A 50,266-nucleotide genomic window follows, 5' to 3' on the forward strand; every position below is an offset into this window, starting at 1 on the left:
TTGCTTATGCCTGGGCTTGCTGCTCTGGGACTTTCTCTCTATGAAGGACCGGGAAGCTGGTATACGGATTCTCAGACGTTCTGGGGGACTCCTATTGCCCTCTTTGTTTTCTGGATTGGTCTGGCTCATGCCGGAACTTTGCTTTCTGCCATTTTCCTGGTGTTGAATGTTAGGTTAGACCGTCGTACCGCCATGCTTGCGGAACTGTCCACCTTGTGTTGCCTTGCCTTGGCAGTTCTGTTCCCCTTGATTCATCTGGGCGTCATCGGGAACTTCTATATGGTAGCTCCCTTTGTGGATGGGCGAGGAGTGTTCCCTAATGCAGGCTCTCCCTTGGTTTGGGATTTCTGCTGTATTGCGGTATACGGAATTCTGTCTGCGCTGTTCTTCAACAATCATCTTGCATCCCAGAAAAATCCTGCTTTTGAAAAACTGCGTAGACCTTTAGCTTGGCTGCTATTGCCCTTGGTCTTGTGGGTCCATTCTGTGGTAAGCCTGGACTTTGCCACCACCTTCGTTCCTAGCTGGCAAGGCGCTTTCTTCCCCTTCTACTTTGTGGTGGGAGCAGTCTATTCTGGATTGGCCCTGGTGAACGCTTTGCTTTGTGCGGAAGGGTTCCGCGTCCGTATGCTGGAACGTTTGATGATGGTTTCATCCTGGATCATCTGCGTCATCTGGTTGTGGATTTTCCTGAGGTCGGGCGAATTCTTTGCTGGAACATTTGTCTTTGCCGGCGTCCTCCCGCAACTCTATTGGGTTGCTGGCGTTCGCGATCGTCGTCGCGGCCGCCTGCTGATCAGTCTCTCCGTTTTGACTGGCTTATTCCTGGAACGACTTTACCTTGTTTCTCCGGGCTTTGAAAATATTTCTGCAAGGCTTGGCTGGAACGATTTTGGATTGATTTCTTTCTCTCTCGGTTTCTTCCTTCTGCTCTTTTACGGTCTGCGAAATTTTGTGGGTAAATATCTGGAAGATTACAATACCTATTTCGGCGAAATGGATGGCAGCGAGATGGAAGCGGATGTGGCCCGAACGGAAAATTTGGAACAGGTGCAGGATTCCTATGTTCCGCCGTTTTCCTCACCGGAATTTAGGAGCCTTCGTTTGCCTGTTCTGTTTGGCGTTTTGTTGACAATCTTGTTCTGCATTTGGTGCTTGAATCTGCCTCAAAATAATCTTGAACTAGAAAACCTGTTGCCCTTGACTTATCCCTTGATTGCTTTGGTAGCGGGGTTGTCTCTCTGGCTGGAAACATCGTTCAAGTTGCAGGTGTCTTCCTGGAAAAAACTTGCCTTGATTTCTGTAGGAGCAATTATGATGGGTGGAGTCGTCGGGATCTTCTACGCAGGTTTTCCAACGAGCCCATCTGACGAAAACGTCTCTACCGCAGTCCCACAAGCGCCTTCCATTTCTGGAACGGTAACTCCGGAATCGTCCGCTTTGCTCTGGAATGCTCGTTGCACCTCCTGTCATGGAACTGATGGAAAGTTGAATGAGAAGTTCGTCCGAGAATTCTATCCCGTACCTACTACACTGACGTTTGACCGTCTGAACTCCTTGGGCGATGACTCGCTCTATCAGGTCATTTCCAAGGGACGCGCCAATATGAATTCCTATGAGGGCCGCCTCTCGGAAGATGAAATCCGCGGTCTTGTTCAGTATATGCGTTCCTTGGCAAAGGAGGTTTCAAGATGATACCTCTGCTAAACGCGCTTGGATGTCTGCTAGCACTTGGTTGCGCCTATTACTTGTGGCGACCGGGTTCTGGACTGTACCGCAATGGTGGCATTCTTGCGGTATCTCTCCTTCTGTTTGTGGTCTTCTCTGCGGCCGCAGGTGACGTGGAGTATTATCCGTTCCGTCTGTTGGCGTTGTGTCTTTGCTTCTCCACGACTGCACTGACAAAGTCCCGCAGGGCCTTCATCATTCTGGCTCAAATCTTCTGGTTATGGATTGAGTTGTTTGGAAATGTTTCTCTCTATTACCGAGGGGGCGATTTCAACTGGACTCGTCTAATAGCCATCTTTGGATTGGCTTTGTGCAGTTCCTTCCTGTCAAGAATCTCGAAGGAGATGGAATTCTGTCTGCTGGTCTTCTGGATTGCCGTCTGGGTTTTCTTCTAGGCTATTTCTTCTTGACAGAAATTTCCTGAATTCGCTTTTCGGAGAGCTTGGAGAGAAGTACCGCCTTCTCTCTTTTTTCATCAAGTTCCTTTTGAGTTTTGACGAACATACCCATGGTAGAGGGATGCCTCATGGTATACGAGAGGGTGGTCCCGTGAGGCATGTTCTTATACATCACTGGCCACAGATCCTTGACGGATGAACCTTGTTTCAGGAAGGATCCGTCCAGCTTGCACTGAAGATCTTCATCGATCTTTTCATCAAAAGCTTTTGCTACCAGGTAAGGAACGCTGAACATCTTTCCGCCGGCGTGAGCCATCCGCAGGCTGTAATCCAGCAGGCGCAAGGATTCTGGAAGATCCGTGTCAAATAAACCCGTACGCTGGATGATGCGACGGGAAAAAACTCCGATGAGCGGATTCGGACCTGCAACGTAACGCAATTCGTCCAGCTCGGAAATAGGGGAGAATCCCTTGGATCCATCTACCAGTAGGCCGCCATAGAAATGTCCGTTGGATTTGACTCGGGGAGCGAATGCGTCCACCATGGGGAAACCGTCTGTTTCCAGAGCAAGTTCGTTGAGAAATTCCCGGTCAATGTGGATGGACGGATGGGCGAAAACAATCCATTCTGCTTCCAGCTCGTTCAGTTCGCCGTTCCAGTCTCGGGTATGAAACCATCCCAGGGCGGGATCTTCCAATGTGGGTTTCCAGGAATCGAATTCGCTTGAATTGTCAAAGACGAAAACGTCGAACTGTCTCATTAGAAATTAAACCTGATGCCAAGACGATGTTCCTGGCCAAGACCTTGTGCTAAGTAGGAAAAGCTGTAGTCCACGGAGAAAAACGGGTGGTTGTAACCAAGACCTGCGCTAATCATATGGGCGCGGTTGGTTTCGTCCGGACGGTCTTCGGAGGCCATCAATTCCAGGGCGTCGCGGTAAAGATCCAGCCAAGTTCTGGAGAAGCCCAGACGGACAAAGAAACTCTTGCCCAGGTTATATTCGCCAGCCAAGTTCAGGAAGGGCTCTGCATACCGAGGAAATTCAGTTGCCGCAAAAAGCGTCAGGCGGGGCAGAGACTTTGCTCGCATATAGCCGCTTAAAATGAATGTCTGGGACATGGGGTAGTACTGGTTTTCGTCATCGTCCACGTAGTCGCGGAGCAGACATCCGAAATCTCGGGCTGCCAGGGCCAGTCCAAATAACTTGCTTTCGGACTGCCAGGTAATACCCCAGTCGAAAGCGGCGCCCATTGCGGTTCTGGCACCTTCGTCATCTGCCAGATTATCCGTTGCAAACTTCAAAGTTGCACCGAAATTGAAATGCTTCATGGGGAAGGCGATCGTTGCGGTAATCAACTGGCTAAAGGGATTGTAGTCCTTTCCCGTTGCATCGCCGTAGTCGTCGTAACCTTCGATGGTGCCGTAGTCCAGCCAGTTGTAGCTCACCTGATAGATGTACTTCTGGTAGTGACCTGTGTAGGATAAACTTCCCTGATTGTCTGCGAAATCACCAGTCTGCCAGTGAGCTTCTGCCATATGGTTCTTGCCTTCGGGCAGAATCACGCTAGCCGGGTTCACGGTAACAATGGTGGGATCCGTAGAGGGGAGAGCTCCTGCAGCCTTTTCCAAAGCGGTGTTGCGGGGACCGTCAAAGGTGTTCATAAAAGAGAACACTTCGCGTCCAGCATCGTTCTGTGTGAAATAGGCCATACCTGCTGTAGGAAGCAGCAGACCTGCAATAAATGCGCTTTTGGAAATCTTAAACGGCATGGGATAAATTTAAAAAATTTGTTCCGCAGGAATGTGCGTTCAGTAATTAGAAAAACCACAATTTTGTGCAAATTGTCCAATCCACCTTTACAAAAAAAAGAACCTTTAGTATATTTGTCGCACTCGGGCTATTAGCTCAGTTGGTAGAGCAACGCCCTTTTAAGGCGTGGGTCGAAGGTTCGAGTCCTTCATAGCTCAGGAAAGGCCGGTTTCGAGTAATCGGGATCGGCCTTTTCCTTTTAAAATCGGGGTGTAGCTCAGCCTGGTAGAGCGTCTGCTTTGGGAGCAGAATGTCGTCAGTTCGAATCTGGCTACCCCGATACGAGAAAGGCACCCCTTGTGGGTGCCTTTTCTCGTATCTTAGGTATAGCCAGATCGAACGACGAAGTCAGTTCGACAAAAATCGCCGATGCACGAAACGAAGTGAGTGCGTACGGCAATTTTTGAGCTTAGGCCATAAGGCCTAAGCCCGAAGGGCAAGCAAGGCACGGCGAAGCCGTATTGCCTTGCGCAGCAATCTGGCTATAATCCCGATACAAAAATCCTGTGTTTGCCAGAATGATGCAGTTGCTCGTCGAAGACGAGTAGCGACGAGAACAATCTGGCTACCCCCGCGTCTCATTTTTTTTGACTTTTATGTTTTATAAAAAATAGGTTGCTCATTAGTTTCTTATATTCCCTTCAGAGGTAACGTATGAATTATCAAGAAGTTTTGGAAAATGCCCGCAAGAACATCGGCCCCAATTGCAAGGTTTGCCCCGTCTGTAACGGTTTGGCTTGCAAGAATACTATGCCGGGCCCTGGCTCCAAGGCTCCGGGGAATGGTGCCAACGACAACTACAACGCTTGGAAAAAGATCAAGCTGAACGTGGATACTTTCGTTGAAAATTCTCCCATTGATACCAGCACGGAACTGCTGGGCCTCAAGTTAAGTTTTCCGCTGATTACGGCGCCCATCGGGTCTATCGCCATGCAGTTCAATCCCACTGACGATGTGGCGGACTTTAACGAAAAGTGCATGGCCGCCTGCGAATCCCGCGGCATTTTCCACGCCTACGGCAATGGCCGCGACCAGCGTGTCTGGGACCGCGCCATCGAATCGGGCAAGGCTCACAGCAACTGCGGCATACCCGTTTTCAATCCTGGCACCAACGAACATATTATGGAACTGATGGACCTGTTCAAGGATTCCATGCCCAAGGCTATGAGCGTTGTGGTGGACAGCGCTGGCTTGCCTCACTTGAAGTCTTTCAACGGCAAGGGCGGCGGCACAAAGACCATCGAGGATTTAAAGGAACTGAAGGCTCACGCTAAGGAGCCCTTTATCGTGAAGGGAATCATGAGTGCTCGCACAGCGCTTAAGGCTGTGGAAGCTGGTGCTGATGCTATTATCGTTTCTAATCACGGTGGGCGAGTTCTTTCGGATACGCCCGCTACCGCCGAAGTTTTGCCAGAAATCGTCGCCGCAGTTAAAGGACGTTCCAAAATTCTTATTGATGGCGGAATCCGCTCTGGCCTGGATGTTTTCAAAGCCCTCGCCATGGGCGCAGACGCTTGCCTCATTTGCCGCCCTGTGCTGATTTCTTATTACGGCGGCGGTCAGGAAGGCATCGAAATCTACCTAGATAAAATCAAGTCCGAACTTGAGGACACCATGTACATGTGCGGCGCCCGCAAAATTGCTGATATTGACGAAACGATGATTCGCGTTTAGCTAGATCCTCGGAACGGGGACGGCATCAACTGATTCAAAAAAAGTTATATTGAAGACATGGTCAATATTCCTGAAAATCTGAGACAACAAATTGTTCAGTTCGCAAAGAAGTGCGGACTGAGTCGTGTTGTGTTGTTTGGTTCTCGTGCTCGCGGAACCAATAGGGAACGTAGTGATGTTGACTTGGCTGTATCAGGATGCAATGTTGCTGAATTCCAGTATATGTTGGAAGATGATGCTGATTCGCTTTTGTCCTTTGATGTAATTGACTTAGAATCAGTACTTTCGCAGAAATTGAAGCAGAATATCGAACGTGAAGGAGTGTGCCTTTATGCAGAAGTTTGATAATTTCAAAAACTGCTTTGAAGTCCTGAAAAACTCCGAAAAAGCAAAAGCCCTTGCCGACGAAATTTATAGGACCGGAGTCATTGGACAATTTGGTTTAGCTTTTGAACTTGCCTGGAAAACGCTTCAGGAATTGATGCGCCTTCATGGAATTGAAGAAGCTGAAAACGGGTCTCCTAGAGAAATTCTAAGAGCTGGTTTCAAGTATGGTTTCTTGAATGATGAATCCACTTGGTTGTCGATGCTTAAGGATCGAAATTCCGCATCTCATATTTATGATGAGGAATCGTTTAATTCAGTTCTTGATCGAGTGTATTCAGGTTACATTGGTGAGTTTGATAATTTCAAGAGTGCTATGGAATCAAAGATTGGCTCACTTGAAAATAGTCCGGAAAACAAACTTTAATTATCCTTCACACTCCGCATCTGCTTGCGGATTCACAAATCTTGCATTGCCGATGGTGCGTTCTGCGATCCATTTCTGGACGCTTGCGCGGGCAGCTTCACCAAGAATTTCCTTCTTGTTCTTCTTCTTCAAGCCCTCGTGATGGGGGAGGAGGCCGAAGTTGAAATTCATGGGCTGGAAGTCTTCGTTTTCTTCTACAAGGCGGTTCATGAGAGCGCCGATGCAACTTTCGTCGGGTAGCGGGTCTGCGGCTCCGTGCAAAAGCGTCTGGGCCATGTTCCAAGCAGAATACAAACCGGTGGCTACTGCTTCGGTGTAGCCTTCGGAACCTGTAATCTGACCTGCGAACCATGTGGGCGGCAAGTCCTTGGCGCATTCCAGTTCCGGGCGCAGACGCAATGTCTTGTCCAGGAACTTGGGCGAATCGATGAAAGTGTTGCGATGCATGCAGCCCAGGCGTGCGAAGTTCGCATTCTTCAGGGCCGGAACCATGGTGAAGATTTCCTTCTGGGTACCCCACTTGAGGCGCGTCTGGAAGCCCACCATGTTGTACAAAGTCTTCTGCTTGTTTTCGGCGCGGAGCTGGATGACGGCGTACCAAAGTTTGCCGTTGTTGCCAAGGCCGAGGCCGATGGGACGCATGGGGCCGTGACGCAACGTTTCGTAGCCGCGGCGGGCCAATTCTTCAACGGGCAGGCAGCCTTCGAACAGCTCGTGCTTTTCGTAGGGGCGGGGCTCAATACCTTCTGCATCCACAAGGGCTGCCACGAACTTCTCGTAGGTTTCGCGGTCCAGGGGGCAGTTGATAAAGTCTGCAGTTTCGCCCTTCTCCCAGCGGTTCATATAGAAGGCGTGGTCAAAGTCGATGGAATCCGTTTCCACCACGGGAGCGATGGCATCATAGAAATGCAAACGGTCGCTGCCCAAGCGCTTAAAGATGTCATCGGCCAGAGTGTCGCTTGCCAGTGGTCCTGCAGCTACCAGAGTGGGGCAATCGCCTGCAAGGCTCGTCACTTCTTCGCGATGCAACGTGATGTTGGGGCATTCAGCAATTTTCTTTTCCACAAGTTCGCTAAAGATGTCGCGATTCACTGTAAGGGAATCTCCCGCGGGCACTGCGGCTTCGGCGGCGCATTCCATAAGGAAGCTGCCCAACATTCTCAGTTCCTGCTTCAAGAGGCCGTGTGCACTGGTAACGCCCAAAGCCTTAAAGCTGTTGGAGCAAACCAGCTGGGCCAAGTGGCCGTCGCGATGGGCGGGCGTCGGCTTTACCGGGCGCATTTCGTACAGATGAACATCAAAACCGCGGCTTGCTAACTGCAATGCTGCTTCACAACCGGCGAGACCGCCACCAATCACACGAACTTTCTGAGTCATGACAACAAATTTAGAAAAACAAAAAGGGTTCCTTCAATGAAGGAGCCCTTTTTGCAAACTTTAGAAAAATGATTAGTTCACAATCATCTTCTTATAGGTCTTTGCGTTTCCGATCCACAGCTTCACCAGAAGTTCTTCAAGAGAAGCGGAGGTGACGCAATCTGGATCAGCGTCTTGAATCTCATCGGAAATCATGTTGGCCTGGGTCAGGTTCAACATGCCGTAGTAAAGAGCTTCAATAAGCTGAGACAGAAATTCGGGAGAGACTCGTGCGATGCATTCCATATCGTTGAGGGGTGGCAGCTGGCTGTTGTCCGGCATGAACTGGTCCAGGTTATCCATGGTCCACATGTCGGCAGCCTTGCCCATATCGGGAGACAGGGCTACACCCTTCAGGCTGGAACGGTATTCCTTCCATTCCTTATCCGTGGTCTTGCCTGCCTTGCGAATCTTCTTCAGGAAGGAAAGTACTGTATGGTACAGTTCCTTTTCTTTCTGATTAGTTTCCTTCTGGGATGCTGGAATCATCTACGAGTTTTCCTTTTTAGTGACGGAAGTGACGCATGCCGGTGAAGACCATTGCCACGCCGAGCTTGTTGCAAGCTTCGATGGAAAGGTCGTCCTTCTTGGAACCACCCGGCTGCACGATGTACTGAACACCGGCTGCTGCTGCGGCTTCAACGTTATCCGGGAACGGGAAGAATGCGTCGGAACCCATAACGACTTCGCTGAACACCTTAGCTTCCAGAGCCTTGAGGCCAGCCTTGTCGATGCACTTGCCCTTTTCGTTGAAGAACTTTGCTGCAGCCTTCATGCGAGCAACGTTGTCACGAACGCGGGGCTGGCAGAGGCGGAGGTTGGAGTCAATGCGGTTGGGCTGGCCGGGGCCGAGACCCAGAACCTGGAAGTAACCACGAGCGTATTCGTAACCCATGACGATTGCGTTGGACTTGGTGTGCTTGGTGACGATCCAAGTAAAGCGGGCGAGGGCTTCCTTGTTCTTTGCGAACTTCTTCTTGGTGACGCATTCGAACTTTTCGTAAACGTCAACGTCGCGGTCCTGAACCAGCATACCGCCGATCACATGCTTGTAGACCTTCATCTTGGTGGCCTTCTTGATTTCGCCAACTTCCAGGAGACGAATGTCCTTGGACTTGTTCTGGAGGAATTCAAGAGCATCCTTGTCGAATGCGGGAGCCAGAAGGATTTCAACAAACTTACCCTTCAGGAATTCAGCAGTCTTTAGGTCAACCTTCTTGGTCACTGCGATCACGGAACCGAAAGCGGACACCGGATCACCTTCCCATGCAGCTTCCATAGCAGTGCGAAGAGTCTTACCGGTAGCGAGGCCACAGGGGTTCATGTGCTTCACGATGACAACTGCATTTTCACCAGCGAATTCGCGAGCCATTTCCAGAGCTGCGTCAGCATCAACGATGTTGTTGTAGCTGAGTTCCTTACCATGGAGCTGCTTTGCAGTTGCAAGGCTTGCTTCATTGCAAGTGGGGTCGCGGTAGAAAACTGCGGCCTGGTGAGAGTTTTCACCGTAGCGCATGGGCTGCGGGTCAACGAACTTAAGCTTCAATTCTTTGGGTTCTTTAGCCATTTTATCTTCCTTTAGGTTGGTTTAAAATCTCTTGCGTGATTAGGTTTCGCTGGGTTCGCCGCCGATGACCACTTCCTGGTTCATGTTATCCAAGGGGTCCTCGGGATCTACAATCAAGTTATAATAAACATTGTTCTGGAGTTCATCCTCGATGTAGAACAACGTTCCGCCCATGGCACTGCCACAGCCGGCACAAGCTCCCTGGAAGCGGATCTTCAGGTGGTTGTCTTCGGTCAGGTCGAGAATTTCCAGGTCGCCGCCATCGCCCTGCAGTGTTCCTCGGACGGATTTGTGGAGCCATTCCTCGATCTTTTCAATCTTCTGAACTTTGGTCAGGGCGTTCCATTCGGTATCTGCTTCCGCACGGCCTTCTGCAGTTTGAGTGCGGTACTTGATACGTTCCATCTTCTCGCGGACGATGATAGCGGTTGCCTTCTTCTCCGGATATTCTTCCAGGACTTTAGCAATCAGCTTGTTCATCTGACTAATTTCGGGAGCGTTTTCGGGAATGGCTCGTACTTCGGGAATGTCACGCAGTTCTTCTTCGATAGACTCTGCGGTAATCTTGCAGGCTTCGTCTATGGTCTCCATCTGGATCTTCTTGCAGAAGGTATCTGCTAGGGCGGTAAACACCGGGCCACCATAGGTAAAGAATCGTGTTTCCAGAATTTTGTCGCAGTCTGGGTCAATCATCAGGTAGACCTTCAGGCTTGCTTCCTTTACATCCACCAGTGCCAGGCCCTTTTCGTCGGCCTCGATCTGGAAGATTGCCCCACGATACTTGGGGGACTTTGCAATATCTTGCACCTTTTGAGAAAGGGTGCTAGTCACTTCTTCATTCATACGAAAGCAAAATTAGAAAAAAGCGAAATCCATTCTGTTTTCAACATAAAAAAGACCCCGCTTTTAAGCGAGGTCTTTTTGCTACGGTTTCCCCTCGGCTACGCTCGGGGACCTTGCGACATGTTATGCTTGGCACTCTTCGAGTGCTGCCACATTAAGCCTTAATAATCGTATCCTTGGCCAGCACAACGATGCCGGATTCGGTTACGTGGAACAGCTTGCGGTCGCGTTCCAGGTCGTAGCCAATCTGGAAGCCTGCAGGAATATGCAAGCCCTTTTCGATGATTGCACGACGAACCTTGGCACCCGGGCCAATCGTTACGTTGGGGAAGAGGATAGATTCTTCTACCATGGCGTCCTTCTGGATGGTTACGCCCGGAGAGAGAATGCTCTTCACAACGGTACCGCCACCGATAATGCAGCCTGCAGAAACGATGGAGTCGATAGCTGCACCCTGATGGGATTCGTTATCGCCTGCGAAGAAACGTGCAGGAGGCTGGTTCCAGTTGTAAGTACGGATAGGCCAGTAGTTGTTGTACAGGTCAAACGGGGGATTTTCGGAGCAAAGGTCCATGTTTGCTTCGAAGAATGCATCCAGGGTACCTACGTCGCGCCAGTATCCCTTGGTGCTGGCCTGTTCGCCACGGACGATGTTGGTGTTGAAGTCATAGACGTACACCGGATAGTCGTGGTAGAGGGCCGGAATAATATGCTTGCCGAAGTCGGTTGCGCCATTCTTGGCGCCGTTCATCAGTTCACGAACCAGGAACTTGCTGGTGAACAGGTAGTTGCCCATAGAAGCAAGGCACCAACCCGGACGACCCGGCATTTCCTTGGGGTTCTGGGGCTTTTCTTCAAAGCCGATCATACGGTTGTCCTGGTCCACTTCGATAATACCGAATTCGCTTGCTTCCTTGACGGGAACCGGAATTGCTGCGATGGTGAGCAATGCGGCGCGGGAGAGGTGGAAGTCGATCATCTGGTTGATGTCCATCTTGTAGATGTGGTCACCACCGAAGATGGCCACCAGGTCCGGGCGTTCGTCGGTAATCAGGTTGATGTTCTGGAAAATTGCGTCGGCGGTACCCTTGTACCAATCATCGCCAGTGCGCATCTGTGCAGGAACCAGATCCACGTACTGGTCCAAACTTGCGTTCAGATTCCAGGCGGCGGAAATGTGCTTGTTCAGGGAGTCGGACTTGAACTGAGTCAATACCTTGATCTTGAAGATGCCAGAGTTGATGAAGTTGTTCAGGACGAAGTCGATGATGCGGTAGGTGCCACCGAAATGGACTGCCGGTTTTGCACGGTCACGGGTGAGGGGCTGCAGACGGCTGCCCTGGCCACCGGCCATGATCATGCAGAGAATGTTCTTCTGGTGTTCACGAGAGTAGGACCAGCTCATATTTCCTCTATCTTAAAAAGTAAACAAATAAATTACACGGGATAATCTATCAAATTTTTAAGAAAAATGTTAAAAAAGCGCAAATTTTCCCGAAAAATATTTAGAGAATCTCAACGAGATTGGGCAGGGGAGTCCGCCATGGGCGGTTTGATGTTCCGCCCCTCGTTCGTTCAGTGTGATTTTGATCGTTTTTTCAAACTCAGGATTGTTTATTCGCTTCAAATTTTTATACATTTCAGTCGTTCGAAAATTCTCGAAAGGGTGGACTGCGTCATGCGGTCGCCTTAACATTAACCAAATAGGAGCTCATAATGTCTCTTACTCTGAACGACATCAAGCACCCGAAGATCAAGGCTTGGGTTGAAGAAGTCATCGAAATGTGCGAACCGGACAACGTTGTTGTTACCGACGGTTCTATCGAAGAATACAACACCCTCATGCAGAAGTGTGTCGACGCTGGTCTCGCTACCAAGCTCGCTAAGAAGGAAAACTGCTACCTGTTCCGTTCTCTTCCGTCTGACGTGGCTCGTGTTGAATCCCGTACCTTCATCTCTTCCATCGACGAAGAAGATGCAGGTCCGACCAACCACTGGATCAACCCCACCGAACTGAAGAAGACTATGCGTGACCTGTACAAGGGTTGTATGCACGGCCGTACCATGTACGTGATTCCGTTCTGCATGGGCCCCCTTGGTTCCGACATCTCCAAGAACGGTATCGAAATCACTGATTCCGAATACGTCGTTCTCAACATGGACATCATGACTCGCGCCGGCAAGAAGGTTCTCGATATCTTCAATGCAGACCCGAACGCTGCATTCGTTCCCTGCCTCCACTCTGTTGGTAAGCCGCTGAACAACGGTGAAACCGATGGCGGCATCTGGCCCTGCGCTGACGTTGAACACAAGTACATCTCCCAGTTCCCCGACCAGAAGCTCATTTGGTCCTACGGTTCTGGCTACGGTGGAAACGCTCTGCTCGGCAAGAAGTGCTTCGCTCTCCGTATCGCTACCGTTCTCGCTCGCGACGAAGGCTGGCTGGCTGAACACATGCTTATCCTGAAGCTCACCAACCCCAAGGGCGAAGTCAAGTATGTTACTGGCGCATTCCCCTCTGCTTGCGGTAAGACCAACCTCGCTATGCTCATCCCGACTATCCCGGGCTGGAAGGTCGAAACCATCGGTGACGATATCGCATGGATGAAGTTTGGTAAGGACGGTCGTCTTTATGCAATCAACCCTGAAGCAGGCTTCTTCGGCGTTGCTCCGGGTACTTCTGCAGAATCCAACAAGAATGCTTTGATCTCTGCTGAAAAGAACACCATTTACACCAACTGCGCTCTCACTGAAGATGGCGACGTATGGTGGGAAGGCATCGGCTTCCCGGCTACCGGTAAGCTGGTTGACTGGAAGGGCAACACCCGTGACGCTCTCCCCAAGGACAAGGCTCCTAAGGGCGAAGAAATGGCTCACCCCAATGCTCGCTTCACCGCTCCTGCAAACCAGTGCCCCTGCATTGCAGCTGAATGGGAAGATCCTGCAGGCGTTCCTATCTCCGCAATCCTCTTCGGTGGTCGCCGTCCGTCCACCATTCCTCTGGTTCACCAGTCCCTGAGCTGGAACCACGGCGTGTTCCTCGGCTCCATCGTTGGTTCCGAAATCACCGCTGCTTCCACCATTAACGCTGCTGAAGTCGGTAAGATCCGTCGCGACCCGTTCGCAATCCTCCCGTTCTGCGGCTACAACATGGGTGACTACTTCAAGCACTGGATCGAAATCGGCAAGAAGTCTACCGAAGACAAACTCCCCAAGATCTTCTACGTCAACTGGTTCCGTAAGGACGCTGACAATGCAGAACTTCCGGGTGGCTTCATGTGGCCGGGTTACGGCGACAACAGCCGCGTCCTCGCTTGGATCTTCGACCGTTGCAACGGTGCAGACAACGCTAAGGAAACCCCGATTGGCTTCATGCCGGCAGACGGCGCCCTCAACACTGAAGGCCTCGCTGAATGCTACAAGAAGACTCTCCCCGCAATCACTTCCGTTGATGTTGAAGGCTGGAAGAAGGAACTTGCTGACGTTAAGGAAAATCACTATCCGAAGTTCGGCAAGCACCTCCCGAAGGAACTGTCCGACATCATCGACATGATCCAGGATCGTCTCAATAAGGCATAATTTCCAATTTGGAAATAACCTTTAAAGGAACCTCTGCGGACCTCCGCAGGGGTTTCTTTTTTATCTTGAAAACGCTTGCCGAAATTTCTAAATATGGCCACGAATTCAATGAGCAGCCTTTGTTAGGCGTAAAGCTCCTGTTGAATTAAAAAGGTGTATACATCGTGAGTTCCAAAACAAAATTCACGTTCTTGATGTTCCTTCTGGGAATGCTTTCTGCCTTCGGGCCCTTCGTTACAGATCTCTACTTGCCGGCGTTGCCCAACTTGGCGGATTACTTCAAGGCAACTCCCTCGGCTTCGCAGTTGAGCCTTACCATGAGCATGCTGGGCCTGAGTATTGGCCAGCTGTTTATTGGCCCGCTGAGTGACAAGTACGGACGTAAGCGTCTGCTGGTGATTTGTCTTGTGCTGTTTGTGGTGGGTACCTGCGCCTGTATTTATGCTCCGGACATCGCCATCTTTAATATCTGCCGTTTGCTGCAAGGTCTTGCGGCTTCTGGCGGTATCGTGATTGCAAGATCCGTCTCTGCGGACTCTTACCGCGGGCCAGTCCTCACGAAGTTCCTGGCCATGGTCAGCGCCGTGAATGGGGTAGCCCCGATCGTAGCTCCGGTGTTGGGCGGCTTCCTGCTGAACTTTATGAGCTGGAAGGGAACTTTTGCTGTTCTCCTGATTTACGGTTTTGTGCTGCTGTTCATGGCCGGAAAATTCCAGGAAAGTCTTGCTCCCCACCGTCGCAGTCAGAAGTCCATTCTGGCTAGCTTCACGTTGTATGGCGAAGTTTTCCGTAATGGTGAATTCGTCCGTTACTTCCTGGTATGCTCCGCTTCCATGATAGTGCTGTTTGGCTATATCGCTGCATCGCCCTTCATTTTTCAGAAACTTTATGGACTGAGCCCCATCGGTTTTAGTCTTTGCTTTGCCTTGATTGCTGTCTGCACCGCTATTGGATGCGCCACTTCTGGCAAGATCCGCAGTGACCGTACGGCCATCAAAATCGCTGGCTTTGGTGTTTTTGCGGCGTCCCTTGCCGTGGCTGCCTGTTTGCTGACTCACGCTCCGCTGCCCTTGCTTCAGGCGTCCTTTATGGTAACCACATTCATGTTTGGTCTGATGCAGCCTCCTGCATCTGCCCTAGCCTTGAATGCGGAACGCAAGAATGCAGGAACCGCTTCTGCAGCCATGGGGGCAGCAGGTTTCCTTATGGGCGGCATTGCTAGCCCCATTGTGGGCATGGGCGGTATTGCAGTCAGCGCCTCCGCCATGCTGGTGACCGGTGGGTTCCTGACCATGATTTTCATGATCATCGCCAAGTCCAAAATGCCCAAAAAGCAATAATTGGAAAAAAAGTGGAAAAAAAATGAAGATTTTTTACCACTTTGTAAAATTTTAGGTATATTCCAAGTTGGAATAATGCTAAATTTTATTATCACAGAACGATAATTTCCCGAATTTGGCATAAAAAAGAAGAGGAATGGGCAAATGAATCGATACGACTTGGTACTGTTGGGTCTTATTCTCGAACACGAACGCAGCGGTTATGACATTATCACCGAAGTGCGCGAACGCGAACTGGACCGTTGGGCTAACCTGAGCACTTCTACCGTCTACAATCGATTGACCACTCTTGAAAAGAACGCTTGCATTGTGGGCCGTACCGAACGTGATGGCAACCGCCCGGAACGTGTGGTTTTCAACATTACCGAAAAGGGTAGGGATGTGCTGAAGAAGGAAGTCCTGAAGCACTTGACCGGCTTCAATGACGATCCCCGTACCTTGGGTTTTGCATTCCTGTTTGGCGCAGACAATAAGGAACTGATCCGCACCCTGGAAGCTCACGAACGCCGCCTGGTTGCCGAAATCGAAAATCTTGAAAAGATGATCGCGGAAGAACCGAAGCCCACCCTTTATCCGGAAGGCCCGTTCCTGAACTGCATGTCCCGCGACCACATTCTGGTTGAATTGAAGTATGTTCGCGCTGCTATCGGCATTCTGCGTGACCCTGTCCGCAACAAGAAGCTGGATGGCTACTTCTACATTAACTTCGGTAATCGTCCTTTCGAAAACTTCAATAAGGAAGAAGGCTCTGCAGAAGCTGCTTCCGTAGAAGCTCCCGAAAAATAATTCTAAATTTTACAACAAGAAAAGACGTATGTAGGTGATGTTGTATTCCTGCGAAAGCTCATACCTCAAACCTCGTACCTCGAACCTTTTTTAACAACCCCTCTAACGGAGATAAAATGGCTACAACAAAGACAAAGAAGCCCGCTGCAAAGAAGGTGACCGCTAAGGCCGCCGCTAAGTACGGTTACTTCGATGACGCTGCTAAAGAATACGTTCTCACCAACCCGGCTACCCCGATTAAGTGGTGCAACTACGTCGGTACTCTGAACTTCGGTGGTATCGTTGATACTACTGGTGGTTCCTTGATCTGTAAGGGTGACCCGGCTCTGAACCGTATTACCAAGTACATCGCTCAGATGCCTTGCTCTGACTTCAAGGCAAGCACCATCTACATCCGCGTTAAGGATGCTAAGGGCGGCTACAGCGTATTCTCTCCGTTCGTTGTCCCGACTCTCACCAAGATGGACAAGTGGGAATGCCACGTTGGTCTGTCTTACATGCGTTGGATTGCTGAATGCCAGGGCGTTCGCACTCAGGTCACTATCTTCGTGCCGACTGGCTCCAACACTCTCCTCCAGGACATCCAGGTTACCAACATCTCTAAGGCCGCTAAGGAAATCGATGTTGTTCCCGTTTACGAATTCAGCCACTTCGAAGCTGAAAAGCAGCTCACCAACGCTGACTGGGTTCCCCAGACCATGACCCTCAAGGCTCATCCGGAAAAGGATGGCTGCCTGGTTCTCGAACAGTACGCTTACATGAAGCGTGACTTCGCCGTGAACTACGTTACCGCTAACGGTAAGGTTTCCTCCTTCGATGGCGACCGTCGCGTGTTCCTCGGCTCCAACGAAATGGGCTCCTGGGCTGCTCCGCTCTCCCTCGGCAACAAGGAACTTTCCAACTCTGAATGTGACCGCGGCGACAATATCGCAGCTCTCATGATTCACGCAGGCAAGGTTGCTGCCGGCAAGACTTTCCGTACCTGCACTCAGCTCGGTCAGGAACAGTCTCTCAAGGTTGCTAACAAGGCTATCAAGAAGTATCGCGACCTCAAGAACGTCGACAAGGCTTTCGCTGAACTGGCTGACTTCTGGACCAAGTACCTGTCCACTATCCAGGTGGAAACTCCGGATGCTGCTTTCAACTCCATGATCAACGTCCACAACCCCCGTCAGTGCCACACTACCAAGAACTGGTCTCGTTACCTGTCCTTGTACCAGCTGGGCTACGGCACCAGCCGCGGTATCGGTTACCGTGACTCCAGCCAGGACCTCATGGGCGTTATGAGCCACATGCCGGAAGAAGCTCTGGAACTCGCCAAGAACCTTCTCTCCGTACAGCGTCCGGAAGGTAACGCTATGCACCAGTACGCTCCGCTCGCTCTCGCTGAAGACAACGGCAACGAAGCTAATGCCGGTGACTCCCGTGAAAAGGCTGGCGTTAAGGATGCCAAGGGCAATCCGATGTACGCTGACTGGTACGGTGACGACCATCTGTGGATCGTTCTCACTGTTGCTAACTACCTGAAGGAAACCGGTAAGCTGGATCTCCTCAAGGAAGAAATTCCGTTCTACGTTGCTGGCAAGAAGCGCGCTGACCGTCCGAAGGGCACTGTCCTCGAACACCTCAAGCGTTCTGTTGCTTTCAGCCGCAACAACCTCGGTCAGCACAACTTGCCGCTCCTCGGCTTCGCTGACTGGAACGACTGCATGAACCTGCCGCTGGGTGCAGAATCCTCCTTCAACACCGGCCTCTATGCTAAGGCTCTGTTGGAAATGATGGACATCTGCGAAACTCTCGGCGACAAGAAGTCCGTTGAAATGTACAAGGGCTGGTACGAAGACGTCAAGGCTGCATTCAACAAGTGCGCTTGGGACGGCAAGTGGTGGATCCGCTGGTTCGGTAAGGACGGCACCGCCTATGGTACCAACAAGGCTAAGTACGGCAAGATCTACTGCAATAGCCAGTCTTGGTCTGTGATGTCCGGCATTGCTTACGGCGAACGCGCTGTACAGGGCATGGACAGCCTGAACAAGCTCCTGAACACCGCTAACGGTGTGAAGAGCTCTACTCCGGGTTACCGCGGCTTCGATCCGACCGTTGGTGGCATCTCCACCTATCCTCCTGGAGCAAAGGAAAACGGCGGTATCTTCCTCCACACCAATCCGTGGGTGATGATCGCTGAAACCATCCTGGGCCGTGGCGATAAGGCTTTCCAGTACTACAACCAGATTAACCCCGCTGCAAAGAACGTCAAGCTGGACGAATTCGAATCCGAACCGTACTGCTATCCGCAGAACATTCTCGGTGACGAACACAAGCAGTTCGGTATGGGCCGTAACGCATGGCTCTCCGGTACTTCTTCCTGGACCTACCAGGCAGCTACCCAGTTCATCATCGGTGTACGTTCTAGCTTCAAGGGCTTGATCGTTGATCCTTGCATTCCGTCCGCTTGGGGCGAATTCAAGGTGACCCGTAAGTTCCGCGGCGCTACCTACGAAATCTCCGTGAAGAACCCGAAGCACGTCTGCAAGGGCGTTGCCAAGATGGTTGTCGATGGCAAGGAAATCGATTCCAACATCGCCCCCGTCTTCACTAAGGGTGTGCACAAGGTCGAAGTGACATTGGGCTAATTTATTAGGCCAATGTCATCCTGAGCGAAGCCCGTCAGGGCGTAGTCGAAGGATCTAAAGAAAGAAGTTCTGAAAAGGACTTCTTTCTTTTTTTTGTATTGGGAGCTATGCTTTTCTATATTTGCGCGTAGTTTATGCTTCTCTTGATTCTTGATATTCTGGGTACTTTTGCCTTCGCTATTTCGGGGGCGGAAAAGGCGGTGCGTTACAGGCTGGACTGGCTTGGCTTGATTGTGCTTGCCACGGTGACGGGTGTTGGGGGAGGTATCCTTCGCGATGTAATGCTGGGGGCTACACCGCCGGCGGCGCTTACTAATCCCATCTATCTTCCTATTTGCATTGCGGGCGCGTTTTTCTACTTGGCAATGCGCAAGAGAATTCGTAAGATCAGAGTTTTGATTCTTGTAGCGGATGCCTTGGGCCTTGGGTTCTTTACGGCTGTGGGTGCTGCAAAGGCAAGTGCTATGTCGGCTGGTCCTTACTCCATTATTTTGTTCGCAGCCATTACTGCGGCTGGCGGTGGTTTGATTCGCGACCTGCTGGTTTCTGAGATTCCCCAGGTTCTCAAGAGCGACTTTTATGCGACGGCGGCTTTGATTGGCGGTATTTTGTTTTACGTGCTGGATTTTGCCAATCTGGGAAGCGTCCCGCAGATTCTCATTACTACGGCTTTTACCTTTGCTCTCCGTCTTTTTGCCATGCGTAAAAAGATTGAACTGCCCAAGACCCGTAAAAAGGATTTCTAATCCCTTTTTCATTTCCAATTCGTGCTGAATTCTACTTCGGGGTAATCACTTTTTCTATATGGCGCTCTTCGAGCGCATATATGGGCGCTTCTTTAATGAAAAAAAAGAAATTCTTTTTTTTTCACTAAATCAGCTTTTTCTATATTTACAGCGGAAAATTTTTAACAAGGAAATATAATGTCCCTTAAATTGATTTCTCGTGGTGCTGCAGCTCTGCTTTTGACCGCTAGCATCGCTTCTGCTCAGTTGATGAATTCTAAGAGCCTTGACGTGATTCGCGTCGACAAGGTTGGTATTTCTGCAGGTAAGATTGATAGCTTGGCTAAGATGCTGGGTGAACAGCAGCTCCGTGGCAAGAAGATTGACGACCAGACCATGACCCAGCTCCGCTATGCCGTGATCGACAACCTGGTGGGTCAGGAATTGATCAAGCTGGAAGCCAAGAAGCAGGGCCTGAAGGTTCCCGCTGCCAAGGTCGATAGCCTTGCAACTCTCTTCAAGAAGCAGTTCCCCAGCGAAGATGCCTTCCAGAAGGAATTGAAGAAGTCTAACACTACCATGGCTCAGTTCAAGGGCAAGTTGGAAGACCAGCTGAAGAGCGAAATGCTTCTGGAAAAGAAGGTTCCGTATCCTGCAGATCCTACCGAAAAGCAGATGCAGGCTTACTGGGAACTGAACAAGCATAAGGTTTCCATCAACGACTCCATCAGCGGTATCCGTCTGTATGTCAGCACCAAGGGCAAGTCTGCTCAGGACATCGCCGACACCAAGGATATGCTGAAGGGTATGGCTGCTCAGATCCGTTCTAGCATCCGCGCTAAGAAGATGCCGTTCAACTATGCTGTACAGGCATTTGCCCAGCAGGTTGTCCAGTCCAGTGACGATCCCGAAGCCAAGAAGACTGGTGGCATGATGATTACCACCACTAAGGCTCACGGTGCCGCATTTGAAAAGGCTATCGCCAAGATGAAGGTGGGCGACATTTCTGATGTCTATACCGAAAAGGATGGCGTCTGCATCTTTATGCTTACCGGCCGTAACGATGGTAAGTACGAAAGCTACAAGAACCAGATCGAAAACGGTCTGAAGATGCAGCACGAACAGGAACGCCAGATGCAGCTGAAGGCTTACCTGGACGATCTTGGAAAGGTCTACAAGGTTCAGTACCTGGACTCCAAGTACACTCCGCCCCAGGCAATCGGCTCTGCTAAGTAATTCGCTTACATTTGAATAAAGAGCAGCGGCGAATAAAAGCCGTTGCTTTTTTCTTTACTCGTCATCCTGAACGAAGTGAATGATCCAGGATTTAAAAACGGAGAATAGAATGGCATTTCAGACTACACATACCGGGTTGATCGACTTGCGTGCTCGCATCGATAAGCTCTGGGGGTATCTTTGACTTAGAGGCTAAGACCGAAGAACTCTATGTGTTGGAAAAGGATTCCAACGACCCCAACCTGTGGAACGACCAGGAAAAGGCTCAGTCCATGATGAAGAAGATCGGCAACTTGCGCGACCTTCTGAACAAGTGGAACGAAGTTTCTGCTGCTTGCAACGACCTGGCTGAACTTTACGAAATGAGCAAGGACGAAGAGTCCGAAGACTTGACCAAGTCCATTGAATCTGATATTGCCGACCTGAAGGCAAAGATCGAGGAAATGGAATTCAAGAAGATGCTCAACGGCCCTGATGACGCTTGCGCTTGCCTCTTGTCTATTCATCCGGGTGCAGGTGGTACGGAATCCCAGGACTGGGCTTTGATGCTGTTCCGCATGTACACTCACTTCTTTGAACGTGAAAAGATGGACTTCAAGGTGGTGGACTTCCAGGAAGCGGAAGATGCCGGCCTGAAGAGCGCTACTATTGAAGTGTCTTGCGAAAATGCCTACGGTCTGCTTCGTTCAGAGATTGGTGTACATCGTCTAGTGCGTATCAGCCCCTTTGACGCAAATGCCCGCCGTCATACAAGCTTTACCGCGGTTTATCTGTATCCTGAACACGAAGACATTGAGTTTGACTTGGATATGCAAGATGTCCGTGTGGATACTTACCGCAGTAGCGGCGCCGGTGGTCAGTACATCAACAAGACGGACTCCGCTGTTCGTATGACGCACTTGCCTACAGGTATTATGGCTAGCTGCCAGACGGAACGTTCTCAGATTCAGAACCGCGAAACCTGTTACAAGATGCTGAAGACTATGGTGGCTGAACATTACCGCCTGGAAGAAGAAGCCAAGCGTGACGCTCGTATGGCTGAAAAGAAGAAGGTGGAATGGGGTAGCCAGATCCGTAGCTATGTTCTGCAGCCTTACCAGATGGTGAAGGACCTGCGAACTGGTGTGGAAACCTCCGATACCGCCGGCGTGCTGGATGGCAAGATCAAGCCGTTCATTAACGCTTACTTGCTTAGCACCAGCGAACAGCAGCAGGGATAGAGACGCTCGGTGCATTTGTCATCCTGAGCGGAGTGCGTAGCACGAAGTCGAAGGATCTAAAGGAATTTCTTGATTCCTGGAATCTTGCGGAACAGGTGAACTGTACCCAGTGACAACCCGAAGAAAACTATGGCGGCGACTGGTGCAGTTACGATGGGGTGAGGTTCCAACAGCGTTAAATGAAGGCCGTAGAAAGCCTTGATAAACAGCGGGTGGACTAAGTATACCCCAAGCATGCAGGGGGCAAGGCTGCGAAGCCATGGAAGCTGGTTGGTGCTGCTGCCGAATTTCGCTCGCATGGCTGCAAATACGCCTGCTGCCATCAGGAAGGTGGTGGGTCTGAAGTTCCCGAAGAAGTATTCGTTAGGCGCATCGCGTAGTTCACTCATGTAGGTGGCGGCAACAAACGCGATAATCCATGAGGCGAGAGCAGCTCCGTACAGAAGCTTTCGGGCTTTGGCGCCAATCCCGAAATGGGAGAGGTAAAATCCCGTGAGATAGAAACCCGCAAAAGACGTAACTCCCTGGATGCCAATGTTCTTGTACATCGAGAAGTGGGCGAACTTTGCCAGCAGGTGATCTGCGGTGGGCAGGAACAGCCCGAAGGTGAAAAAGATGGCGATAACGTAAAGAACCATCTTGCGGGAGGCGTGTTCGGTAAAGACCCGAAGGGGCGGCGTCAGGAGGTATAGACCGGCGAGGGTATACAAGAACCAGAGATGTCCCGCAGGTTTAGTGAACAGCAGGAGGGGCGCTGATAAGACGTCTGCGATAATTCCCCCGATGTCTCCCGCAGCGAAACTGCCGTCTGCAATGTTATCTGAAATCTGACCTACAACGCCGTATACGATCACCCAGAACACCAGCGGGATCAAAGTGCGGGGGAGGTTATGTTTTAAAATTTTCTGAGGCGGGTGCGGGTACTTGGGGGAGAGCATGAACGCCCCACTGATCATGATGAACACGCCCACGCCAAAACGGGACATGCTGTTCAGAAAATTCAGGGCGGCGAAATCGCTGGAATCTACCGGCACTGTGTACCAGACGGAAGTGACCGTGTGCTGGAAAACCACGGTGAATGCGGCAATCACCCGAAGCAACTCGGCGTAAATTTCTCGCGACTGTTTGTTCCTAATTTCACCCATCGGGTGACAATTTAGAAATTCACATAAAAAAGAAAGGCTCCCTTGCGGGAACCTCTCTTTTAAGCTTACTTCTGGCACTGCTTCGCAGTGCCGTCCAATCGGCTCGGAAATGCGAGAGCAAGCTCTCGCGCTTCACTCGCCTTACTTGGACTTCTTAGCCTTGGGAGCAGCAACCTTGAGGGCGCCGCGTTCCAGCTTGATAGTGAAGTTGGTAACGTCGCAAACTTCGCTGGGACCCCAGTACTGGATCGGACCCGGATAGGTGTAGGATTCAGTCTTAGCCCATTCTTCGCGGTTAGCTGCGAAGTACTTGAACGGATTGCCGTTGAGTTCGACGAGAGCCTTCTGGATAACCGGCTTGTCTGCACCGTGACGACGTTCCATGTTCATCATCATAGTGATAGGAATGCCACCAGCGGTCCACTTTTCGATACCCTTGGTCAGGTCGCGAACAGAGCTCATGTAGCCGTTCATCTTGTTGAAAGCGAGAACGGAAGCGGTGTAGCCCAGGCTGTAGCAGTAGTCAGCGTCGAAGTTGGACGGAGCTGCGCAACGGCCTTCGTAACCGAAGAAGTGGTTGAGAGCAGAGAACTTGCCCTTGAAGTTCTTGCGGCTCTTGAGTTCGCTCTTCACCATGTCGATGATGAGCTTTTCGGTTTCGATCAGGGAAACCTGAACGTTACCATGAGAGTCGCGGTCCAGCATGAGCTGAGCCTGAACGAAGGAAGGCAGAGAAACGAGAACTTCTGCAGAAGCCTTGGAAACCCACTTGCAGAGCTTTTCAACCTTAGCAGCGGTGTCGAGACCTTCAACTTCCTTTTCGTGATGAGCGAGAGCTTCAGAGAGTTCGGAAATGAGAACGCCAACATCCGGGATGAATTCCAGGAGGCCTTCCGGAATGAGAGCGACACCGAAGTTCTTGCCGTCAGCAGCACGAGCAGCAACGATGTCTGCAACATACTTGATGACCTGCTTCAGCTTCATCTTCTTAGCCTTGACTTCTTCAGAGATCAAGCAGACGTTGGGATGAGTCTGGAGAGCTGCTTCGAGAGCGATGTGAGAAGCAGAACGACCCATGAGCTTGATGAAGTGCCAGTACTTCTGAGCGGAGTTAGCATCGCGCATGATGTTGCCGATGAGTTCAGAGTAGGTCTTCACAGCGGTGTCGAAACCGAAGGAGGTTTCGATGTATTCGTTCTTAAGGTCGCCGTCGATGGTCTTGGGGCAGCCGCAAACAACGCAGGAAGCGCCGTTAGCCTGGAAGTATTCACCGAGAACAGCTGCGTTGGTGTTGGAGTCGTCACCACCGATAATCACGATAGCGTCGAGCTTCTGAGCCTTGGCAACTGCCATGCACTTCTTGAACTGTTCTTCAGTTTCCAGCTTGGTACGGCCGGACTGGATGATGTCGAAACCACCAGTGTTGCGGTAGGAGTCCATGATCTTTTCGTTGATCACGATGAACTTGCCGTTTTCGAGGCCGGACGGGCCACCGAGGAAGCCCAGGAGCTTGGAAGACTTGTTGATGCTCTTGATACCGTCGAAGAGACCAGCAATAACGTTGTGGCCACCAGGTGCCTGACCGCCAGAAAGAACAACGCCAACATTGAGAGCCTTAGCTTCGCCAGCAGCCTTGCCAGCCTTCAGCTGAATGTAGGGAGCACCGTAGGTGTTGGGGAACAGAGCCTTGATCTTCTTCTGATCGCGGACAGATTCAGTTGCCTTACCCTTGTTGAGTGCGACATTGAGAGCGCCCTTACGGAGAGCGACGGGGAGTTTCGGCTGGTAGGCCTTGCGAGCCTTGCCGAGGACGGACAGATTGTCAGCCATTGTTTCTTCCTTTGGTTATAAGTCCACGAACGTGGACGGGTTAAAAAATCTACGGATGTAAATATAAAAAAATCCCCAACGGTATTGGGGATTAGGATCAAAAAACTCTGGATTGTTACCACCAGTCTTCTTCATCTTCGTTGGTATTGGCGCTGACCGTATCCTTTACGACTTTTTCCTGTACAGCGGCCATCTTCTTGCGACGTTTCTTCTGGGGCCTGACCTTGGTTACTTTTTGTTCCTTCATCTCGTTTAAATTCTGAACGAAAGAGTCGCTGTTGTCCTCTATAGCAACGGCTTGTATTTCGCTTTGTACTGCACCAAAAACAGGTTTGATTTTGGAGGAAACGGCGTGGACGCAAAAGAGGATGAGCAACGTGGCAGTGGTATAGAATACGATGCTGTGCCTATAGCGAATGACATCCTCCCTGCGGCTTTTCCTGGAGGTAAAGGTATTCATGAATTCATTTACCACATCCAGTAGCAAGCTCTTGTGTTTTGGATCGTATTCGCGAGCCCGCTTGTTCCATACGTAACTGTCCAGGAATAGGGACGACACCACCGCTATGGGGATAATCAAGGTCGCTTTGGAATAGTGGAAGAACATGGTACAGAATATCACGGCAATGGCGATTTTGACGCAATTCAAAAAGGCTACTGTATTACGGTAAAATCCGGATTCCCGCTGGGTGGTCCATTCTACCGTAGTGACTGTAATGGATATGAAACCAAGGATTGCGATGGTAAGTAACGTAAGGAGGTAAAGAACCTCCATATTGAAGCAGCTGGTGGTGTAAACATTGCACACCTCCTTGCTTTTCTGGAAGATGAAGAACCCCGAATCATCAACCGTGTGAACGAAAACGTATCCATATGTGATAAACACACTGAATAGTATTATAAACAACTTTAACAAAAGGGTGGACCCCTTTTCATCTTTATTGTTCATTCTTTGCACTCCTTTAAACAACCGGGTACAAAGGTAAATTTTTTGTTTTTAATTTGTATGTGTTACTCTCTTTTTATAAAAAAAGAAAGAAAAACGTAAACATACAAAAGACCCTCGACGTTTGCCGAGGGTCAAAAGTATTGCAGATGTATTACGTTACTTGAACTGAGCCGTGATGGTCATGCCTTCAGTGACGTTTACGAGGCGGGGATTTTCGGAGGAACCGTCGGACCAGCCGGTAAACATATAGCCTGCGCCCGGCACTGCGGTAAGTTCCATCTGAGTTCCGCTGAAGAACTTGCCCCTGTAATTATTGCTGGGCAGACTCATGCCGTCAACCTTTACGGAGCCGCTTCCGTTGGTAGAGATGGTCACGTTGGCTTCTCCAGAAAGGCCAAAGTAGGTGGCCACTTCCTGGCGGAACGTTTCTGTGCGGTTGCGTGCGAACTGCAGGAGCTGAGTGCCTTCGGGCTGCCAGGTGAACGCAGTCTGGTTGCGGGGCCAGCGCTGTTCATCGCGGGAGCGTTCGCTAGAGGGCATCGTAGCCAGCATGTTCTGTACGGCAGACTGTACCTTTTCATAAGTCAGGTAGTCATTCAGCAGGATTGCAGCCTGGTTAATGAACAAACGCTTAAAGTCGGGATTCTTGAGCAGGCTCTTGAGCATGTTTCCGATGGCGGAGTTGGAACCCATGCTCCAGCCGCCCATGCCACCGCCGAACATGCCGCCTGCGTTACCACCCTGGTTACCGCCATTGCCGTTGTCCATGGTGGTGCTTCCCAGCACCCAGCTGAACATGTTCTGGCTTTCGGTGTCAAAGCCGGTAATGCCCGGGCTGAATCCGTAACCGTGGTCCACGTCAAAGATCATTGCCTTGAAGGGCTGGCCTGCGCCACCCCAGAAACGTACGTTGTTACCCGGCCAGTCACCGTTGTGGATGTACATTTCTGCAATCATGTACTGGGCGAAGCTGCTCATGTTCAGCTTTTCCTTGGCCTGGGCGTAGCTCTGGTTGTTTTCACCATCGAAGTTGCCGTTGGCAATAGAAGTCTGCACCTGGGCAAATTCAGAGGCGGATGCTCCGTTAGTACCGCTGGGGCACCAGCCACTCTGATAGCCTGCGTCGCCATTGGAACAGTTTTTGACCACGTTGATGGACTTGGCGTCAATGCCGTAGTTGGTGGTTGCGAAGTTTCTGTTCAAGCGTTCGCGCATGTCGTGAATGCCAAAATATTCGCCGTTGTAGAACACCACCACCTGGCGGCTACGCTGGTAGTCTACTTCGGTGCCTTCCATAAGGCTAGTGAGCATGGCGTCGCCAAAGTAGTCTGTCCAGAATCGGTTACCATTGTTACGGAGGTTGAAACTCTTGAAACGTTTTGCCTCGGGACGGGTCTTGAACAGGCTGTACTTTAAGACCTTGTCGTTATAGAGGGAGTCGTCCATCTTGATGGCAACGCTCTTCTTGGGCTTGTAGCGGCTGTAGTTACCGATAATGGAAATACCTGCGTCGATTTCCCAGTTCTTTGTCTTGGTGGAGCTGCCGTTTTCGAAGAATTCCACATGGACGGGAAGTTCGTCGTCCTTCCAGAAATTTGCAGCCTTACAGGGTTCGGTACACTTGGCGTTGTTGTTGTCGGTTGCGTTTCCGCCGCCAAAATCTATGCCGCCCCACATACCGCCACCAGCGCTGTTGTTGGTCAGGTTGCCGGTTGCATAGAGGCCATCGGTGGAGTCAAACATGTCGTGATGGTTCACCGTAAGTGCAATCACCGGCATATTGACGGTTTCGTTAATGAAATAAGTCTGAGTGGTTGTGTCCGCAGGCTGTCCATTCACGAATTCGGAACAACGGATAACGGTGTTTTCTGTAATCTGCTTTGCAGCAGTCAAACTTTCGGAATTAGCGGTGGGGAAGGAACCGTCAAAAGTACACTTGACCTGGCCACCTTGTTTTGCTGCAGGCGGATTGATGGTCAAGTTAGAGTAGAAACCTGCGGGAGGCAGGACACTTTCCTTGGGGGCGTGGTTATCGTCGTAATCCTTGAGGCCGCTGGAGGAACTCTGGCCAGGTGCGGAGGCGCTGGAAGTTGCGCCCGGCTGGGGATTGTTGGGGTCCGTAACCACACCGGAACTTGTACCCGGCTGAGGATTGTTAGGATCCGTGACGACACCGGAGCTTGTGCCCGGCTGGGGATTGTTGGGATCCGTAACCACACCGGAACTTGTACCCGGTTGGGGATTGTTGGGATCAACTGCAGAAGCAGAACTGACGGGAACAAGTTGGCCAGTAGTGGGATCGGTTACATACTCCGTTGCGGAGGACAAAGCAGGATCTACGTACCCGCTAGAATAAATGGGATCCACATTGGGGGAGGAAGGATCATCTGAACAGGCGCTAAACATGACACCTGCAGCACACACCGACATAAGGACGATTTTCTTATTCACGAGAATACCTCTGAACTGAGTTAATCAATCCAAAAACCCATAACACACTTTACTGAGAGTGAAGATATATAATGTTTTACGTAATGGAACAAATATGTGGTTTTGTTTACATAAATAAAAAGGGCAATGTGACTATTGCCACATCGCCCATGAACACTTGGGGCTTTTATTCCCGATTTTCGACTACTTCTTGCAGTTCTTGCATTCGGCAAGGAACTTGTAGCCGAAGCCGCCGATGACGCCACCCAGGATGGGTGCCACCCAGAAGAGCCACAGCTGCTTAATAGCTGCACCGCCAACGAACACAGCCACTGCAGTGGAGCGAGCCGGGTTCACGGAAGTGTTGGTGACGGGAATGGAAATCAGGTGGATGAGGGTGAGGCACAGGCCGATAGCGATGGGAGCAAAGCCAGCGGGAGCGCGACCATCAGTTGCACCCATGATCACGAACAGGAAGATTGCGGTAAGCACCACTTCGATGAGGAAGGCGCTGCACATGCCGGAAGTTTTGCCGCCAAATGCGTTGAGACCGTTGGTGAGGCTATCGGACCAGCCGTTGGTGGCGAATGCGCCAATGCCAGCGTTGGTCAGGTCCGGCTGGGCAATTGCAAAAAGAACTGCAGCAGCGATAATGCCGCCAATCACCTGTGCGATGATGTAAGCCGGAGCTTCCTTGGCGGGGAAACGACCGCCAGCGACCTGGCCCAGAGTTACAGCCGGGTTCAGGTGGCAACCGGAAATGTGGCCCAGAGCGTATGCCATGGTCAAGACTGTCAGACCGAAAGCCAGGGAAACGCCAACGTAGCCAATGCCAGTGGTGGGAACGCCGCAAGCGAGTACAGCTGCGCCGCAGCCACCGAACACCAGCCAGAAAGTACCGATTGCTTCTGCAATTGCACGAGTAGAAAGTTTCATTTTTACATCTCCAAAAAATGCCTCAAAAACCTGAGGCGGTTAGGTTGCTCCAAAAATACATAATCTGGAAAGCCCAATGACACTAAAGCATAGTTTGTTAAAAATAAGTTTCATAAATTTAGAGGAAATGTGAACTATGTCACCCTTTTTTATCTAGTAAAATCTTACAAAAATGCTATCTTTGGGGCTCCTTTAGGAGTTCCTCATGGATATTAACGAAAAGAACGCCTCTGCTAATCAAACTGCTCTCCCGGCTCAAAAGGGTGATGATTCCATTGACCTGTTAGAGGTTCTTGGTATTTTATGGTCCAAAAAGTTTACCATTCTCAGCTTTTTGTTTATGGGCGGCGTGATTGGTTTTCTATTGATGAACTGGGTTCGTCCCGAGTATACCAGCGACGCCATGATCCAGGTGGATATTCGTGGTAACAAGGTCTCTAGGGCTATGGGCGAAATGGGTGCGCTGTTGGATATGGCTAGCCCCTCTGATGCGGAAATTGAACTGGTAAAGAGTCGCAGTGTGCTTGCTTACGTGGTGGAAGAAGAACACTTGCGTTTTAACGCAACTCCTATTGGAAAGATGGATCGCCTGCTGCATCGTGAAGGCCGTATGGATATCGATGAGCTGGATATTCCCCAGATTGCTCGCAAGGAACGCTGGATTGCCCAAATTACCGGCATTAACTCTTATGAGGTGATTACTCCCGAAGGTGCTGTGCTTGCAAAGGCTGAAATTGGCGAAACCATTCGAGCTCCTTATGCAGGTGATACGTTAGTCATGCGTGTTCGCCTGATGCGTGGTATCGAAGGCCAGCAGTTTATTTTACGTCAACTTACCCCGTTGTCTGCAATTAGAGGCCTTGCAAGTAAGCTTTCTGTTGCTGAAAAAGGTAAACAGACTGGTATCATTGCTGTTTCCCTGAAGCATCGCTATGCAGACCGTTCTGCCGCCATCTTGAACACTATTGCGGATACTTACGTGCGTCGCAATGTGGAAAAGCGTAGCGCCGAAGCTGAAAAGACACTGGAATTTTTGGAAAAGCAGCTGCCTGGCGTTAGGGCCAAACTGGATACGGCCGAAAGGATTCTGGCGGATTATCGCCATAAGATCGGATCTGTGGACATGACGGGTGAAACCCAGGTTCACCTGCAAAAGGAAGTGGACCTGCAGAAACAATTGCTCAGGCTGGAACAGGAACGTCAGGAAGCTACCCGACTGTTCAAGGAAGAGCATCCCTCTGTTCAAACCCTAACCAAGCAGCAGGACAAACTCCGTCGTGAATTGGCCAAGTTGAAATCCAGTGCTGAAAAAATGCCCCTGACTCAGCAGGAAGTCATGCGCTTGCAAGAAGATGTGCAGGTGAATAACGCCATCTATAACACAATGCTCAACAACATTGAGCAGCTTCGTGTGGTGCGTGCTGGTGAAGTGGGTAACGTCCGAGTGGTGGATTACGCCATGGTGGAAGACCGTCCCAGCAAGCCGAAGAAAATGCGTATTCTGCTGGGGGCTATTGCGGCATCTTTCGTGCTGGCCTCCCTCCTGATTTACCTGTTACGAATGCTCCATAATGGAGTTCGTAGCAGCAATGACGTAGAAAATACTACGGGCGTAAGTGTTTATGCCAAGATTCCTGAACATCACGGAAAGACTTCCAAAAGCAAGAAGCGTATTCCTGTTGTTATTTCGGAACCTGAAGATCGCGTGAGCGAATCCTTCCGAAGCTTGCTTACTTCTGTAGACTTTAGCATGACTTCTTTAAGTCATCCAGTATTGATGATTTCCGGCTTGATTCCTGGGGGGGGCAAGAGCTTTGTCTCTTTGAATTTGGCAGCCCTGTATGCTGAATCTGGCAAGCGTACCTTGCTTATTGACGCTGACATGCGCCGTGGCGTTCATCATAGTGGTTGCAAGATGGGTCTTGCTGAATTGCTGAGTGGAACTTGTGAACTAGGCGCTGTTGCTGTTCAGTCTAATGTGGAAAACATGTATGTGGTTTCTGCAGGTCATTCCAGACTTTCTCCCAGCGAATTATTGCGTGGTGAAAACTTCACGAAACTGATGGATGTGGCTCGAAAACAGTTCGATATCATCATCGTTGATACTCCTCCCATGAGCATGGTAACCGATGCTGAATTGATCTATCCTGTTGTCGATTTCAGTCTTTTTGTGCTCCATTACGGAAAGCACAATATGAACGAAATCAAGGAATCCGTGGCCAAAATGAACCGCTTTGGCGATAAGCCTAAGGCATTCGTGATGAACCATTGCGAACGTGAAGCAGGTCGCTATGGCTACGGTTACGGATATGGGTACTACGGCTATTATTCCAAGAACAAGTAATGTTTAATCATATGTCTTGCGCTAATTGCGCATGATGTATCGATCTGCAGGGAAAGTTTCTATTAATGCTTTACCTTGGTAAACGAGGTAGTATAGCTTTCCCTCATATGCATTGTAGTATTCGCTTTGGCTTACTTGGTTGTCGCTCCCGCTAGTGAAGCGGATGAAATAATGGGTGCCAGATTTTGAGTGTGTGGTGTACGTCGAGGTCACCTGTTCTATTTGGACATTTGCGGGATGATTGAGTCTGTCGGGTATGGTTATGGCTTCCGGCAGGCAAAAGGCGGCCGTGCCCGCAAGAGGCAGGAAAATAACGCCGATTAACAAACCTCGATCTATCTTCTTGACAAAGGTGTTGCGTTTTACTTTGCGGACTCCGATGCCGTAGAATGCGAGTCCTGCCCCAAAGAACAAGAGAAATGCAAATGAAATTTTTTGAAGGGTTAGGTAAAAATCGTACTGTACAAGGGTGTCGAGAAATGCTTTGTTAATGAGAAATCCGTGAGGGGTATAGGCTCCCTTCTTAATCGTCATTACCACATTCACAATGGCGAAAATAACTTCCAGGATTACCCAAAGAATAAAGATTGATTTTCTGTAGATATACTTGTGCATGGCTTAGGGTTTTAATACTAGCTGATACTTATCGGCGGGGTAGAATCCAATGGGTGTATTACCTAAATAGGCGATGTAGAAGATCCGATTCACTGGCGTTTCTAAAAATTCTTTTTTGGGGACCTCCTTGGTGACGCCATTGCTAAACGTGAAAACGAAACTCTTGCTTTTTTTGTTTTGATGTTCAGTTTTCGCTACCAGAATTTCGGTTTTAGCGTAAGTGGGCAGGTCGAAATCAGTAGATAGGCCTTCTTTTATTTGAAATCCGCAAAGGAGAAGGCCCGCTAGTAGGAAACAGGGAAATATTTTGAGAATTGCAGATTCAAGTGTTGAACTAAGGGTTTTCCGTTTTGCTTTTACATAGCCAACGACGTAGAATATGTATGCAGCACTTGCGAATAGGAAAAGGATTCCAAATGCATTCTGGAAGTCGTTGTAATAATTATATCGAACCAGATTTCTTAGGAATTCATTGTCGATGAGATATCCCTGGGGCTTATAGGGCATCTTCAGTAATTTAATCACTATGGAGACAAGGAACAGGATAATCTCCAGAATTCCAAAACCCTTCAGTATATCCTTATTCAAAAATATTTTGTTCACAACAGCAAAAATAAAAAAAGCCGCGGGGCATAAACCTCGCGACTTTTTAGATAGAGCTTGATTAGCCTTTGTGTCTGGATTCTTCGACTACGTCGCTTCGCGACTTCGCTCAGAATGACACACGGGAGGAGCTCTTAATCCTTTTTGGGCATCTGCACAGCGATGTGGATGTCCTGCAGCTGCTGCAGGTCAACGTCGCTGGGGCACTGGTCCATGGGGCTAGAAGCGCTGGTGTTCTTCGGGAATGCGATGAAGTCACGGATGGATTCTTCACCTTCCATAGTTGCAACAACGCGGTCCAGACCGAAGGCCAAACCACCGTGGGGAGGAGCGCCGAACTTGAATGCGTCAACGAAGAAGCCGAACTTTTCCTTAACCTGTTCTTCGGTAAGACCGAGGAGGCGGAAAACCTTTTCCTGGACTTCGGGGTTATGGATACGCACGGAACCGCCACCGATTTCGACACCGTTGAGAACAAGGTCATAAGCTTCGGCGTTGCAATCCTTCAGGTTGCCGGAGAGCATCATGTCCAGATGTTCGGGCAGCGGGTTGGTGAACGGATGGTGCATAGCCATGTAGCGGCCTTCGGTGTCGCTGTATTCGAACATGGGGAATTCAGTGATCCATACAAATTCACGCTTCTTCGGATCGCGGAGACCCTTGATGCGAGCAACTTCGAGACGGAGCTGACCCATAGCGGTAGCAGCAATCTTTTCGGGACCTGCGATGAAGAACATCATGTCGCCGCACTTAGCGCCCACAGCGTCGCGGAGTTCGTTGAGCTGGTCGACGGTAAAGAACTTGCCAACCTGGGTTTCCACTTCGTCGTTTTCCTTGACGCGCATCCATACGAGGCCCTTGGAACCGTACTTAGCAACGTAAGCGGTGAGTTCGTCGATCTGCTTACGGGTAAAGTCAACGCAACCCTTGGCAGCGATACCGCGGATCTTGCCGCCAGCGGCAACGCAGTTCTTGAACACGCCGAATTCGCTCTTGGCACCGATTTCGGAAACGTCATGGATTTCGAGATCGAAGCGGAGGTCCGGCTTATCGGAACCGTACTTGAGCATAGCTTCTGCCCACTTCATGCGGCGGATCTTCTTGGGAGGTTCGAAGTTCCAAACCTTACCGAGAACTTCGGTAACGAACTTGTCGAACATGCCCATCACGTCGTCCTGGTCCACGAAGGACATTTCAACGTCGATCTGGGTGAATTCCGGCTGACGGTCGGCGCGGAGGTCTTCGTCACGGAAGCACTTGGCGATCTGGAAGTAGCGGTCCATGCCAGCGATCATGAGGAGCTGCTTGTACTGCTGCGGAGACTGGGGGAGAGCGTAGAACTTACCAGCGTTCACACGAGAGGGAACCAGGTAGTCGCGTGCGCCTTCCGGAGTGGACTTGCAGAGCACGGGAGTTTCAATGTTTTCGAAACCGTTTTCATAGAAGAAGTCGTAAACGGCGCGGAGGAAGCGGCTCTTGAGCATGAGCTTCTTCTGGATCCAGGGACGGCGCAGGTCCAGGTAACGGTACTGGAGGCGGAGGTCGTCGTTTTCCTTACATTCTTCGTTGGGGTCGTTAATGGCCAGGGGAGAGGTCTGAGCAGCGTTCAGGATAGTGAGTTCGCTGATCTTCACTTCGATGTCGCCGGTAGCCAGCTTTTCGTTGGCGTTGCCTTCTTCACGGGCATAGACCTTACCGGTAACGCAAATCACGTATTCGTTACGGAGGGTTTCGGCATTCTTAATCACGTCGGCATTGTAGTCCGGATTGAACACAATCTGGGTCTTGCCATACTTGTCGCGGAGGTCCACAAAAATCACACCACCGTGGTCACGGCGACGGTCCACCCAACCACAGAGAGTTACGGTCTGGCCAACATCTTCCTTACGGAGCTGGCCACAGTTATGAGTACGTTTCATTGTATTACCCTTTAAGTAAAAATTTTACGGGGGGAAAGATAGTAAAATAATAGGGGCTAGGGGTTAGGATCTAGGGGTTAGGGCTGTAGGATGCAATTATTTTTAGAGACTGGAGGTTTGGTTCTAGGGGCTAGGGCCGCGAGATGCAAGCGTCGGTTATTTTTGGACCGTTTCATCTTGACATCTGTACCCTATACCCTACACCCTATACCCTATACCCTAATCTCTAATCTCTAATCTCTAGTTTCTATTCTCTAGGTTATTTCTTGCGGTCTTGCCAGGTGTTTTCATTGAAAAGCTGGCCTTCGCTGAGGCCATACTTCTCCTGGATGCCGGCCTGACGGATGGCGTCGTCGATGGAAATCTTCCCGCGGATAGCCTGAGTATAGATTAGCACCTTCTGTCGGACGGTTTCTGGGTCTTCCTGCAGCATTTCCAGACGGAAGCTGTTCACGCCTGCTGCTCTTAGCTGGGGGAGGAGCTTGAGGGCGGACTGAGGGCGGCCTACGAACAACGTATTGCGGCATTCGGCGTCGGACTGCAGGAAATGTTTTTCTCCCTTGTGGTCCAGAATTTCCACCTTGTGCTGGGTACAGATCTTGCCGCATTCTGGGAAGCGGCGTCCTGTGGTAAGCCCGCGGGCAAAGGCGCAGTATTCGGAATGGAAAGCGGGCATATACTGGTGGAGGGTCAGCTCCAGACGGCTGCCGTCAATGCTATCCAGCAAGTCGAAAAGCTGCACGCTGTTCAAGTCCCAAGAAGGATGGAGCGTCTGGAGGCCTTGTGCCAAAAGCCAGTCGTAGCTTGCACTGTTGGCTGCGTTCAGGCTGTAATCGCCGTGGAGCGGGATTCCGCTGTCCTTCAGAATGGAAAGCGCGCCTAGATTGCGAACAAGTGCGAAGTCGGGACACAGTTCCAGAATCTTCTTGAGGTAATGGTTTTCGCCGGGCTTGTGAATGCGGAGGGTTGCCATACCCGCCTTGAATCCAAGGTCACGAATCTGCTGGAGCGGTTCGTCGTATTTGACGCCCCAGTCGAAGTCCATGATGATGTTGTCGATGTCCAGACCGCGAAGGGCTGCGATTTGCTGCGGGTTACGAACCAGAACGGAGATGTTAAGCCCCTCGGCAGGCTCGGGGACCTTGTTAAGGTTGCCGAGCTCAGCCGAGGCACCTTTGCGGATATCCTGCAGGAACTTTTTCCCGCGGGATGCGCTAATCTTAAGGTCATGCCATGCGAGGCGTGCTTCGTCCAGCTTTTGCACTGCTTGCTGGCGCAGGGTTCTCAGGACTTTTCCCGGAATAAAAGGCGTTCCCTGGATGGAAATTTCCAGATGTCCCAATTCGTAGGCGGTGGCGGAAAGTCCACCTAGTTCCTTGCGGGCCAATCCCTCGATGTCTCCGGCGTTCTTGGCCTGCTCCAAAGCGGTTTCACTCTGGACTTCCGCGACGCACTTACCCGAGCCAGATGGAATCCGAATCTTGAGTTTTAATAAATCACCGACGGAACCTTCCAGCAGCATATTCACAGGAGTTTTTACTTCCTGAGATCGGTCCGTGAAGGTCTTGCGCAATTCCTTTTCCAAGGCGGGGGAGTCATTGCGGAAAACGTCCATGCCCTTGGCAATCTTTCGGGTGTCGAAGTCTCGACCAAAGTCCAGACGCAGCAGGGGGCCAAGGCCGCGCATGCCGTCACCCCGCTTGTTGTGGGCGTTCTTCACGATTTCGGCACTGTAGAGGCGGCTGCCCAGGCTTACACCAAAGCGGTTGTCTTCGATGAGGATGCCATCGCCAGGATAGGGGAGGCCGTCATCCAAAAATTGGGAAATGAATTTGTCGCTCAGTTCAACGAAGACGGAACTGCGTTCCACCTTGGCCACGCGGCCCAGGTAAAGTCCGTGATGGTTGCTAAAGGTGCCGTCCACCAATTCCTGGTGGTTGTCCCCGTCCAGCCAGCCCGTGGTTAAACCGCGGGAGAACAACACTTCCAGCGGTTCCAAATCTTTTGCGTTCAGGTCGGCGACTGAATTGTCCAATGCCTTGCGGTAGGCGCGAGTGACTGCGGCTACGTATTCGGGGCTTTTGAGGCGGCCTTCCACCTTCAGGGATTCTACGCCCATGTTGGCTAACTCTTCCAGCTTGGGGAGAGCGCAAAGGTCGTGAGTGCTGAACAGGTACATGGCGTTGGTGTCACGATATTCCTTGCCGTCTACGTAAATGCTGTAGGGGAGGCGACAACTCTGGGCGCACTGGCCGCGGTTTGCGGAACGTCCGCCGAAGTTTTCGCTGGTAAGGCACTGTCCGGAATAGGACACGCAGAGGGCTCCGTGAACGAACACTTCAATTTCAAGATCGGTGCCTTTCTTGACTTCCGCAATCTGCTTGGCGGAAAGTTCGCGAGAGAGCACGGCGCGGTTAAATCCGATGGACTTTACCAGATTTACGCCTTCTGCACTAGCCAAGGTCATCTGGGTGCTGGCGTGAATTTCCTGTGTGGGGCTGATGGCGCGGATCAGGCGTGCAAGGCCAATATCCTGGATGATAAAACCGTCGGGCTCAAATGAGATGATCTTCTCCAGATATTCCGGAAGATTCTGCAGTTCTCGCTCGAAGACCAACACGTTCATGGCCAGGTATGTGCGTACTCCGTGAATACGTGCGTACTTGATCATGTCGCGTACATCGTCCATGGAAAAATCTTCGGTACGGCCACGAGCGTTCCAATAAGGAACTCCAAAATAAACTGCATTGGCTCCGTTTTTCACGGCGGCTTCCAGCATTTCGCGGGTGCCCACCGGGAGGAGTAATTCTGGGGATTTATTCATATTCCTAAAGATAGAAAAGCCTGTATTTATTTAAATTTGCGACATGACCTTTAGAGAAACAAATCATTTCAGTAAGATTCTGCTGGCTTTTGCACTTCTTTCCCTCTTCGCCTTTTGTTCCTGCTCGGACGAGCAGGCCCAGATGGAGATATCAAGGCTACAAGCGGAAAACGAAGGTCTTCGCGCCCAGATAGATTCCCTGGAATCGGTCCTTACCACCAAGCAGGCTCAGGGGGATTCCGTGAAAAAGTCCCTGCAGAGTCTGGATATGGGCATTTAACTGCTCAATTAACTGCACTAAATGGCAGTTTCTTGAATCGTTTTCAAATTCTTTTTTATATATTTGCGCCCGTGGCTGATAGGTACGTCGCCAAGGCGACTACCAAACTCTCAAAGCTTCGCAGGCCCAATTTGCCCGAAGCCTTATCGCCGTCAAGCCTCTATGGAGGCGCTAGTAAGATGGCTTTAAGCTAGATCGGAGACTCACCGAGCCCCAAGGTCCGAGTATCTGCAGATACCCCGACCGCCATGCGCCGTTGACTCTAAGACCGATCCCCTAAACACACTACAGCCACCCCGCTTGCAGGTCTTTTTCCAGCCTGCCTGTGTGGTCAACCCTTACTTATGAGGTGCCCCGAATGGAACAACACATCGCTCTCGCACTGGCCATCGTTGCCGTAGTGCTCAGCATCGTTATCCTGTCTAAGGTTAACAAACTCCTTACTATGCTTCGTACCCCGATTTTCAAGAAGCTCACACCGGACATGAACTTGAAGCCCAATTCCCGTCGCCCGATCAGCGCACAGGAAATGACTCAGCGCGGTGAACGCAACAACAAGGAAAATCAGAAGAAGGAAAATAAGGAACGTCCTGCAAAGGAAAATCGCGAAAATAAGGCCGCAGCTCCTGCACAGCAGCCTGCCGCTAACCGCGATCGCAATGAACAGCGTAACGACCGTGGCAACCGCCGTGACCGCCGTGAAGGCCGTCCGGAACGTCCCCGTCGCGAATTCAACGCTAACGCTGCCGCCGCAGCACCTGCAGAAGCAGCCGCTCCCGTAGCAGCTGAAGCTCCGGTCGCCGCCGCAGCTCCTGCCGAAGCTCCTGCAGCTGAAGCACGCCGTCCCCTCGCTCCGCGCATTCCGGTTGAAACCCCGGCCGCTCCTGTAGCTCCGGTTGCTGCTCCTGCTGCACCCGCTGTTGCTGATGACGATATCGCTCCGGTTGAAACCACTTTTGATCCGTCCAAGGTTCGTTATGGCCGTCGCAACGTGATCAAGAAGGCTCCGGAACTCTCCGACGACGAAGCATAATTAGCTAGTCTAATTGGCACGCGCCTAAGCTTATAGCTTAAAAAGAACCCCGATCCGAAAGGACCGGGGTTTCTTTTTATTAATGTCATGCTGACGATGGTCAGTGTCCGCTTTTGGCTATCAGCTTACGAGTCTCAGCTAGTAACTCATAACTCGTAACTCATAACTAAAATTCGATCAGTCCCTTGTCGGCGTCTGCGAGAATGACCTTGGTTGCCATATTGATGAACAGGCCGTGGCCTACGATACCTACGATGTGTTCCAGGTCGCGAGCCAGCTTGTCGGCGTCGGCGATGGGAGCGAACTTTGCATCTGCAATGAGGTTGCCGGAGTCAGAAATCACCGGACCATCCTTACCGGGAGCGCCCATACGAACCTTCAGGTCGCCACCCAGCTGCTTTACCTTTTCGGTAACGACTGCGATTGCACCCGGGATGATTTCCAGAGGAACGGCGAACTTAGTACCGAGAACATCAACCTTCTTGCCGGAGTCAGCGATAATCACGTAGTTATCGGTCATGGATGCAACGATCTTTTCCAGCAGGTGAGCTGCACCGCGGCCCTTGATGAGGTTGCGGTTGTCGTCAATTTCATCGGCGCCGTCGATGACCATATCCAGATGAGAAACTTCGCCCATTTCCTTCAGGGGGATGCCCAGTGCGCGGCACTGCAGGGTGGTGCTCCAGCTGGTAGAAACGCCAGTGACCTTAATGCCTTCAGTCTTGATACGTTCTGCAAGACGGTTCACCATGTGGGCTGCAGTACTGCCTGTACCGAGACCGACGGTCATGCCGTCCTTGATCATGTCTGCTGCCTTAACGCCAGCTGCCTTCTTCAGTTCGTCCATGGATGCCATTAGCGCCATCTCCTGTAGTTTTCGGGGTTGTGTCCGAAGTCGTTGCCAAAATCCTGGTCGTCTTCGCCTTCAAATTCATCAAAACCGTCTTCGTTCTTGTCCGGAAAGCCGGTTTCCAGTTCCGTAAAGCTGGGGGAGTCGATTGCCACCACCAGAACGTCAAAAATCAGGTCCTTGCCTGCAAATGGATGGTTTCCATCTACGATGACCGTGTCCTTCCTGATTTCCTTGATGGTGTAGATCCCATCCGCTTCGTCTTCTTCGCTGTCATTGTCTAGATTCAGACCGTCAATGAATTCATCGGCGGTTTCCGGAAGCTGAAATTCGCGGATATCATCGTCCTGGCACATTTCCAGTTCCATGCCAAGCCAGATTTCTCCGATATCCTTCAGTTCTTCCTTGGGAACTTCCATGACAAGATCTTCACGGAACGGACCGTAACCTTTAGCGGTAGGGATTTCCACAGAAAAGGAATCGTTGACTTTCTTACCGGTCAATGCTTCTTCCAGACCGGGAATAATATTGTTATATCCGTGGATGTAGACAAAAGGATGAGTTGCAGGAACTTCCTCAAGGATTTTACCATCAAGTTCCTTCAATGTGTAGGCAATACTGACTTTCAGCTTGTCTTGAATAATTTCCATACGGGGTCAAAGATAGAATTTTAACCCGCTTTTTCAAACTTTATTTCATATTTCATAACGCATAATTCATAATTAAATTAAATTACGCCTATGCTTTACGGAATTTGCTCTGATATCCATTCCAATGCCGTTGCTTTCCAGGCTGTCCTGGAATCCATGAAGGAAAATGGGGTGGAACGTCGTATTTGTCTTGGTGATTTGGTTGGTTATGGTGTGGATGCGGACGAATGTGTTCGTCTTGCCCGCGAAAATATGGATGTCTGTCTTATTGGTAACCACGATAGTGTGGCCATTAAATACGAATCCAGTACCGGTTTTAACCCCTATGCCAAGCAGGCGATTGAATGGACCCAGAGCCATTTGTCCAAGGAATCCATCGATTACATGCGTACATTGCCCTATATCTATGAGGACAATGATATTTGCTATGTGCATGCTTCTCCTCTGAGCCCCGCAGACTGGGTGTACGTTACGGAATTGGAAGACGCCCTGGATGCCTTCGACCACTTTAGCGGTCGATACTGCTTTGTGGGCCATACCCATAGTCCAGTAATTGTGGCAAGCCGTCCTATGGCCATTCCCAAGATTTTAGACGAGTATGAATACACTATCGAGGATACGGAACGCCTTCTGGTGAACGTAGGTAGTGTAGGCCAGCCTCGAGACCGCGATCCTCGTTCCTGCTGGTGCTTGCTGGATTCCGAGACCAAGTGCGTCCGTCTGATTCGCGTGGATTACGACATCGCCCAGACGCAGGAAAGAATGCGCAACGCCGGCATGCCCAGCTTCTTAATAGAAAGATTGGCTGTCGGAAGGTAATTACTAGTTACGAGATATGAGTTATGAGATATGAGTTACGAAACTCAAAATTTATAACTCATAATTCAAAATTCCTCTCATCCCTCATAATTCATAAATCATAATTCATAACTAAATCATGCGCTGGGTTTTAGCAGTATTTGGTAAGGCTGGTTCGGCTTATGTGGCTGACGAGGTGGATAAGTACGTGAAGCGTCTTCGTGGGGGAGCCATCCCTCTGGAAGTGGTGGAACTGAAGGAATCCAAGCTGGACGACCGCGTGCAGTCTCTGGCGCAGGAAGCCGCTCTCTTTGAGAAGAAATTCCCCAAGGGCGAATTTAAGCGAGTAATTTTGTCTGAGGAAGGCAAACTGATGGATACGGTCAAGCTGTCCGACACCCTGCGGGACCGCTTCCCCGGGAACGTGGTTTTCCTAATTGGTTCTGCTTATGGTATCGATGAAAACCTCAAGAAATCTGCGGATATGCTCCTGTCCCTGTCTCCCTTGACGTTTACTCACGACCACGCCCGTATTATAACTGCAGAACAGCTCTATCGCGTGCAGATGGTGATGCAGAACCACCCGTATCACCACCGCTAAAGTTTTTCCCTAAAAAAACATTGTTTTTTGTAAAGTCTGGCTTACATAGCCGGATTTTTCATTTATATTAAGTGCCATGGAAAAAGATGTTATAGAAAATCACTTTGGATATTTTCTTGCTCAAAACGAAAAGCGAATGAACAATTTCTTTCGCCGCATTCTGTGGTACAGCTGCTTTGTCGGTCCTGCCATTGCGGTTGGAGTTCTTTGCGATGCTTTCCCCGGTGTGAGTTATGGTGCTTGTTTAAGAACTTTACTTGTCTGTCTTGCGTTTGCCGCGGGCCATTCCCTTCTCTTTAAGTACAAGCCCGAAAGCCCTCTGATCAAGTATCTTGGTCTTGTGGGAGCCTTGATTGTCATCTTCATCATGTGCATCAATCATATTGATGTTTACTTGTGTTACTTCTTTGTCCCCATGACAAGTTTGCTGTATTGCAACCGTAAGACGTTCCTAATTACGAGTGGCCTGAGCCTTCTGGTTCTGTTGCTTGGAAACTGGACTCTTGCTGGTAATATATCTGGAATGTACGAGGATATTGACTCTGTCGACTTGTTCCAGAATATTGCCGGTGGACAGATCATTGAATTCTCGCTCATGTTCCTCAGCGGATTCTTCATCAACAAGGTAATGACCGAAAATCTCCATACCATGTACCTGAATGAAGTCTCCTTGAATCGTACGGAGAGGGAAGCTTTTTGTGACCAGCTAACGGGCCTTTGGAATCGCCGTTATATCGATCGAGCATTCGACAAGTATGTTGTGGTGCAACATAATGTGGCCGCCATGCTGGTGATCGATATGGACCACATGAAATTTGTGAACGATTCCTACGGACATCTGGAAGGGGACCGTGCCCTTAGGATTCTTGCACGGATCCTCCATGACGTGTTTGACAAGTACGAAAATGCAACTCTGTGTCGTTTTGGCGGTGATGAATTTGCGGTTCTCCTTCCTGGCGTACAGACTGTTTCTGAATTGACCCTCTGCATTAGCAGTCTCATTTCCAAGATTGATGAAACCTACGGAAACGACGAAAAGTTGAATTCAATCTATGCTTCCATTGGTGCTGCCTTTACCGATGATCTGGATATGAGTTATCAGGGCGCATTTGACCGTGCGGATCAGGCTCTATACGAAGTGAAGAATTCCGGTAGAAACAGCTACCATATCTACACTGAGATGTAGCAGAAAATTCTAAATTTGGCGGCGTATGAACGAAGAAATTTCTAAACGCCGCACTTTCGCCATTGTCAGCCATCCTGACGCTGGTAAGACTACTATTACTGAAAAGTTCCTGTGGTACGGTAACGTGATTCGCGAAGCGGGTCATGTCCGTGCCAAGTCCAACCGCAGCTACACTGTTTCCGACTGGATGAAGATCGAACAGCAGCGCGGTATTTCCGTTTCCAGCTCTGTGTTGAACTTCCCCTTTGAGGGTTGCATGTTCAACCTGGTGGATACCCCGGGCCATCAGGACTTCTGTGAAGATACCTACCGCGCCCTTACCGCTGTGGACGCCGCCCTAGTGCTTATCGATAGCGTGAACGGTGTAGAAAAGCAGACTATCCGCTTGATGAACGTGTGCCGCATGCGCCACACACCCATCATTACCTTCATTAACAAGATGGACCTTGATGGTCGTCATGTGCTGGACCTTCTGGACGAAATCGAAAACGTCCTGAAGATCAAGGTGGCTCCCTTTACTCTGCCCATTGGCGTGGGTAAGCTCTTTAAGGGCGTGTACTGCATCGCGGACAACACCTTCCACACCTTTAACAAGGAAGAAGGCGAACAGCAGCTGATCCAGATGACTGGCCCTGATGATCCCCGCCTGGTAGAAATGTGCGGTGAGAACTGGGTGGAACAGTTCAAGGAAGAATACGAGATGGTCACCGGCGCCATGGACCCCTTCGATCACGAAAAGTTCCTGAAGGGGGAGATGTGCCCCGTGTTCTTTGGCAGTGCTGTGAACAACTTCGGTGTGCGCCAGTTGCTGAATGCTTTTGCTGAACTGGCTCCTCCTCCCATGATTCGCGATACGGATAAGCGTCCTGTGGATCCGGATGAAGACGCCTTCAGTGCCTTTGTCTTTAAGATCCAGGCAAATATGGACCCCAAGCACCGCGACCGTACCGCATTCCTGCGTATCTGCTCCGGTAGCTTTACCCGTGGAGAAAAGGTTTTCCATGTGCGTACTGGTCGTGAAATCCGCCTGGCTGCACCTACTGCATTCCTGGCCAAGGATAAGGAAGTTATCGACAACGCATGGGCAGGTGACATTGTGGGTATTAACGACCCGGGCCTGTTCCGCATTGGCGACACCCTGACCGATGGCGAAAAGATGAACTACACCGGCATTCCTGACTTTGCTCCGGAACACTTTGCCCGCGTGACTCTCTTGAATCCGTTGAAGTCCAAGCAGATGGCCAAGGGCTTGGCTGAACTTTCCGAAGAAGGCGCAACCCAGCTGTACGAACCCATGAAGTCTGCTATCCCCGTCATTGGCGTGGTGGGCGAGCTTCAGTTTGACGTGCTCAAGTTCCGCCTCCAGAGCGAATACGGCGCAGACGTTTCCCTGGACCGCGTACCTGCTCATGGCATCCGCTGGGTCACCGGCCCTGAAAAGGACGTGGGTAAGTTTGCCGAGGAATACGCCATGGATTGCATGCTCGATAAGGAACGTAACTTAGTTTGTCTGTTCCCCAACGAATATCGCCTGAACTTGGCCATGAAGAACTACGAAAACCTGAAGTTTGCAGAAACTTCCCAGGGCTAATGGACTTTATCAGACGATAAATAGCCTTAAAATCCCCTTTAAAATAAGTGAGTCGCTATTCGCGGCTCACTTCTATTATATATATTTCCACAAAACTGCGGGCGGACTGCGCCTGCTAGACTTTTAACTAAAAGGATAAACATGAAACGATTCTCTATTGCCGCTGCTGCAATTCTTGCTGCTGGACTGGTCGCCTGCAATCAGGCCTCCGCCGGTGGTGCTGTTTCCAACAATGCTGCTGCCCGTATCGACGCACTCGAAAAGAAGGTTGCCGAAATGGAAGCCAGCATGGAAGCTGTAGGCTACATCCTGGAAAAGCGCGCTGGCATGTCTATTGAAGATGCCAAGAAGGAAATGGAAGAAGCCAACAAGGTCTGGGACATTCCTGTTGACGAATCTCCGGTTTTCGGCAACACCACCAACCCGAAGCTCACTATTGTTGAGTTTACTGAATTCCAGTGCCCGTACTGCTCTCGCATTGCTCCCACTGTCAAGGAACTGATGGACAAGCACGCGGACGAAATCAAGTTCGTCTACAAGAACTTCCCCCTGTCCTTCCACCCCAATGCTAAGCCCGCTGCAGCTGCTGCAATTGCAGCCCAGAAGCAGGGTAAGTTCTGGGAATACCGTTATGCTCTGGCACCGCACTCCCGTGAACTGGGCGACTCCATCTACGTCGCTGTGGCTAAGGAAGTCGGCCTGAATATCGAACAGTTCGAAAAGGACCGCGTTCTGGATGACGCTATGAACGCTCGTATTGATAAGGACTTCAACCTGGGTGCCAAGGTCGGCGTTCAGGGTACTCCGAACTTCTACATCAACGGCAAGCGCCAGGATCGTTTCAGCCCGGAACTGGTTGAAAAGCTCCTGAAGGAAGCTAAGTAGCTCAAAAGTTTAAATTAAACTCAAACTAAATCATAAACAAAGGATACGATATATGATGAAGCGTGCACTGACTGCTGCTACCGTCGCCGTTCTCGGCTTCGGCGTAACAGCATCCATGGCTCAGCCGAAAGCTCCTCGTGTAGTTCCTTACAAGTTCTTTGACGATGCATATCGCGCAGGGGGCTTTGACTACGCATACGGCGGCAAGAGCAAGGGTATCACCATTACTAAGGATGGCGGCTATAAGTCCAAGGCTGCCTTGAATATTAAGCTGGACCCCAGCGAATATTCTGGTGCTTCTGTTTGCCTTTACAACGAAACTTTCGACCTGAACAAGTTCATGCTCGATTCTCGAATCGAATTCATGATCAAGGGTAAGAAGGGTGGCGAACAGCTGAAGATCGGTCTCCTCGATGAAGAAGTTTCCGATGGTAAGAAGACTCAGGTCGTTCTTCCCATGGCAAAGTACATCGAAGGTGGCACCGTCACTACCGATTGGAAGAAGGTTTCCATTCCTCTGGTTGACTTCCCGGATCGTGGTCTCTACTGGGACAACACCCGTAAGTCCGAATTCCCCGCACGTATTGACTGGGACAAGATCGCAGAAATCCGCTTCTCCATCGACAAGAGCGGCGCAGGCGACTTCGAAGTCTGGGTTGATAACATCGAAATCGTGAAGGGCAACAAGAAGGCTAAGCCCAAGGCAAAGATTGTCTACTGGGATGAAAATGAAGACGTGATTGACGGTCCGGCAAACGCAGAAAAGCTGGACGGCAAGGTCAAGCCGGTTGCTAACGGCGTGTTCTACTCCAACGGTCTCAAGGGATTCTCTTACAGCTACGGTGGTCTTTCCGCTCAGCGTGAAGCAGACTCCAAGACTAAGGGTAACCCGAACGTCCTCGCACTTTACATCGATAACAACGACTGGTCCGGTGTGACTTACTCTTTGGGCGATGGCAAGTACATCAACCTGAAGGATGTCCGCAATAAGGGCGGTCTCTACTTCTGGATCAAGGGTAAGCTTGGTGGCGAAAAGGTATACGTTGGTATTCTGGATAACCAGGGCAACGATATTAAGAGCCAGACCAAGATTAGCCTGAACGACTGGATTGAAGGCTCCAAGGTCGGCACCGACTGGAAGCTGGTTAAGATTCCTCTGAAGAAGTTCGGCGACAAGGGTAAGGCTTGGGACGCAAACAAGCAGGCCGAAGTTGCTAAGGATGTCCAGTGGGATAAGATCCAGGAAATCCGCTTCTCTGTTGGTAAGGGCGAAAACCAGGGTGAACCGGGTAAGCCGGCTCCTGTGACCATCTTCGTTGACCAGATTACCTTCACTTCCACCATTGACTGGGTTGACCCGGATATCAAGTGGGATAACTGGAAGTCCAAGGCTCCGGATATGGTTATTTCTGACTTCGAAGGCAAGTTCGCTAAGGATAACTGGGAACCGTCCTTCGGTCCTAAGTCCAAGGCCGAAATCGAAATGCCTCATAAGAGTGCAAAGCTCGATGGCAACTCTCTCTGGATCAAGCACTTCGAAATGTCCGACTGGGTTGACTTCGTTCTCGACTTCACCAAGAACACTGCAAACCACGACGCTAAGTCCCGCGACTGGACCAACCACTGGGGCATTCAGTTCGACGTCTACTCTGAACGTGCATGGCAGTCTATCACTGTTCAGGTCGGCGATGCTGGTAACGAACTCTTCGTTTCCAACACTGGTGTACCTCGCGGTCGTACCACTGTGATCGTTCCGTTCCGTACCTTCAGCAAGTTCCCGTACTATCAGCCGCCTACCGCTAAGGAAAACGGCGTGTTCGACCTGAAGGGTGTTGTCTCTCTCGACTTTAAGCCGGGTGGAGAAGGTTCTAACGGTTCTTTCGAAATCGACAACATCAAGTTGACCAACTCTAAGGAAGTCAAGGCTGAAAAGCGTCCTGAAGTTGTTAAGGTTGACGTGAAGGGTTCTTCCGACGTGATCAACCCGAACATCTCTGGTGGCCTCTTTGGTATCAACGCCGCCCTTTGGGATGGCGACATGCTGGACAACAAGAAGTTCAAGACCCAGACTTGGGAATATGCAAAGCGCATCAACCACGGCATTATCCGTTACCCGGGTGGTCTCCGTGCTGATGACGACCACTGGAAGGAAATCCTCGACAACCACGACTGGATGGTCGATACCGACGAATTCCTCGCATGGTTGAAGAAGACTGGTTCTAATGCTATGTTCACTGTGAACTTCGGTTCCGGCACCGAACAGGAAGCTGCAGCATGGGTGAAGCACACTAACGTAGACAAGAAGGCCGGCATCCTGTACTGGGAAGTTGGTAACGAAGTCTATGGTAACTGGCACCCGTACTACGAAAAGTATGGTAAGGACGGCGGTACCATCTATGGTAAGCGCGCACGTAAGTTCATCGAAGCCATGAAGGCTGTTGACCCGACCATTAAGGTTGCTGTGCTCGGCGTTCTCGATGGCGAATGGAACGAAAACGTTCTCCGCGAAACCGGCGACATCGCTGACGGTCTTATCGTCCATCACTATCCGCAGCACTATGGTGAAGAAAACGACTTCGCTATGCTCTCCGCTCCTCAGGACTTGACCCCGATCTACAGCCGTCTGCACAAGACCGTAGACAAGTGGACCAAGAAGTTCAACAAGAGCAACAAGATCGAACTGTGGCTCACCGAATGGAACTCCGTGGACTTCAACCCGGGTCCCCAGACCATCGCTCTCGAAAACGGTCTGTTCGTTGCTGATTACCTCGGTATGCTTGCAACTGAAAACGTTGACAACGCTCAGTACTGGGATATCCATAACGACATCACTCCGGAAGGCGGTGACTATGGTTACCTGACTCGTTCTGCAGAAGAATGTATGAACTGCCCGCGTCCCAGCTACTGGGCTTTCCAGATGGCTTCTGACGCTCTCCGCGGCAAGCTCCTGAAGACCGAAATCAAGGGTGACAAGGAATCTCTCCTGACCACCTACTACACCGAAAACGGTGGCAAGAAGACCCTCATGGTCATCAACAAGAGCCCCTACAGCGATTACGAATTGAAGCTGGATATTCCTGGCTTCAAGGGTAAGGCTAAGATGCAGGTTCTTGACAAGTCTTCTGAAAAGCTGAAAGAAGGCTTTGCAAATGATCCTGCCAAGAAGGCTAAGGACGTAGACGTTTCCAAGCCGGTTAAGGTTGGCAAGCGTACCGTTACCTTGTTCACCATTGGCAAGTAATAGCCTCTAGGCAAAACGCTTAAAGAATCCCTCGCAGAAATGCGGGGGATTTTTTTTGTTCAATCCAATCAAAGAACACTTGTGGTATTCTCCATAGACAACTTGTCCATGGAACTTTTTTTTAACGCCCGGATTTTATTGATGGAATCAAAGTTTTTTTCTACGTTTGGCGCGGGTTGTTTGGAAGGTGGTTTGTCCGCCTGTTTTTTCCTTGACATTTTGGTGTGTTGTCGTTATCGGTTTGCCTAAAATGGGTTCTCCTGTTTTTGCATATAAAGATTGTGGTTAATGAAGCTTATGGTTAGGGGCTTTGTTGGTTAGGAGACCACAAAAGAAGCGGCGCAGCTTTCGGGCTGCGTCGTTTTTTTTCGCCTTATTCTTACGTTCTGAATTTTATTTTAAATAGAAGTGGCTATATCCAACGATTTCTTTTGAGGTAGAATCGGTGGCGCCTAGGAAATAGACCAAGGTTCTCTTGCGGTCTACATCCTTGCACTTTGGCTGAGGAAAAGGAAACTCCATATTCAGGGAATCCGCAGAATCTCCAGTGAAATGGAATTCGCCATTTTCTTGGCAGGAGCCTGTATTATCCAGAAGCATCCTGTTGGCCTTGGCCTTCTTGACATTGTAATCGAAGTATTCCTCGTGGGATTTCCTGTAACTTACGAAGGAACCGTTGGCTGTGCTGAACATGTTCATGGCCAGCGTAAAGAAAATACCAGACACAGCCATGGTCACGATCAACTCGATCAGTGTGAATCCGTTTTTACGAACCATAGCGGCAATAATATAGAGTTCTGGTGGTGTCGATCTTGTTACGGACCGGAATGGCCTTGTCGCAGATTTCGTCGCCATCCTTGGTTTGCTTGATAATTACTTCCCAGTGATTGCCCTTTGCATCATCGTGGATAAATGTCGTGTCTTTTGTATGAGAAACCAAAGTCTTGCTTTCGGCTTGCAGATAGATCTTTCCCAGTTCCATTCCGTAATTTTCAGTGCGTGCCTTTTGTGTAACAGGGCTCTTGTACAGAAATCCAGAAAGCTGCATTCCTGTTGTTGCAAGAATGGCAAAACTGATAAGAACTTCCATCAGGGAGAATCCGCGTTTATTCATAACTTGGTTCTCCTCCAAAAAAGATATTGTCAGGAAGCATCACATGGACCGATGTGTCGCCCTTGATTTGTCCGCCGCGCATGAATCCACGCCAAAGCGTTTCCCCTTCGTAGAAGGACAGATTGGAAACGGTCATGCTGCCCTTTAGCTTGCCTCTAAAATCTACGATGCCGTTAGCCACCAACGTTCCTGTGATATCTGTGTTTTCGGATATTTCCACAGGGATTCCTCTCAAGGTTTCATCCCAGTTGTCGCCAAGGAAGAGAACGGCTGCATCCTTTGCCTTTAACTTCTGGATTGAAAGTTTGCCTATGTAATCAACGTCGCTGGTTTTGTGGCCTTGCAGAATGAAGACATTTTTCTTTTCCTGAATGTTATTGACGTTTATTTCGATAGTGTCCTGAGCGAAGTAGATTCCGTTCAGGGAAACATTTTCCTTGATGGAAATGTTTCTTGCGACTATTTCCGCCTGGTCAAATCGGGCTCGTTCTCTGATAAAGATTCTGTCAGCCACAATTTTGCATTGTTTGCAGCGGGAATCCCCTTGCATTACGACCGTGGCGCAATTCAGTTTTTCTGGTACAAAATCAGTTCCGTCAAAAACGCAATTCTGCTCTTTGAATTTTTCGGAAAAAGACTTGTGGACTATGGCGTGATTTAATAAGAGGGTAAATCATGCTTTCATATTCATTGTTAAATTCCAGAATCGAGGAAAAAACAATGTCTAGAGTCCATT

General features: G+C 50.3%; 42 protein-coding genes and 2 tRNA genes (1 of these 44 running past the window's edge). 23 read left to right on the forward strand and 21 right to left on the reverse strand.

Features of this window, described 5'->3' with window-relative positions:
• Positions 1-1,695: the 3' portion of a c-type cytochrome gene (locus BUB59_RS01215; protein WP_073224835.1), read on the forward strand. It extends 33 nt beyond the left edge of the window; only the last 1,695 of its 1,728 coding nucleotides appear in the window; the start codon falls outside the window, past its left edge; its stop codon occupies positions 1,693-1,695.
• Entirely contained in the window at positions 1,692-2,123 is a 432-nt protein-coding gene (locus BUB59_RS01220) for a hypothetical protein (RefSeq protein WP_073224837.1), read from the forward strand. The genes BUB59_RS01215 and BUB59_RS01220 overlap by 4 nt, the downstream gene beginning before the upstream one ends.
• Before the next feature lies 1 nt (position 2,124).
• On the opposite strand, the gene BUB59_RS01225 is transcribed toward BUB59_RS01220, so the two are convergent.
• Complete coding sequence (locus BUB59_RS01225; protein ID WP_073224839.1) at positions 2,125-2,886, reverse strand: hypothetical protein; 762 nt, start codon at positions 2,884-2,886, stop codon at positions 2,125-2,127.
• On the reverse strand, positions 2,886-3,896 hold the full coding sequence (locus tag BUB59_RS01230) for a PorV/PorQ family protein (protein WP_073224841.1): 1,011 nt from the start codon (positions 3,894-3,896) through the stop codon (positions 2,886-2,888). The genes BUB59_RS01225 and BUB59_RS01230 overlap by 1 nt, the downstream gene beginning before the upstream one ends.
• A gap of 125 nt (positions 3,897-4,021) precedes the next feature.
• Between BUB59_RS01230 and BUB59_RS01235 the strand changes: the two genes are divergently transcribed.
• The 5 genes from BUB59_RS01235 (at position 4,022) to BUB59_RS01255 (ending at position 6,361) form a co-directional block, all read left to right on the forward strand.
• Positions 4,022-4,094 (forward strand) — tRNA-Lys (locus tag BUB59_RS01235).
• Between the two features lie 48 nt (positions 4,095-4,142).
• Positions 4,143-4,216 (forward strand) — tRNA-Pro (locus tag BUB59_RS01240).
• 374 nt (positions 4,217-4,590) lie between these two features.
• A complete protein-coding gene (locus BUB59_RS01245; RefSeq protein WP_073224842.1) occupies positions 4,591-5,610 on the forward strand; it encodes an alpha-hydroxy-acid oxidizing protein in 1,020 nt (339 codons plus the stop codon).
• 57 nt (positions 5,611-5,667) lie between these two features.
• Complete coding sequence (locus tag BUB59_RS01250; RefSeq protein WP_073224844.1) at positions 5,668-5,955, forward strand: nucleotidyltransferase family protein; 288 nt, start codon at positions 5,668-5,670, stop codon at positions 5,953-5,955.
• The gene (locus BUB59_RS01255) at positions 5,942-6,361 is read left to right on the forward strand and encodes an HI0074 family nucleotidyltransferase substrate-binding subunit (RefSeq protein ID WP_073224846.1); all 420 of its coding nucleotides are present in this window, start codon (positions 5,942-5,944) and stop codon (positions 6,359-6,361) included. Before BUB59_RS01250 ends, BUB59_RS01255 begins: the two co-directional genes overlap by 14 nt.
• Here the strand turns inward: BUB59_RS01255 and trmFO are convergent, their stop codons facing one another.
• The 5 genes from trmFO to glgC form a co-directional block, all read right to left on the reverse strand.
• Positions 6,362-7,738, reverse strand: coding sequence for a methylenetetrahydrofolate--tRNA-(uracil(54)-C(5))-methyltransferase (FADH(2)-oxidizing) TrmFO (gene trmFO, locus BUB59_RS01260; RefSeq protein WP_073224848.1), 1,377 nt, complete (start codon positions 7,736-7,738; stop codon positions 6,362-6,364).
• Positions 7,739-7,810: 72 nt separating this feature from the next.
• Positions 7,811-8,266: a hypothetical protein gene (locus BUB59_RS01265; RefSeq protein WP_073224850.1), complete on the reverse strand. Its 456-nt coding sequence runs from the start codon at positions 8,264-8,266 to the stop codon at positions 7,811-7,813.
• A gap of 16 nt (positions 8,267-8,282) precedes the next feature.
• Positions 8,283-9,344, reverse strand: a complete 1,062-nt coding sequence (locus BUB59_RS01270) for an IMP cyclohydrolase (RefSeq protein ID WP_073224852.1) — start codon at positions 9,342-9,344, stop codon at positions 8,283-8,285.
• Between the two features lie 39 nt (positions 9,345-9,383).
• On the reverse strand, positions 9,384-10,187 hold the full coding sequence (locus tag BUB59_RS01275) for a NifU family protein (protein ID WP_073224854.1): 804 nt from the start codon (positions 10,185-10,187) through the stop codon (positions 9,384-9,386).
• Positions 10,188-10,341: 154 nt separating this feature from the next.
• Positions 10,342-11,592 carry a glucose-1-phosphate adenylyltransferase gene (gene glgC / locus BUB59_RS01280; protein ID WP_073224856.1) on the reverse strand — a complete coding sequence of 417 codons (1,251 nt, stop codon included), beginning with the start codon at positions 11,590-11,592 and terminating at the stop codon, positions 10,342-10,344.
• Between the two features lie 311 nt (positions 11,593-11,903).
• On the opposite strand from glgC, the gene BUB59_RS01285 reads away from it, so the two are divergent.
• The 7 genes from BUB59_RS01285 (at position 11,904) to prfB (ending at position 21,706) form a co-directional block, all read left to right on the forward strand.
• Positions 11,904-13,766, forward strand: a complete 1,863-nt coding sequence (locus BUB59_RS01285; RefSeq protein ID WP_073224858.1) for a phosphoenolpyruvate carboxykinase (GTP) — start codon at positions 11,904-11,906, stop codon at positions 13,764-13,766.
• A 164-nt stretch (positions 13,767-13,930) separates the two neighbouring features.
• Entirely contained in the window at positions 13,931-15,106 is a 1,176-nt protein-coding gene (locus BUB59_RS01290; RefSeq protein WP_143160164.1) for a multidrug effflux MFS transporter, read from the forward strand.
• 144 nt (positions 15,107-15,250) lie between these two features.
• Positions 15,251-15,892, forward strand: a complete 642-nt coding sequence (locus tag BUB59_RS01295; RefSeq protein ID WP_073224862.1) for a PadR family transcriptional regulator — start codon at positions 15,251-15,253, stop codon at positions 15,890-15,892.
• 116 nt (positions 15,893-16,008) lie between these two features.
• Complete coding sequence (locus BUB59_RS01300; RefSeq protein WP_073224865.1) at positions 16,009-18,525, forward strand: glycoside hydrolase family 94 protein; 2,517 nt, start codon at positions 16,009-16,011, stop codon at positions 18,523-18,525.
• Between the two features lie 134 nt (positions 18,526-18,659).
• A complete protein-coding gene (locus tag BUB59_RS01305) occupies positions 18,660-19,271 on the forward strand; it encodes a trimeric intracellular cation channel family protein (RefSeq protein WP_073224867.1) in 612 nt (203 codons plus the stop codon).
• Positions 19,272-19,448: 177 nt separating this feature from the next.
• Complete coding sequence (locus BUB59_RS01310) at positions 19,449-20,486, forward strand: peptidylprolyl isomerase (protein WP_073224869.1); 1,038 nt, start codon at positions 19,449-19,451, stop codon at positions 20,484-20,486.
• Between the two features lie 109 nt (positions 20,487-20,595).
• A protein-coding gene (gene prfB / locus BUB59_RS01315; protein WP_143160165.1) for a peptide chain release factor 2 occupies positions 20,596-21,706 on the forward strand; the annotation gives its coding sequence in 2 pieces (ribosomal slippage) (positions 20,596-20,667 and positions 20,669-21,706; 1,110 coding nt in all).
• Positions 21,707-21,762: 56 nt separating this feature from the next.
• Here the strand turns inward: prfB and BUB59_RS01320 are convergent.
• The 5 genes from BUB59_RS01320 to aqpZ form a co-directional block, all read right to left on the reverse strand.
• Entirely contained in the window at positions 21,763-22,851 is a 1,089-nt protein-coding gene (locus BUB59_RS01320) for an acyltransferase (protein ID WP_073224873.1), read from the reverse strand.
• Positions 22,852-22,992: 141 nt separating this feature from the next.
• Complete coding sequence (locus BUB59_RS01325) at positions 22,993-24,681, reverse strand: diphosphate--fructose-6-phosphate 1-phosphotransferase (protein ID WP_073224875.1); 1,689 nt, start codon at positions 24,679-24,681, stop codon at positions 22,993-22,995.
• Between the two features lie 115 nt (positions 24,682-24,796).
• Positions 24,797-25,567 carry a hypothetical protein gene (locus BUB59_RS01330; RefSeq protein ID WP_143160166.1) on the reverse strand — a complete coding sequence of 257 codons (771 nt, stop codon included), beginning with the start codon at positions 25,565-25,567 and terminating at the stop codon, positions 24,797-24,799.
• 219 nt (positions 25,568-25,786) lie between these two features.
• The gene (locus tag BUB59_RS01335; RefSeq protein ID WP_234979890.1) at positions 25,787-28,081 is read right to left on the reverse strand and encodes a CotH kinase family protein; all 2,295 of its coding nucleotides are present in this window, start codon (positions 28,079-28,081) and stop codon (positions 25,787-25,789) included.
• A gap of 183 nt (positions 28,082-28,264) precedes the next feature.
• Positions 28,265-28,996 (reverse strand): aquaporin Z, encoded by a 732-nt coding sequence (gene aqpZ, locus BUB59_RS01340; RefSeq protein WP_073224881.1) that lies wholly within the window; start codon positions 28,994-28,996, stop codon positions 28,265-28,267.
• A 205-nt stretch (positions 28,997-29,201) separates the two neighbouring features.
• Between aqpZ and BUB59_RS01345 the strand changes: the two genes are divergently transcribed.
• Positions 29,202-31,340, forward strand: coding sequence for a polysaccharide biosynthesis tyrosine autokinase (locus BUB59_RS01345; protein ID WP_073224883.1), 2,139 nt, complete (start codon positions 29,202-29,204; stop codon positions 31,338-31,340).
• A 21-nt stretch (positions 31,341-31,361) separates the two neighbouring features.
• Here the strand turns inward: BUB59_RS01345 and BUB59_RS01350 are convergent, their stop codons facing one another.
• From BUB59_RS01350 to BUB59_RS01365, 4 genes are all read right to left on the reverse strand, one after another.
• On the reverse strand, positions 31,362-31,874 hold the full coding sequence (locus tag BUB59_RS01350; protein WP_143160167.1) for a hypothetical protein: 513 nt from the start codon (positions 31,872-31,874) through the stop codon (positions 31,362-31,364).
• Positions 31,875-31,958: 84 nt separating this feature from the next.
• Complete coding sequence (locus BUB59_RS01355; protein WP_143160168.1) at positions 31,959-32,558, reverse strand: hypothetical protein; 600 nt, start codon at positions 32,556-32,558, stop codon at positions 31,959-31,961.
• Between the two features lie 134 nt (positions 32,559-32,692).
• Positions 32,693-34,477 (reverse strand): aspartate--tRNA ligase, encoded by a 1,785-nt coding sequence (gene aspS / locus BUB59_RS01360; protein WP_073224889.1) that lies wholly within the window; start codon positions 34,475-34,477, stop codon positions 32,693-32,695.
• 259 nt (positions 34,478-34,736) lie between these two features.
• Positions 34,737-37,301: a U32 family peptidase gene (locus tag BUB59_RS01365; protein WP_073224891.1), complete on the reverse strand. Its 2,565-nt coding sequence runs from the start codon at positions 37,299-37,301 to the stop codon at positions 34,737-34,739.
• A 43-nt stretch (positions 37,302-37,344) separates the two neighbouring features.
• On the opposite strand from BUB59_RS01365, the gene BUB59_RS01370 reads away from it, so the two are divergent.
• Complete coding sequence (locus tag BUB59_RS01370) at positions 37,345-37,581, forward strand: hypothetical protein (RefSeq protein WP_073224893.1); 237 nt, start codon at positions 37,345-37,347, stop codon at positions 37,579-37,581.
• A 358-nt stretch (positions 37,582-37,939) separates the two neighbouring features.
• Entirely contained in the window at positions 37,940-38,614 is a 675-nt protein-coding gene (locus tag BUB59_RS01375) for a hypothetical protein (RefSeq protein ID WP_073224895.1), read from the forward strand.
• Positions 38,615-38,780: 166 nt separating this feature from the next.
• On the opposite strand, the gene rpiA is transcribed toward BUB59_RS01375, so the two are convergent.
• On the reverse strand, positions 38,781-39,470 hold the full coding sequence (gene rpiA, locus BUB59_RS01380; protein ID WP_234979891.1) for a ribose-5-phosphate isomerase RpiA: 690 nt from the start codon (positions 39,468-39,470) through the stop codon (positions 38,781-38,783).
• The gene (locus tag BUB59_RS01385) at positions 39,470-40,114 is read right to left on the reverse strand and encodes an FKBP-type peptidyl-prolyl cis-trans isomerase (RefSeq protein ID WP_073224899.1); all 645 of its coding nucleotides are present in this window, start codon (positions 40,112-40,114) and stop codon (positions 39,470-39,472) included. The genes rpiA and BUB59_RS01385 overlap by 1 nt, the downstream gene beginning before the upstream one ends.
• A gap of 90 nt (positions 40,115-40,204) precedes the next feature.
• Between BUB59_RS01385 and BUB59_RS01390 the strand changes: the two genes are divergently transcribed.
• The 6 genes from BUB59_RS01390 (at position 40,205) to BUB59_RS01415 (ending at position 48,416) form a co-directional block, all read left to right on the forward strand.
• Positions 40,205-40,933 carry a metallophosphoesterase family protein gene (locus tag BUB59_RS01390; protein ID WP_073224902.1) on the forward strand — a complete coding sequence of 243 codons (729 nt, stop codon included), beginning with the start codon at positions 40,205-40,207 and terminating at the stop codon, positions 40,931-40,933.
• A gap of 118 nt (positions 40,934-41,051) precedes the next feature.
• Positions 41,052-41,513 (forward strand): 23S rRNA (pseudouridine(1915)-N(3))-methyltransferase RlmH, encoded by a 462-nt coding sequence (locus BUB59_RS01395; RefSeq protein WP_073224904.1) that lies wholly within the window; start codon positions 41,052-41,054, stop codon positions 41,511-41,513.
• Positions 41,514-41,589: 76 nt separating this feature from the next.
• Positions 41,590-42,699 carry a GGDEF domain-containing protein gene (locus tag BUB59_RS01400; protein WP_083540104.1) on the forward strand — a complete coding sequence of 370 codons (1,110 nt, stop codon included), beginning with the start codon at positions 41,590-41,592 and terminating at the stop codon, positions 42,697-42,699.
• Positions 42,700-42,724: 25 nt separating this feature from the next.
• Complete coding sequence (locus BUB59_RS01405) at positions 42,725-44,290, forward strand: peptide chain release factor 3 (RefSeq protein ID WP_073224908.1); 1,566 nt, start codon at positions 42,725-42,727, stop codon at positions 44,288-44,290.
• Positions 44,291-44,431: 141 nt separating this feature from the next.
• Complete coding sequence (locus tag BUB59_RS01410; RefSeq protein WP_073224910.1) at positions 44,432-45,175, forward strand: DsbA family protein; 744 nt, start codon at positions 44,432-44,434, stop codon at positions 45,173-45,175.
• Positions 45,176-45,227: 52 nt separating this feature from the next.
• Positions 45,228-48,416 (forward strand): carbohydrate binding domain-containing protein, encoded by a 3,189-nt coding sequence (locus BUB59_RS01415; protein WP_073224912.1) that lies wholly within the window; start codon positions 45,228-45,230, stop codon positions 48,414-48,416.
• 393 nt (positions 48,417-48,809) lie between these two features.
• On the opposite strand, the gene BUB59_RS01420 is transcribed toward BUB59_RS01415, so the two are convergent.
• Genes BUB59_RS01420 through BUB59_RS01430 form a run of 3 tightly spaced genes read right to left on the reverse strand, consistent with a single transcriptional unit; the run spans position 48,810 to position 50,044 of the window.
• Positions 48,810-49,193 (reverse strand): pilus assembly FimT family protein, encoded by a 384-nt coding sequence (locus BUB59_RS01420; RefSeq protein ID WP_073224913.1) that lies wholly within the window; start codon positions 49,191-49,193, stop codon positions 48,810-48,812.
• Positions 49,183-49,530: a prepilin-type N-terminal cleavage/methylation domain-containing protein gene (locus BUB59_RS01425; RefSeq protein WP_073224914.1), complete on the reverse strand. Its 348-nt coding sequence runs from the start codon at positions 49,528-49,530 to the stop codon at positions 49,183-49,185. The genes BUB59_RS01420 and BUB59_RS01425 overlap by 11 nt, the downstream gene beginning before the upstream one ends.
• Entirely contained in the window at positions 49,523-50,044 is a 522-nt protein-coding gene (locus BUB59_RS01430; protein WP_143160169.1) for a hypothetical protein, read from the reverse strand. Before BUB59_RS01430 ends, BUB59_RS01425 begins: the two co-directional genes overlap by 8 nt.
• Between the last annotated feature and the right edge of the window lie 222 nt (positions 50,045-50,266).

The sequence above is a fragment of the Fibrobacter sp. UWEL genome, assembly GCF_900142535.1.
Lineage (GTDB): Bacteria > Fibrobacterota > Fibrobacteria > Fibrobacterales > Fibrobacteraceae > Fibrobacter.

Excerpts from the sequence above, each read along its gene's own strand:
- BUB59_RS01220 (WP_073224837.1), top strand. The coding sequence starts at position 1,692 with ATGATACCTCTGCTAAACGCGCTTGGATGTCTGCTAGCACTTGGTTGC.
- BUB59_RS01225 (WP_073224839.1), bottom strand. The coding sequence starts at position 2,886 with ATGAGACAGTTCGACGTTTTCGTCTTTGACAATTCAAGCGAATTCGAT.
- BUB59_RS01230 (WP_073224841.1), bottom strand. The coding sequence starts at position 3,896 with ATGCCGTTTAAGATTTCCAAAAGCGCATTTATTGCAGGTCTGCTGCTT.
- BUB59_RS01245 (WP_073224842.1), top strand. The coding sequence starts at position 4,591 with ATGAATTATCAAGAAGTTTTGGAAAATGCCCGCAAGAACATCGGCCCC.
- BUB59_RS01250 (WP_073224844.1), top strand. The coding sequence starts at position 5,668 with ATGGTCAATATTCCTGAAAATCTGAGACAACAAATTGTTCAGTTCGCA.
- BUB59_RS01255 (WP_073224846.1), top strand. The coding sequence starts at position 5,942 with ATGCAGAAGTTTGATAATTTCAAAAACTGCTTTGAAGTCCTGAAAAAC.
- trmFO (WP_073224848.1), bottom strand. The coding sequence starts at position 7,738 with ATGACTCAGAAAGTTCGTGTGATTGGTGGCGGTCTCGCCGGTTGTGAA.
- BUB59_RS01265 (WP_073224850.1), bottom strand. The coding sequence starts at position 8,266 with ATGATTCCAGCATCCCAGAAGGAAACTAATCAGAAAGAAAAGGAACTG.
- BUB59_RS01270 (WP_073224852.1), bottom strand. The coding sequence starts at position 9,344 with ATGGCTAAAGAACCCAAAGAATTGAAGCTTAAGTTCGTTGACCCGCAG.
- BUB59_RS01275 (WP_073224854.1), bottom strand. The coding sequence starts at position 10,187 with ATGAATGAAGAAGTGACTAGCACCCTTTCTCAAAAGGTGCAAGATATT.
- glgC (WP_073224856.1), bottom strand. The coding sequence starts at position 11,592 with ATGAGCTGGTCCTACTCTCGTGAACACCAGAAGAACATTCTCTGCATG.
- BUB59_RS01285 (WP_073224858.1), top strand. The coding sequence starts at position 11,904 with ATGTCTCTTACTCTGAACGACATCAAGCACCCGAAGATCAAGGCTTGG.
- BUB59_RS01295 (WP_073224862.1), top strand. The coding sequence starts at position 15,251 with ATGAATCGATACGACTTGGTACTGTTGGGTCTTATTCTCGAACACGAA.
- BUB59_RS01300 (WP_073224865.1), top strand. The coding sequence starts at position 16,009 with ATGGCTACAACAAAGACAAAGAAGCCCGCTGCAAAGAAGGTGACCGCT.
- BUB59_RS01305 (WP_073224867.1), top strand. The coding sequence starts at position 18,660 with ATGCTTCTCTTGATTCTTGATATTCTGGGTACTTTTGCCTTCGCTATT.
- BUB59_RS01310 (WP_073224869.1), top strand. The coding sequence starts at position 19,449 with ATGTCCCTTAAATTGATTTCTCGTGGTGCTGCAGCTCTGCTTTTGACC.
- BUB59_RS01320 (WP_073224873.1), bottom strand. The coding sequence starts at position 22,851 with ATGGGTGAAATTAGGAACAAACAGTCGCGAGAAATTTACGCCGAGTTG.
- BUB59_RS01325 (WP_073224875.1), bottom strand. The coding sequence starts at position 24,681 with ATGGCTGACAATCTGTCCGTCCTCGGCAAGGCTCGCAAGGCCTACCAG.
- aqpZ (WP_073224881.1), bottom strand. The coding sequence starts at position 28,996 with ATGAAACTTTCTACTCGTGCAATTGCAGAAGCAATCGGTACTTTCTGG.
- BUB59_RS01345 (WP_073224883.1), top strand. The coding sequence starts at position 29,202 with ATGGATATTAACGAAAAGAACGCCTCTGCTAATCAAACTGCTCTCCCG.
- BUB59_RS01350 (WP_143160167.1), bottom strand. The coding sequence starts at position 31,874 with ATGACGATTAAGAAGGGAGCCTATACCCCTCACGGATTTCTCATTAAC.
- aspS (WP_073224889.1), bottom strand. The coding sequence starts at position 34,477 with ATGAAACGTACTCATAACTGTGGCCAGCTCCGTAAGGAAGATGTTGGC.
- BUB59_RS01365 (WP_073224891.1), bottom strand. The coding sequence starts at position 37,301 with ATGAATAAATCCCCAGAATTACTCCTCCCGGTGGGCACCCGCGAAATG.
- BUB59_RS01370 (WP_073224893.1), top strand. The coding sequence starts at position 37,345 with ATGACCTTTAGAGAAACAAATCATTTCAGTAAGATTCTGCTGGCTTTT.
- BUB59_RS01375 (WP_073224895.1), top strand. The coding sequence starts at position 37,940 with ATGGAACAACACATCGCTCTCGCACTGGCCATCGTTGCCGTAGTGCTC.
- rpiA (WP_234979891.1), bottom strand. The coding sequence starts at position 39,470 with ATGGCATCCATGGACGAACTGAAGAAGGCAGCTGGCGTTAAGGCAGCA.
- BUB59_RS01385 (WP_073224899.1), bottom strand. The coding sequence starts at position 40,114 with ATGGAAATTATTCAAGACAAGCTGAAAGTCAGTATTGCCTACACATTG.
- BUB59_RS01390 (WP_073224902.1), top strand. The coding sequence starts at position 40,205 with ATGCTTTACGGAATTTGCTCTGATATCCATTCCAATGCCGTTGCTTTC.
- BUB59_RS01395 (WP_073224904.1), top strand. The coding sequence starts at position 41,052 with ATGCGCTGGGTTTTAGCAGTATTTGGTAAGGCTGGTTCGGCTTATGTG.
- BUB59_RS01400 (WP_083540104.1), top strand. The coding sequence starts at position 41,590 with ATGGAAAAAGATGTTATAGAAAATCACTTTGGATATTTTCTTGCTCAA.
- BUB59_RS01405 (WP_073224908.1), top strand. The coding sequence starts at position 42,725 with ATGAACGAAGAAATTTCTAAACGCCGCACTTTCGCCATTGTCAGCCAT.
- BUB59_RS01410 (WP_073224910.1), top strand. The coding sequence starts at position 44,432 with ATGAAACGATTCTCTATTGCCGCTGCTGCAATTCTTGCTGCTGGACTG.
- BUB59_RS01415 (WP_073224912.1), top strand. The coding sequence starts at position 45,228 with ATGATGAAGCGTGCACTGACTGCTGCTACCGTCGCCGTTCTCGGCTTC.
- BUB59_RS01420 (WP_073224913.1), bottom strand. The coding sequence starts at position 49,193 with ATGGTTCGTAAAAACGGATTCACACTGATCGAGTTGATCGTGACCATG.
- BUB59_RS01425 (WP_073224914.1), bottom strand. The coding sequence starts at position 49,530 with ATGAATAAACGCGGATTCTCCCTGATGGAAGTTCTTATCAGTTTTGCC.